Below are 57671 nucleotides of genomic sequence, written 5' to 3' on the forward strand. Positions count from 1 at the left end.
CTCGCGGTTTTTAACCCAATGTTCCAGCATGAAAGTTGGGCTTGCTGCGTCACAGATAGTTCCACAATGCGCGCCACCGTCAGACAAGCTATTCACTGTGTCATCGGCATGTTGCAACGGATGAAGAAAATCCAGATTGCCATCAATATAGTTTAGAATAGGCAGATAGATCAGCCCTTTACCGTCATCAGACATCAGAAGATCATAAGCATATTCCGCAGGTGTAACGCCCGCGGCATTGGCCCGCGCATTGATACTTTCTTCCGCGGTCGGCTCATAATTAAAACCATCATCCATCTGATAGTGCATCGCCCAGCCATCGGTGACGATAAACTGAACAGGTGCCATATCAACATTTTCTGCCGGAAGGCTGGCCTCGGAAATCATTTGTGCCCTGAAATCGGGATCGCTGAGCCGGGCATATTTCTCTTCCCACGGCAGCTCGGCAATGGACTCCCAGCTTGGTTTACGGACAAATGGATGAACCGTACCCTGCCAAGCCATGATGATCCCATTTCCGCGTAACGCGATTTGCGCGACAATATTTGCGCCGTTGTCATTTTCGGCTCGCATATTGGCAATCTGCTCCTCGAGCGGTTGATCCTTGGCAATGGACTGTAACGCCGCAAATGTTACCGGCAGACCAGTTTCCCGACTGAGATCACCCATCCATCCAAACTCATCCCATTCCCGGTTAAGATCAGACGCCATCTCGAAGACACCATAGCCAACCCGGCCCATGGCCCGGCCAATCCCGATCAACTCTTCCTTGGTTGCCGTCGTACCCGGCACCAGCTCCCCATCTACCGAGCGGTGCAGCACGGTGCGGGAGGTTGAAAAGCCCAGGGCACCGGCTCGCAAACCGTCTTCCACAATTTTCGACATCTGCTCCACGTCATCTTCAGTGGGAACCGCACCCGGTTTCTCCCGATCGCCCAATACATAAGCGCGAATAGCGCCATGTGGGACGTGGGTAGCAACATCAATGGTACGTGGTAGTTCCTCCAGCGCATCCATATATTCCGGAAATGTTTCCCAGTTCCAGGTCATCCCTTCGGCAAGCGCTGTGCCGGGAATATCTTCAACGCCTTCCATCAGACCAATGAGCCATTCATGCTTGTCAGGCTTGGCCGGGGCAAAACCGACGCCGCAATTACCCATGACCACAGTGGTTACACCATGCCAGCTTGAAGGTGCCATTTCATCGTCCCAAGTGGCTTGCCCGTCATAGTGGGTGTGCACATCGACAAAGCCGGGAGAGACAATTTTTCCGGTCGCATCAATTTCTTCATGCCCCTTGGCGGTGACTGTACCCACCAAGGAGACACGATCCCCGTCAATGGCAACATCGGCTGTAAAAGGTGCACTGCCAGTGCCATCAACCACTGTACCGCCGCGAATTACCAGATCATGCATCGAGTCTCTCCTGATTATTTTCTTGAGGAGTAACAGATTTAACTGGATGATTAAAGCCTTCTGCTGTTAGACTTTTTCCATGACAGATACGCCATCATGGAATCCGGATCCCGACAGCGGGATTACCATTCAATGGGTCGAGGCCAACGGCCAGACTTTTGAGGTCGCACAGTCAGGTGAGGGAAAAAGACTCGCCTTGTGCCTGCACGGTTTTCCTGAACTGCATTATAGCTGGCGCTTTCAAATCCCTTTGTTGGTGGAGCAAGGCTACCGGGTATGGGCACCAAATATGCGCGGCTATGGCGGATCGAGTAAACCAGCGACTGTGCGCGATTACGCTCTGGACCATCTCTGTGCCGATGTCGCGGCACTTATCGACGCGAGCGGCGCGGAAGAAGTGACGCTGATCGCACATGATTGGGGTGCGATTGTTGCATGGGCTTTTGCAATCCAGAAAATCCGCCCCCTGAACCGTCTTGTCATCATGAATGTACCACACCCAATGGTCGGTAGACGCGAAATCCGCCATTGGCGCCAGCTTCGGCGCAGCTGGTACATCTTCTTTTTCCAGATTCCGTGGTTGCCGGAATTTTTGATCTCGCGCCGCAAAGGCGAAGCAATTAGGGGGGCATTTTTCAATATGGCTCAAGACCAAAGCAACTTTTCAGACAAAGTTTTGGATGTTTTCGCAAAAGCTGCTTCGCGACCGGGGTCGCTGACCGCGATGTTGAATTACTACCGCGCATTGGTCAGACATCGAGGCGTAGTCGATCTGGAGGATAGACAACTTGATACGCCAACCCTGATGATCTGGGGAGAGGAAGACAGCGCGCTCAACATCAAATGCACAGAAGGTACCGAACAATGGGTAACTAACCTGGAATTACATCGCCTACCAGGCGTATCGCATTGGGTGCAGCAGGAAGCGCCTGAAAAGGTCAACGCAATTTTGCGGGGCTGGCTGGCTTAGCTTTCCCTCGCCGCAATCATTTCATCAATGTCTGTGAACTTCTCACGCGGTGCACCGCTGCGGGCATTAGCCACTTCCGCTTCTTCAATTTTCTTCCAGTCGCGAAAGGTGACTGCTTCAACGCCACGGCGTTCGAACAGCCGATCCAATCCTTTCCGTCCCTCCTTATTGTCCCCTGCCCCAATATCTTCAGCTACCGCCTCGATTATCGCAAATCCATCCGGTTTGTTCGTACCAATTGTCCCGGTCGGCCCTCTTCGCGCCCAGCCGACGCAATAGAGACCCGGCAATATCCGGCCATCAACATTGGCAAACCGGCCGCGACCATGTTCGTAGGGTACGCCTTCAATTGGCGGCGTACGATAACCGATGCAGCTGATCACGAGGGAACATTCTAATTCATAGCGTTCGCCAGTTCCTTTAGAACGCAGTTCAGCATCCAGTTCTGTTTTCTCCACAATCAGTTTTTCGACTTTGCCATCACCCTGAATCTCAACTGGCATGGCAAAAAAGTCGAAATCGATAACGACCGGCTTGTCTCGCAACTCTCCGGCGCGGTCAAAAAAACTGCGTAAATGGGTCACTGATTTACGCATACCGGGCTCGAGCATCGCATCTGCACCCTCGTCAGGAAAATCCAGCGTATCAATCACCGGACGCGCGCGTTCCAGATGACCCAGCTCGCCCAATTCTTTCGGGGTCATGGCAATTTGATGAGGGCCTCGTCTGCCGAGAAGCGTAATTTTATCGACATTGCTTTGTTTCAACTGGTCAAGCGCATGCCCCACAATATCGCTACCGGCAAACTCGGCTTCAGTCTTGGCCAGAATGCGCGCCACATCCAAAGCGACGTTACCGTTCCCAATCACAGCCACAGACTTGCCATCCAGCGGTGGATCGAGGTCTCTGTAATCAGGATGGCCGTTATACCATCCGACAAAGGCCGCGCTCCCGATAACACCGGCCAAATCACTGCCCTCAATTTCCAGTGGCCGATCATTGGGGGCACCAGTGGCCAGGATTACCGCGTCATAAAAGCTCTGTAGTTCCTCGATACTAACATCTTTTCCCACGGAAACATTACCGGCAAAATGAACGTTATCGCCGAGAGCGGTTTTCTCGTAACGCCGGGAGACGGCCTTGATCGATTGATGGTCCGGGGCAACGCCAGTTCGAATCAGACCAAAGGGGACCGGCAACCGGTCAATGATATCGATGGTAACGTCGTCACCATATTTTTTTTGCGCCGCTTCGGCCGAGTAATAGCCCGCCGGCCCCGACCCGATGATCGCGATATGCCGCATCCGCATTCCTCCCAGAATCAAGGTTGTTTACCTCTACCTGCATGCTAACGGCATAATTATAAAAGAAAAGAGTTACAGGCTGTGCCTATCTTTTTGGTTGGCAGACGGGTCGAAAATAAGCATGTCTAAAACGTGCTATAGATCACAATCAGGGGAGCCTAATACCGTTACAACATATTACAGTGCCTCAGAGTCATGACCAGTTTTTGTCATCATACAAATCTCGAGGTCGCGAATTGATCTGCCGCTGGTAGGGAATTGACTGATTCAGTTTCGCGCAGTGGGCAGAGTATTTTAAATCGGAGGGAATATCATGTTGAAGAAAATTATCACCGCCATAGCTGTCTCATCAATCGCGCTTTCCGGCGGTACGGCGCTGGCTGCAGGCAAGTCAAAGGGCCAGAAAGCTCAGGAACGCGGTGTTGCTGAAATTCCTGTTTGTTACAAAAAGCTCGGGACCATTGCCATTGTGGAACCGGAACAGCGTTGGTGGGTGAGCTACAAGCTCGGTTCACCGGAAGCACTGATTAAAACCTTTGTCGCACGCTCTGGCTGTTTTGGTCTGGTTGATCGCGGTCGTGGTCTGGCAAGCAGGGCTGTTGAGCGAGCGCTGGCGGATTCAGGCGAATTGCAACGCGGTTCCAATATCGGCAAGCGTCAGGTGAAAGCTGCAGACTATGTTATCGTGCCCGATATTATTTCTGCCAATAACCGCTCCGGTGGCGGTGGTGCGCTGGGCGGCATTGCAGGTGCATTGGGTGGGCGGACATTGGGCGGCCTATTTGGCGGCATCAAGGTCAATAAGAAAGAGGCAAATGTAACCTTGTCGCTGGTCAACGTGCGCACGACCGAAATGGAACGCATTACCGAAGGCTATTCCCGCAAATCTGATCTGAAATTTGGCGGTGGAGGCGGCGGCTTCTTTGGCGGCGTTCTTGCTGGCGCAGCAGGCGGTGGTTATACCGATACCCAGATTGGCCGGGTAATGGCCCTCGCCTATCTCGACGCATATACAAAAATGGTGACACAGCTTGGCGGTCTTCCCGAAGACCCTAGCGCCGCTGCACCGCAAGCAGAATAGGGCCGCGTTCGGCTAGGACAAGATCATCCCCGGTACGGCCAAATGCCTTGCCGGGGATTTTTTCAGGAGATGGTAAGAATGAACAAATTTGCAATCGCTTTGATGGCAGCAACGCTGTTCACTTCCTGCTCCGTCTCTGCGGAAAACTCTGCAGCGGATCATGAAGCAATGAGCGGTACGTTGCTGGTGGGCAATAAGGGCGAAGATACGCTCAGCTTCATTGACCTGGCATCCGGTCAGGATATCTCCCGCGGTGATACCGGTAAAAATCCTCATGAAGTTGCAATCTCGCCGGATGGGCAACTGGCAGCTGTTGTTTCTTATGGCGCGGAACATATCGATATTTTCGAAGTTGCCGCGCAAAGGAAGATTGAAACTATAGCGTTGACGCCGGGCAAAAGCCCGCATGGCATTGTGTGGCTGGATGACGGGCGGATCGTTGCCTCAACCGAAGGTAGCGACAGTATAACGATTGTATCGCCACCTTCCGGGGAGAGCCAGACCCGCGAAGTTACCCAAATTTCGACCGGACAGAAGGGCAGTCATATGCTGGTGGTAACACCGGATAAAAGCCGCGCCTTTGTTAGCAATATGCAGTCCGGAACGGTGAGCGTCCTTGATCTTGTGGAGGGCTCCAAGATCAAGGACCTGCCCGCCGGTACAGAGCCGGAAGGCATTGCCATCACACCGGATGGAAAAACCGTCTGGGTCGCCGACCGGCGTGGCGATCTGATGCGGGTATTTGATGCCGACAGCCTGGATGAAATTACCACAATCAAAACCGGTAATTTCCCGATCCGTGTGGCCATCAGCCCGGACGGCAAAATCGCTGTGACGTCCAATCTCGGCGATGGCGCGCTGGGCCTGTTCGATGTTGACACAAGGCTGCCGAAGGGCACCATCAAACTTGGCGGCAGCCGGGAATCGGCTCAAGTCACTATCCTTTTTTCACCGGACGGTAAGCGGCTTTATGTTGCCGAAACCGGACTGAACCGGATTGCCGAAGTTGACATGATCGAAGGCAAGCTGATCCGCCACTTCACTGTCGGAAAGAACGGCGATGGATTGGGTATTGTTCAAACCGTCGAAGCAGATCAAACCGAATAGGGTAACAGCCCGCTGATATTGATGAGATATTTTTCTAGGGTCGCACTTTAGGAAGATAGCAATGCAAAAACCATTTAATCCCCTGCAGGCACGCATGCTGAAAGCACTCACTCAAACGCTGTTCCACGACACACCCATGGCGATTTCCCCGTCGCAAGTGGTGGAGAACCTTCAGGAGCATTTCTCCAATATCGATGGCGACAAGCCAAAGGAAATCGGGCTGGCGCTCTATGGACTGTTCCTGATCCTCGGCGGCCCCTTCTTTCTACTCGCACCGCCAAAAATGCGGCAGAGTCTGATCCGCCGCCGCCTGCAGAACAGCCGCGTGGATCTGTTTCAGGATATCGCCCGCACCAAGGGTGTGATTCTGGCTGGCTATTATGGCCACTGGGAACGCGGCGATGAGGAACTGAATTTCGATAACCCGATTTACCAACGGCTCAAATATCTGTTGCCGGGCCAACGGGACCGTTCCGCCCCTGGTGAGCTGCCGGTCAGGCGCGAACCGAGACGCGATCTGAAAGCCGAAGTGTTTGTCGGCCATGATGCTATTCCCGAAGAAGTGGACGTCATCGTTATCGGGTCCGGCGCAGGCGGCGCGGTTGCGGCAGCGTCCGTGGCCGATGAGGGACATGAAGTCCTCATCCTCGAAGCGGGTCATAACTACCCCTCGTCCCGTATCACCCATGAAGAAGCCCGCATGACGGCCCGCCTGTTCAAGGACGGGGCGCTGCAAACAACCAAAGATCGCGACGTAATTGTTTTTCAGGGGCGCGTTGTTGGCGGTTCGACAGTGATTAACAATGGTATCTGTCTACGCATGAAACATGCAGGCCTCGTCCATCCGCAGGCAGAAGACGTGTACAAAACATGGGATGCTTTAGGCGCACCGGTTAGCGAAGCGGAACTCACCGTCAGCTATGAGGCGGTTGAAGGTACGCTGGAAGTTTCCGAAATATCGGCGATATCGGGGCGAAATAACGGTCCCCATTTACTGGATGGCTGGAACAAATATGCGGCGCAATCCAATGATCCGATGGACAAGCAGGCCATTTCCGCATGGTTTCAGAAAAATTATGGTCCTAAAACCCCTGATAGCGAATGCGTATATTGCGGCTATTGCAACACCGGCTGCCCCTATGGCCGCAAGAAAGCGATGCCCGAGAGTTTCCTCACCCATGCCACCAGCACAGATCGCGACAAACCCGCACGCATACTGGACGGCGCGGAAGCAAACGAAATTGTTTGGAAAGATGGCACGCAGGATGCGCGCGTAGCCGAGGCAGTTCAAGTCACCCTCCGCGACGGCCGAAAACGAACTATAAAAGCGCGCAAGGGCGTCGTAGTGGCCGCCGGAGCACTGGCGTCCAGCAACTTACTGATCAACAGCGGGATCAAAAAATCCGGTGATGAAATATCGCTGAACATCGCGTGCCCGGTCGTCGCCTTGATGCCTGAAGGACACGAGATGAATGTCTGGAACGAGGACCAGATGGCGACCTATGTTGATCGCGGTGACTATCTGATCGAAAGCCATTTCCAACCCCCCATGAGCATGGCAACCTTGGTCCCCGGATGGTTTGACGAACATTTCCGGCGCATGCTCAACTATAACCGACTGGTTTCTGCCGGTGTGTTATTCCCGGCTGACCGTCTCGGAAAAATGGAGGACGGCAAGCTCAAACTGAAAGTGGGGGAACCGGAGCTCGCTCTGCTCCGCCGCGCACTGGCTACAATGACCAAGGTCCATTTCCTCAATGGCGCGATCGAAGTCTATCCGGCTCTCCTGAAAGGGCAAACCTTGCGCAAGGGAATGAGTGATTCTGAAATTGACGGCTTCTACCTGGACGCCATTGTCGAACCGGACGATGTAGTGCTGTCCAGCTCTCATCCCCATGGCGGCAATGCCATAAACGTGGATCCGGCCAAGGGTGTGGTTGACCTTGAACAGCGTGTTCACGGTACAACCAATGTCTATGTCACCGATGCCAGCGTGATGCCCAGTTGTATCCGGGTCAATGCCCAGCTCACCACCATGGCGATGGCTCACCGGGCAATGGCCGGGAAAAACCGGTTTGGATGAGCGATGCGAAGCTTAATGAGAAAGGGCCGGAACATAGGTCCGGCCCATCTTTGAAAGGACAGCCTGAACAAGTTGTTCGTTTACTCCGGTGCGACAACCAGACGGTTGTTTAGAGCCCGTACAGGGCGGGCACTGTCGCCCATCAGATTTTCAAAAGCTTCAATCTGTTCTTTGCTCGCGGTCACGGAGTCGCGCAATACATGCCAATTTACGCCTTCGCTGCACGGCGGCGTCGTCAGTGACCCCATGTAACGATAAACAGCCAGATCTTCAGGAAGCATTCCGGCGGGATCGATCATCTCGTCGGTACCCGCTTTGACATCCGACTTGCTTGATGGAGTTGCGGCCAGGATTTTCGCAAGCTCCGGGTTAGCCGCGCCTTCTTCAAACATCACGCCCAGGACGCCAAGCTTTCCATCAGCAGTCGCGTGCACAAAGTGACCGGTCAGTGGAAAGCGCTTTCCAGAAATTGCATGTTCAGAAGGAGTATGGAAATGGATCTGAATCAGGCTAAACGTCATACCGCCGCTGGTCATGGTCGAGCCGGCGGCAAAGTCATTCTGTACCGTCAGGCCTTTGTTGGTAACACCCATCGGCCCTGATTTGTAATCGACGGCAACAGCTACATTCCCAATCGCATTGGCACCAGCCAGATCAATTGGCGACTGCATGTTGCCGCTCTCGCAAATGGCATAGTCGCTGTGAAGCTGGCCCCATTTTTCAGCACCGCGTTCGGTACCATAATCATAGGATTTATTGTCAGCAGCTTGTGCTGGCACTGCCATTAACGCGGCAATAGCGACAGATGCGAAAGATTGACGTAGTTTCATTTTCTAGTCCCCTATCGTTTAAACGATCATTGTTTGTCTGCGAACTTATAGTTACGCGGCAATAGCCGATTTTCAAAAAATGGAAATTTCAAACCAAATGTCAAATTTAATAGATAATATCTATGACAATTCGATATCACTATCGAATTCTGCATAAGCTTCTCCATCCCCTGTTTACATCACCACCATATCGTCTAATCGAAGCGCCAAGAGATATTTGGAGACTTTGTAATGCGTGCGGAAGCTCAGGCGCATGTCGACCGGATCAGCGCGGCGCTGGACCTGCTGAAAACCTCGCTCAACTGGGATGTTGCCTTACGGCGGCTGGACGAGCTGAACGCGCGGGTTGAAGATCCAACGCTGTGGGATGACCAGAGTGCGGCGCAGGCCGTCATGACCGAGCGGCGGCGGTTAGATGAGTCAATTACGGCGGCGAGGGAAATCCAGCAGGAAATGGACGACGCCCTCGAATTTATCGAGATGGCCGATGAAGAAAGCGACGACGCGCTGGCTGATGAAGGTGTCGAGACGCTGCGCAAGCTCGCCGACCGGGCAGACCGTGACAAGGTTCAGGCGCTGCTTTCCGGTGAAGCGGATAATTTCGATACCTATCTAGAAATCCATGCCGGTGCTGGCGGAACCGAGAGCCAAGACTGGGCCGATATGCTGCTGCGCATGTATCAACGCTGGGCCGAAGCTAGGGGCTATAAAGTTTCGATGGTCGACTATCAGGCGGGTGATCAGGCAGGCATCAAGTCCGCCACGCTCGAGATCAAGGGTGAGAACGCCTATGGTTTCGCGAAAACCGAAAGCGGTGTTCATCGGCTCGTCAGGATATCGCCATTTGACAGCGCCGCGAAACGGCACACCAGCTTTTCCAGTGTCTGGGTCTATCCGGTGATTGATGACAGTTTCGAGGTCGAGATTAACGAGGGCGACCTGAAAATCGATACTTACCGCGCTTCCGGTTCAGGCGGACAGCACGTCAACACCACCGACAGCGCCGTGCGTATAACCCACCAGCCCACGGGGATTGTCGTCGCTTCGCAAAATGATCGTAGTCAGCACAAGAACCGAGCCACCGCGATGGGGATGTTGAAAGCACGGCTGTATGAGGCTGAACTGCAGCGCCGCGAAGCCGAAGCCAGCGGTGAATATCAGGCAAAAACCGAAATTGGCTGGGGTCACCAGATCCGCAGCTATGTCCTGCAACCTTATCAGATGGTCAAGGATTTGCGCACCGGTGTGACCAGCAGTGCGCCCTCGGATGTGCTGGATGGCGCACTTGACCCATTCATCGCCGCCGCCTTGTCACAACGCGTTACCGGTGAAACGGTCGATGTGGAGGATGTCGACTAGAAGATCGTCGACATAGAGCTAGCGGTTCAAGCTAAAATGTATAGCCGACCCCGATCGCACCAAAAAACTGGTCGGCATCGCCGCGGATGGATGTGACGGGTGAGCGCTTGGCATCGTCCAGCAGCCGCGAATAACCGCCGAGCAGGATAATCGCAAAACCGCCATTGGCCGCATCTCCGTCCAGGTCAATCGCACTAAAAACGGAAGCACCGACATTTTTCCAACCACCCGTTGCGTTGAAAGTTGGCAGACCGCTCGTCACAGTACCCGCCGGTGAAATGCTGAAATAATAATCAGCATAGTCATCATCCACATGATCCGCGCTGATGGAAAAGCTGACGGCTGCACCGCGGCTAATCGGCCTGAAATAGGTCAGGCGCGGTGAAATGACCTGGCCTTCATGGGCACCAGCCACATCCCAGCGCAGATCGACTTCCGCAGTAAGTGAATCGAACCGGCTGAACACCCGGTTGACCTTCACACCTGCCACCGCGCCCAGCTCAACGGCGACATCCAGTTCGCCGAGATCTCGCACGACTTCATCCTTAATCCCGTTGTTGCGGTCAAAACGCGCACGGCCAACGGGCCCCAGAATAAAATCAACCTTTGCGCCAGCCTGATCAGGAATGACATCCAGCGCCAGCCCGGGACCACGGGGTTCGAAATCAATGCCGGCAACGCTGCCCAAGATCACTGGTAGCGGGTTAATGTCATAATTGTCCGAACCGTCATAGCTAGGGCTGACTGCAAGCCCCACGCCCAAGGTTACGTAGTCGCCATCAAAAACAGATTCCCCGCGCGGCGGCCCCTGCCCCTCCGGCTGAGCAAGAACGGGGGATGAAGCGACGAAAAGGCAAGCTGCAGCCAAGACATGTTTGTACATTTTATTTCCTGAACACTTGGGGGCGAATTCGGATCATATCATAGAATATATTTCATTTTCACGGCATGGTTTACATTGTCTGCACCAACTGTGAACTGGGCCGATTTAAACTTGGGTGGCCCCATACCGATTTTGGGATTGCGCGAAAAACCAAAGCCTTCGCGCGGCAGGAATAGGCGCAGATCCATTTTTCCGTTGGAATTTTCGTCATGAACCAACGCCACTGCATAAGTGCCCGGCTTCACATCTGTAATCTGCACTGAACCAGCGTCCGATGCCGCCACTTTAATTTTCCGAGCTTCCTTGTCTTTACGGCAGTCGGGGAAATATTTGGGATTACTACTGAGACAGACCAGAACGTCACCCTTTTCGGATCGCAGGTTGGAAATGGCAATATCAATGGTTGCTGTAACGACCGGTGCAACCGGAGCCTGATTAGCCCCTACTGCGCTGGCTGGCAGGGCTGCTAAAACTGCCAAGCCCGAGATCAGTGCCGCAGACTTTGTCCCAGAACCGAAAATATAACCCATAATTCCCCCTATACGCACTATGATGTTTTTCATGATGACTGGCTGTTATCAGCCCTTTTCCTAACGGGCCGTTAACCAACCAACGCGGAAACATTTCCCAGCCCATGTGATTGGTTACGCCCATGATTGTCATGATGAGCAAGACAAGTCCCAGGATTCCGACATGAACGGGTATGATAAATATAAGGAGCGGTATAACCACCGCGCCGCTAATCGCCTCAATCGGGTGAAAACTCATTGCTGCCCAAGCAGTTGGCGGCCGACTTTCATGATGAACCGCATGAGCGAGCTCAAACCAGCCGCGCAGGTGAAACAATCGGTGGGTCCAATAGAACCAGGTGTCATGCAGGAACAGATAGACCAACAGCGAGATCGGCAGATACCAAAGCGGATAAAGGCCGACATCCATGTAAATTTGTGTCCAACCCCCATTCTGCCAGCCCCATGCGACAATACCGGCCGGAATTCCGTATATTGCTGCAGAACAGAGCGACCAGCGAATTTCACGCGCCATCTGGGGCTTGAGCTTGTCATATTGCCCAGGGCGGGCGCGCTGCGTCAGCCAGGCGAAAAAACCACTGGTAATCAGATAGCGCACACCGACAATCAATGTCATCGCCACAGCCGAGATGATTACCGCAGGCAGATAAGTCATATTCGGACGCTATGCCGCAAAAGCGCGCTCGACAAGGGTAAAGCGGTTTATTTTCTTACATGCTTTGGGACAGGCTTCCCTGCGCCCTCACCATCGGCTACGGCCTTCTTATGGCAGCAGGAAAAGATTTTGATCTGGCAATAGCAGGCGGCGGACTGGCTGGCGGTCTGATCGCTCTGGCCCTGCGCAAGTTGCGACCGGAGCTATCAGTGGCGCTGGTCGAGGCGGAAGATCATTTTGGCGGCAACCATGTCTGGTCCTTTTTTGAAAGTGACATCGCACCAGAAAATCTCTGGCTGGTCGAGCCACTGATCTCCTATCAATGGGATAGCTATGACGTGCGCTTCCCAAAATATGATCGCACGCTACATACCGGCTACCGGTCGATATTATCGGAGAATTTTGATCGAGTGCTTCGCAAGAAGCTCCTGAAGAAAAGCCTCACAACCGGATCTAAAATAGACAATATTGACGGCAATCACATTTCATTGGCTGGTGGCAAAACGGTGACAGCCAACACCATATTGGACGCTCGCGGCGGCGGCAATCTTGCCGCGCTCCAATATGGCTGGCAGAAATTTGCGGGACAGGTTCTGCATCTTTCCAAACCCCATCGACTAGACCGGCCGATTATCAAGGACGCCACGGTCGAGCAGATTGACGGCTACCGTTTCGTCTATTCCCTGCCCTTCAGCGCAACCGAGATTTTTGTCGAGGATACCTATTATTCCAATGGCGGTGATCTGGACGTCGCAGCCAGCCATCAACGGATTGCCGACTATGCCGAAACGCAAGGTTGGGAGATTGCCGATATCAGTCGCAACGAAGCAGGGTGTTTGCCAGTGCTCTATGGTGGTGATTTCGATGCTTTCTGGGCGGCCCATGACGGCGTCGAGGCCCGCGCCGGCGCACGTGCAGCACTGGTTCATCCGGTGACCAGCTATTCGCTGCCTATGGCTGTTCGCACCGCCATGATGGTAGCTGCGTTGCCCGATTTGACGCAGGACAGCCTTGATATAATGCTACGCGAATATGCGGCAAAGCACTGGCAGGATTGTAAATTCTATCATATGCTCTGTGCAATGATGTTCGAGGCGGGTAAGCCCGAAAAACGTTATAAGACGCTAGAACATACCTACGGCAAGGATGAGAAACTGATTGCGCGCTTCTATGCTGGCACGACCACCAGACTGGATCAGGCCGCGTTGCTTTCTGGTCGCCCTCCTGTCCCGATTACCAAAGCCCTCCCCATCATGATGAAATATAGATGAGCCCCAATAACGATGAATGACGTAACCAAAAGCCAGTCTGAACTGTTTAAGAAGGCCGCCGTCATCGGCTCCGGTTTTGGCGGTCTGGCGCTCGCCATTCGTCTGCAGTCGGCGGGTATTCAGACCACCATCCTGGAAAGTCGAGACAAGCCGGGTGGCCGGGCCTATTACTGGGACAAGGATGGTTTCATCTTTGACGGTGGGCCAACCGTGATCACCGATCCCGATTGCCTCAGCCAGCTATGGGACCTGACCGGTCATGATATGGCAAAGGATATCGAACTGATGCCGGTATCGCCTTTTTACCGGCTGAACTGGCCGGACGGGACTAATTTCGATTACGTCAATGACCCGGAAGAGCTTTACGCCAATATCGCTGCGATCGAACCGGATGATGTCGAAGGCTATAGACGCTTCCTCGAATATAGCGGCGGGCTCTATGAAGAGGGCTATGTCAAACTCGGCACCAAGGCATTTCTTGATTTCAAATCGATGATCAAGGCGGCTCCTGCATTGATGAAATTTGAAGCCTATCGCTCTGTCTATGCCAAGGTTTCCGGCTTTGTGCAAAACGAAAAACTGCGGGAATTTCTTTCCTTCCAATCGCTATTGGTTGGTGGAAATCCAATGAAAACCAGCGCGATATATGGCCTGATCCACAAGCTGGAGCGGCTTGGCGGCGTTTGGTTTGCCAAGGGCGGAACCAATATGCTGGTCGCGGCGATGGTGAAGCATTTTGAACGAATTGGCGGCACAATCCGGCTATCCGATCCGGTCACCGGCATTGATACGATGGGCGACCGTGCCTCTGGCGTCACGTGTAAATCCGGCTGGAGCGAGATATTTGATGCTGTGGCATCCAATGCCGATGTCATGCACAGCTATCGCGACCTGCTGAGCCACAAGCATCGCAGCGACAAAGTCACGGCTTCGCTCAACAAGAAGAAATATTCGCCTTCACTCTTTGTCGTGCATTTCGGTCTCAAAGGGACCTGGCCCGGCATTCCGCACCATATGATCCTGTTCGGCCCGCGCTACAAAGGGTTGCTAGAGGATATTTATGATAACGGCGTCTTGCCGAGCGACTTCTCCCTTTATCTCCATCATCCTACGGTCACTGATCCGGAAATGGCGCCGGAAGGACATAGCACCTTCTATGTGCTGGCACCGGTGCCGCATCAGGGCAAGCTACCGATTGACTGGGAAGAAATGGGGCCGATTTACGAGAAGCGCATTCTCGACGAGATCGGTCACCGCCTCATCCCCGATATTCACGACCGGATTGTGACCAGCTTTCACTATACACCGCAGGATTTCGGCTCCGATCTCAACGCACATCTCGGCAGTGCATTCAGTCTCGAACCGCTGCTGACACAAAGCGCCTGGTTCCGGGTGCATAACCGGGATGACGTGATCAACAACCTCTATTTTGTTGGCGCAGGCACACATCCGGGTGCCGGTATTCCAGGCGTCGTCGGCAGCGCAAAGGCGACCGCCGAGCTGATGCTTGAGGATATTCTCCAAGACGACTGATGAATCGCGCCAACCTCGTCCTTCATGCCAAAGCCAGTATCGATCGCGGGTCCAAATCCTTCGCGCTCGCATCCAAGCTGTTTGCCACGCAAACCCGTGAGCGGGTGTGGATGCTCTATGCCTGGTGCCGCGAATGCGATGATCTGGCCGATGGTCAGGACCATGGCCATGGCATGTCGGCAACTCCGGCATCAGAGAAAACCATTGCGGTCATGCGCATGTTGACCCGCCGCGCAATGGGTGGTGAACAAACCGGCAAACCTGCCTTTGATGCGATGGGCGTCGTGGCGCAGGAATGCCGCCTACCCAATGAGCTGGCCAATGACGTTATTGACGGCTTTGCGCTTGATGCCAAATCATGGCGGCCGCAAAGCGAGAATGATCTCTATCAATATTGCTATCATGTTGCCGGCGCGGTCGGCTGCATGATGGCGGTTGTTATGGGAATCTCCCCGCGCGACGAGGAAACTCTCGACCGTGCCTGTGATCTGGGGCTGGCCTTTCAGCTATCCAATATCGCCCGTGATATTGCGGAGGATGCCGCGGCCGGGCGCTGCTACTTGCCGAAAGACTGGCTAGCCGAAATGCGGATTGATCCCGATGATTTAATGAACCCCACACACCAGGATGCGTTGGTTCAGCTGATCGAGCGGCTATGTGATCTGTCGGAACGCCATGAGGCTTCTGCCCGGATCGGCGCAGCGCGCTTGCCTTTCCGGTCGCGCTGGGCTGTCTTGGCGGCGGCAGGAATTTACGGCGATATCGCCCGCGCGGTCAGGCGCAGCGAAGGCGGTTCACTCAATATGCGGATTGTGACCAGCAAGGGCGCAAAGGCCATGTGGGTTGCAAAAGCGTTCGGTCAGGCGCTGTTTAAACCGAAAGGGATAGCTCGCGGCCAGCTCTGGACGCGCCCGCGAAGGCCAGCTTAACTCTGGCCTTCATTCTCCGAGAGAAATTTGGCGACGCGGGCAACGGCCGCATCATGAATACCTTGTGAAGTACACAGAACGCCAAAAGCCTGTCCGTGCGTGCCGTTATAGCGCAGCTCTTTGCCATGCGCGTCGGTGACAATTGCCCCAGCTTCTTCGGCAATGACATGGGCGGCAGCAATATCCCATTCGCTGCCCCAGCGTGTCGAAACGACTAGATCAGCGCGATCATCGGCCACCATTGCGAGACGCAGCGCAATGCTGTTGGGTTTAAAGACAGGCGTCAGATCAATATGATCCGGTAGCTCTTCGACCGGCAAACGTGCGCCATTATAATTACTGCACTGGCTGGCTTTGAGCAGCTTGCCATTCACCTCGGTATGGCTGCCGGCTTTCGCAGTCCAAATCTCGTCCATCGCCGGCGCGTTGAGTACGCCGAATATTGGCGCACCATTTTGGACCAGCGCGACTGATACGCACCAGCCAGGCTTACCCTTCACGAAATCCTTGGTGCCATCGATTGGATCAACCACCCATGCCATATCGCGGCCCGACAGGGACTGGTCCTCCGCGGTTTCTTCCGACAGCCAACCGGCCTCGGGCAGCTGGGCCTCTAATCGCTCACGAAGAAAACGATCCACCGCGATATCGGCTTCGCTAACAATCTGCCCAGGTGATTTTTCCCACGTCTTGTCAGCGCTTTTGCCTGCCTGCCATTGCAGCATGGCTAAATCGCCCGCTTCCCGCGCTATCGCAATTATTTCGTCAAAATCGACCAACCTCAAACAACTCCATTAACCCCAACCTGCTCCAAAAGGCTTGGAACGGTAATATTTCTGTCTGATAGGCCCGGTTCGGCACCGGCACCACTAACGATTTAGCTTTGCCCGGCTTCCTTATCCACCCGCCACCGTCATGCTATCGGTGCGCAAGGTCGGCGCATTGACCGCATAGCGATATTCAAGATCATCCGCCGGGATAAGGCTGCTAAACATATCTTTGAGATTGCCCGCGATCGTAATTTCCGAAACCGGCGCTCCGATTTCTCCATCGGTGATCAGGAAACCGCCTGCACCACGGCTGTAGTCACCGGTGACCGGATTTACACCTTGGCCAATCAATTCAGTGATATAGACACCGTGTTTAATGTCTTTAATCAGTTCTGCTTTACTGACTGATCCGGCGTTCATGTGAAGATTGGTCACACTGACGCCCGGCGCACCACCAACCCCGCGCGAAGCATGACCGGTAGGCTGCAAGCCCAATTGCCGTGCCGACGCGCTTTCCATGATCCACTGCGTCAGACGACCATTATCGATCAGCTTTGTTTTCGCGGTAGGCAGCCCTTCGCCATCAAACGCCTTGGAGCGCAGGCCACGCTTGCGGTGCGGGCAGTCAATAATGTTGATTGCACTGTCAAATACCTGCGTATCGAGCGCTTCCAGAAGAAAACTGGTTTTGCGGGCAATGCTACTGCCAGCAATGGCGCCAACAAAATGGCCAAGCAGCGAGTTGCTGATCCGTGGATCAAATACCACCGGCATTGCGCCTGATTTGAAATCGACCGGGTTCAGTCGCGATACCGCGCGTTCACCGGCCTCCTTGCCAATCGCTTCCGGCGTATCAAGATCTTCAAAATGGCGGGTGCTGTCATAGGCATAGTCGCGTTCCATACCATCGCCTTCACCGGCAATGACGCTGGCATGGCAGCTATAGCCGCTGGTTGAATAAGCGCCCGAGAAACCGTGACTCGTGGCCAAGGCAACAATCGAGCGGCCAGCGCTGGCACCACCACCTTCACTGTTGGTGACACCTTCCACCGCCCGTGCAGCGTCTTCGGCCTTGAGAGCCATTTCACGCAGCGCGGCGGGATCGGGGTCAACTCCGTCATCGCCATCAATCGGGTGAGGGTCGGATTTCAGGATCAAGTCTTCTGGTGCCAAGCCAGCATATTGATCTTCTGGCGCCTCACGCGCCATATCCATCGCCCGACCAACCAAAGCCGACAAGATTTCCGGATCCATATTGGACGATGATACGGTTGCCGAGCGTTTACCGGCAAAAACGCGCAAGCCGATTTCTTCACCTTCAGACCGTTCGACATCTTCGAGATTGCCAAGGCGCATCGATACCTGTGTCGAAGCATCACAGACGTAAATCGCGTCTGCGGCATCAGCACCGGCTTTTTTGGCTTGTGAGATAAGGGCGTCGGCGCGGTCCTGCGCTTCTTCTGGTTCTAGCATGGGCAGGACATAGGTATGCGAAACGGCGAGGTCAACGCCGCGATCAGTCTTTGGTGATCATAAATTGAGGTTAGATGACTGCGCCAACCGCCTTTATGATAGCGATAAAAACAAACGGCAGTCCGAGCGCCAATGTCCACAAAACAATCTGGTCCTTGCGGAAACGGGCAGCGACACTTTGTTCGGTCAGGCCACTATCTGCAATCGTTTCCCAGCGCTTTTCATATTTGCGGCAAAACGGAATGATGATTGCCACGAGCAGTACGAGGCCAAAATAAGGTGCAATAGACATGCCCTTGGTTTCAATGAAACTGAGCACGAAGAATATTTGCATCATCGTATAGACGAGCAAAGCACCCGCGCAGTTATTGCTCATTTTCTTGTCCCAGCGCACCGATCGCGTGGACTGCACGTCACGACTGGACCGATGTTTTGTGACTGATTTCCGGGATGCTGCTGCAACCATTTTCATTCCCCTTCAACAGACTCTCTCCACGCCGCCGGATGTACCCCTCCGATCTGACGTATTTTCTACTATAACTGGTTTTTTCCAAAAGCCAAATCGGCGGATTTCAGGCTTAAAATATCATTAACATGACTTATGGCTTGCCAAAAATTGCGCGTTAAGACAGAATCAGTTTCTATTCGCAATGTAATTAACGGGGCTTCTACCATGACCATCACACTTGCCGATCCGCTCACACTACCTTGCGGTGCTGTCCTGCCCAATCGTATCGGCAAGGGTGCCATGACCGAAGGAATGGGCACTCCTGACGGCGTTCCGACCCCGGAACTGGAACGACTTTACGGTATCTGGTCTGACGGCGGCGCTGGCATGTTGCTGAGCGGAAATATCCAGATTGACCGGGATCACTTGGAGCGCCCCGGCAATGTCGTGATCGATAAGCCTGCTGATCAGGCGATGATGGCTGCTTTGAAAAGCTGGGCGGATATTGCCACACGCAATGGCAATCATTTCTGGGCCCAGATCAGCCATGCCGGACGACAGACCCAGAGCAATGTCAATAAGCATCCCAAAGCGCCCTCCGCAGTCAAGCTCGGCCTGCCCGGCGGCCAGTTTGGCCAACCCGTCGCGCTGACGGTCCCTGAGATTGAGGATCTGGTTGATCGTTTCGCGCTGGCAGCGAAGACCTGTCAGGATGCAGGCTTTACCGGTGCGCAAATTCATTCGGCTCATGGCTATTTGCTGAGCAGTTTCCTAAGCCCTCGGGCCAACCAGCGCACTGATGAATATGGCGGCAGTCTGGAAAACCGGGCACGCTTTCTTTTATCGGCAGTCGCCAAGGTACGTGCTGCAGTGGGTCCTGGTTTTCCGATTTCGGTCAAACTTAACAGTGCCGATTTCCAGAAAGGCGGCTTTGCCTTTGAGGACAGTTTGCAGGTCGTTCAATGGCTAGAAGCAGCCAGCGTTGACCTGATCGAGATTTCGGGCGGCACCTATGAACAGCCGGCATTGATGGGCGCAGACGGTCTGGAAGAAAAAGAGGAACAGAATGTCGCACCGTCCACACAGGCTCGCGAGGCCTATTTTGTCGATTTTGCCAAAGCCATGCAGGCGTCGGTTAAAGTTCCCCTTATGGTTACCGGCGGTTTTCGCACCCGTGCTGCGATGGAACAGGCCTTGTCTGGCGGAGCTGCTGATCTGATCGGTCTCGGTAGGCCTATGTGCGTCATGACCGACGCGCCCAAACAATTGCTTTCAGGGCTGGGCGAGTTGCCACGCTATGAAAATACGTTGCAACTCATTCCCGATTGGCTCGGTTTTCTCAAACGGTTCCAGATAGTCAAGGCTGTCGATGGGTTCGCAACCATCTATTGGTTTTACGAGCAGCTGTTCAACATCGGCAAAAGTGGAAAAACCGATCCCGGGCTCAGTGTCTTCAAAGGTTTTCGTGCGGTGGAAGCTCGTAACAAGCAGATCATGGCAGCTCGGAGCTGATCAACTTGCATCGGCCACCCGCTTTTTGATCCGGCTCAGCCCAACCGGAGTCACACCCAAATAGAGCGCAATTTCATTTTGTGTGACCATATCCATGATATGCGGAGTGGTTTTCAGCAACTCCCGATAGCGGTCTTCAGCCGACAGGCACAGAAGTTCATATTCCCGCCGTTCCTTTTTCATCGCAAAAGCGAGTAGGAAATCCACCACCACCCCGGCAATATTGGCATTGTCCCGGCTTGCCGCATAGATTTGATTGAAATCCAAACGGATCAACTCAGCCGGCTGCAGGCAGACCAAACTGAAGGATGAGCTCTGCCCGGCATAGCTAGCGGTCAGGCTGCCGATAAAATCCCCGGGCTGAATGAAGGATTTTATATGCTCCTTGCCCTCCCCCGACAGATAATAGGCTTTTAACAACCCCTGCCGCACGGCGTAAAGCCAGCCATGATCTTCTCCTTGCCGGAATAGATGCTCTTCGGCTTCTGCCTGAACCGGTTTTCCGTACGTTTCGAGAAATTGAGAAAACTGAATCACTTTTAACCCAGGTTAATTACGGCTCCGTCCTCTTAGCGTAACAGCGCCTTCAACACAGTGCTAATCATTTTAGGAATAGAGGAAAAACCATGACGATCAGCGGCAAACGGATAGCGATTACCGGTGGCGCGTCGGGCCTTGGGCTGGAGCTCGTCCGGCAGCTGGCGTCCGACAATGAAATCATTGTCATCGCCAGACCCTCTGCGGCTTTGGACCAGCTCAAAAGCAACTATCCCGAAATCGCCATCTTCAAGGCCGACCTGTCCGACGAAATGGCCGTTAAACAGGCAGCGTTCGATTTGATTGCAGGCTTTCCTGCCATTGATGGTCTGATCAACAATGCGGCTTTGCAATATACGCCCAGTTTTCTCGATGATGAGTTTGATTATAGTCAGATCGCCAATGAAATCGCCACCAATTTCACTACCCCTACACAGCTTTGCTATCTGCTACTCCCTGCCCTACTCAATGGTAGTAATCCATTCATTCTCAACGTGAATTCAGGGCTTGGATTGGTCCCCAAAACAAGCTCCGCCATATATTGCGCGACCAAAGGCGCTTTGAATATTTTCTCCCAGGCGTTGCAGAATCAATTGGAGCAGACAGATGTTGCGGTAATGCAGGCCTTCCTGCCGCTGATCGACACGGCGATGACCGCCGGTCGCGGCGATGGCAAGCTCCCGCCGGACAAGGTGGCAAGCGACATCATCAAAGGCATTGCTGCACGAAAAGCCGACATCGATATCGGCAAAGTCAAACTTTTACGTCCTATTGCCCGGTTCATGCCCGGTCTCGCTCGTAAAATCATGAAATCTGGTTAAAGGAATAGATAATGAAACCACTTCTTAAAGTCATGGCGATCCTGACTCTTATTTTTGCATCCACCTTTATACTGGGCCGGGTGCTAGGAATATTGACCGTCGAGAACGTCCGCTGGCTGCTCGAACAAGCGCAACAAGTTGATCCGACCTATGTAATCGCCGCCGTGGTGCTACTGCTTTTCATTGATCTGTTTGTCGCTGTCCCAACCCTGACCATCACCTTGCTTGCTGGTTATTTTCTTGGCTTTCCACTCGGCATGGCATCGGCGCTTACGGGCACAACGTTGGCGGTGCTGGCCGGCTATGCAATCAGCCAGCGCTATGGTGACCGGGCGCTAGCTTTTCTCGTCAAGGACGAGGAAGAACGCAGCAAAATGGCCAAGGCCTTTGCACAAAGCGGCCCGGCGATGATCACGCTCGCCAGATCAGCTCCGATGATCCCTGAAGTCACCGCTTGCATGGCCGGCGTAACTCGTATGCCGCTGATGCGATACCTGACCTTCTACGCTCTTGGCACCGTTCCCTATGTTGGAATTGCTGCCTATGCGGGTTCGATCAGTAGTTTGAATGATCCCAAGCCGGCGATTTTTGCAGCGCTGGGATTATATACAGTCCTATGGATTGGCTGGTTTATCTATCAACGCCGCCAAACGATAGAAACCGTCAACTGAATCAAGACACGCGCCGTGCGAATTAGCTTCCAACCGATGATTACTGGCGTAAAATCCTGAGCAAGCGCATGACCTGCGACACGTGCGGGAAAATATTTCTTCCTTAGCGCTGCTCTCTTCTTCGACAGCTGGTGATGCTGGATAGGAGCTTGAAACCAATCAGGGGCACGACGAAATATCGCTAATATGATCCCAGCTATTGCTTGGTAGCCCCAGCAGCTTCAATCACGGCTTTAAGTTTGTCTCCGGCATCAGCATCTATTGTTTGCACTATACGCTCCCCGGTATTGGGGTCTGTCTGATGGAAGTTGAACGCTTGTCCCTTGAGGGGGCCAGAAATCAGATCGGCAATCATCACCTCCCGCTGCTTGTTCTGATTGGTCGCAAATGGCGCAATAAGATCTACCAACCAAACATTGTCACCACTGGTCCATTCTTCCAGCGTCAATCTGTTTTCCGGCTCTATCATACCGCCTTCCAGCTTCTTTTCAGCCGCTTCATTGCATTTAGCCCATAATGCGAGGCCAACAGGCTGATCGCCATCTCGGAACAGATAAAATTGCTGGTTTATCAGGGCTGGCATACACAGCCATTCCAAATCACCAATCTGCATTGCCTTATGAAGCGGCGATTGCGTCAGAAGCCAGGTCATTTCACCAAGCAAATGGCTTATCGTGGGAGCGGATTCTTGTTCGGCAGTTTCAGTCATTCAGAAATCCTAGCATCAGGCCGCAAAATAATCGAGCGGAACGGGGTTACGATCACGCTCTTTCATGGTTTCTGCCGCAGATGTCACGCCAAATGTGGTCATATCCTGTGTCATCAAGGCAATTTTCAGTGCATCTCCATCAGAAGTTGCCGGATCACTTGAATAATCCCTTGCAGCTTCGGCTGCACCGATCCCTGATAGATCGGTATTTGCGACCCTGACCCTTTCAACCATATCCGCTGTTGCGGGAACGCTTTCATCAAAATAGTCGAATATATCTTGGTCCGCAGGGATATCCAGCGATGTATCAGCCAAACCTAGCAGCTCTCGCTTGTACAAACCGGCTCGCAGAGCATTGAGATCTGCAGCTTCGGTGTTGCCGTTTTCGGCCTCCGATGGAATCGAAGTGCTTGCAGGGCTGCTGGCCGATAGCGATGTCTTGTCCATAGGAATAGCGCCATCATTTTCGACATAAGCCTGACGAAGCATATAGCCTTCCGATGCGGCGCCCAGAACGCCTCTTCCGATATGATTGTGTGACATACCGTTTAACAGATCTCTGCGCGTTGGCATTCCTGAAGTTTCGGCGGGTTCCATTTTTTGTGCCGGACTGCGATTCGGGTCGGTGAGCGTGGTAACCGAATTGCCACCCTCTCCATTTCCTTGAGGTTCAGCCGGCGAAGGTTCGTCCGTTACAGGAACAGATGGTTCGGGCTGATTGGCAGGGTCTGCTGATGGAACGCCGCCTGTTGTTTCCGTTGGAAGCAGGCGATCCAGGCCGAAGAGTTCTGTTACCTCCGCACGGCCATTATCATTGGCATCACTCCAGATACGCAAATCGTAATAACGTTCATCAGCGGCGGTAAACTGGCCATCACCGTCGCTATCAAAGCCATTCATGGCCTGAGCAAATGTGAGGGTTTCGGTGGTCGGATCAATTATGCCATTGCCATCCGCATCGAGGGCGAAAACCGTGTTCGACGGGAATTGCGTTACAGCCGGTTCGGAGATGCGCTCCCAACGCAGTGCCACATCGCCGACCGCCGCGGTGGTGCCATCGGTGCGGGTGAAGGTGGAGGTACCAAGGATGCCGATATTGCCTTCATCCGATTGCTGCTGCGACGTGCCGACCAGTGCAATGCTGACGATCCCGGCATCGGGCAAGGACAGTAATTCCCCGGCTTCTGAAATGCCATTTTCATTGGCATCCTGCCAAACCAGAAACTCGCCGAAGCGCGCGTCTTGGGCATCAAATACGTTGTCGCCATTGCTATCGAAGGCGCTCAGGCCTTCGAGATCGGTTCGGGCACCCGGGAGGTCCTGAATGAAGGATATTTCCGCGCCGTGCGTGATCAGGCCATCGCCATCGCGATCCAGCGCGAGGAAGCCTTGTCCGCCGCCGATCCAGCCGGTTTGATCCTTCGTGCCATCGCCGTCGATGTCGAAAGATACGGTGATATCAGCGGCGCGAATGCCTGTGCCGTCGAGGTCGAAAACGATGGGGGGAAGTTGTTGGAGAAGCCTACTATACCACCAGTCTCCCTCCCAGCTGTAGCCTGGTGCCAGATAGGGTGCGCCAGTTTCATAATCCCTAGATTCTGATACAAGCGTCACATCCCCTGCAGAAATTGTTCCACTTAGATCATTATCCCGCCGCAGAGTCCAGTCGTCGATAGTTTCTTCAAACTGTGGCTCGTTATACTCGTGATAATACCTTTCCATCAGCAGGTTTCCGGAAAGCACAGAGACTCCAACGGGGGGCGAACCAACACTGTTGATAACGGTGTTGACAATCGAGATATCTTCAATGGTAAGGTTCAAAACCTGATCTACAAATCGGCTGCTATCATTAACCTGAGCCGCTCGAATCGTAATGGAGAAAGGTATGGCGGGATCAACCCCTATGTTGCTAACACCCCCAAGCGCCTCGTAGTTAAATCCTGCCCCTATGGTAAGTTGTCCGTCGGTAGAATTGAGATTTAGCGCGCCCGTCGGATTTCCACCAACTATTGAAAAACTGATCGCATCCCCATCTTCGTCACTCGCTGATACTGTGGCTATCAAATGACCAACAATGTGACTCTTCTCTGCGATTGTGCCTGTGATTCCCGTGGCAAATGAAATTCCACCGGCTGTCGGCAGATTATCATCCACATTACCGACATTCAGCGTCAGCGAACGTCCGCTGGCACTGCGTTGGCCATTGGCATAAGCGTAGACGGTCGGAACAGCCGCCGTCGGCGTTGCCTCATAGTTGAAGGCTGACCTTACGTGCAACTGGTTGCCATTCTTGATTTCAAACTTACCCGACACCGTGCTGCTATTGGCAAACACGTAGGATACAGGATCGCCATCCGGATCAGTCGCGCCCGTAAACGTTACGCCGGCATAGCCGGTTGCATTCTCCGCGATGCTTGCATTGCCGGGTTGGGACGGGGTGCCGGGGGCTTCATTCACATTCAGCAAGGTGATCCGTCCGGTCCTTACACTTGACACCGGACCACTAGCCGTGGTCGCAACCACTTTAACATCGGCATAGCCGGCAGAGAAGGCCGCTGGTCTGGCTTCGTAATCCAGCGCCGAATTCAGGACCAGTTGTCCGGAACCATTGATACTGAACAACCCGCCCGGATTACCGCCCGATGCGAAGCTGTAGGTAATTCCCTGACCTTCCGGATCCACCGATCCGCCAAATGTCAGCAATACACCGCTGTTATTCTCATAGACGTTGGCGCTAAACGCGTTGGGTGTACTTGGCTTCTCATTGACGTTGGTGACATTGACGGTAAATGCCTGGTTGGCAAACTTGTACCCGGAAGCACCGTTGTTATCGCGCACCTGCAACGTCAGATTGTGGGTCCTGTTGACAGGATTGTCATAGTCAAGAACCGTACCCGATTTGGTCCGCAACTGGTTACCGACAATCTCGAACAGACTGCTGCCCCCGGCTATGGAGAGCACATGCCCAGCCTCACCGAACAACGCTGCATCCTTGTCGGGATCGCCCGTGGTTATGGTATGAACAAAGCTACCACCAGCCGCCGTTTCGCTTATCGAAGCAGACGCAGCGGATGTGAACGTCGGCGTCTCGTTAACATCGAGGACATTGATGGTGAGATTATTGTTCTGCACGGTTAGCGAACCATCGGACGCTCTGATATTGAGAGTCACCTGACCATTGGTCGTCGATTCATATTGCACGGTTCTGCCGCTCTTCACGGATACTACACCGGTGCTGGAGTTAATCGTAAACCAGTCGCCGGTATTCCCTCCTACAATCGCGTAGCTTAGCGTATCGCCATCCGGGTCCGTCGCTCTGGCGGTGATCCCTGCGAGTACGCCAGCAGTAGCACCATCGCTAATCTGGCCAACGACGCCGCTCGCGCCCGAACCATAGGATGCATTGACGTCAACCAGGCTATAGGGGCTTTCGTTGACATTCGTAATATTGACCGTGAACGCCTGATCATCGGACAGCGTCCCGCTATTGCCGTTGTTGTCCCGGACCCGCAGCGTCAGATTATAGCTGGTGGCGGCTTCATAATCGAATACTACACCCGCCTTGACCCGCAACTGGTTACCGACAATCTCGAACCGGCTCGTGTCACCCGAAGCTATGGAGTAGACATGACCTGTTTCACCAAATGCAATCCCATTCTGGTCAGGGTCTGTTGACGTCAATGTCTTCAGTACCGTGCCCCCCGCAGAGCCTTCCGCAACGCTTGCAGTCGCACCGCCGGTCAATACCGGCGCTTCATTGATATTTCGGATTGTCACATTCTGCGTAATCGCCGCCGAAGTTTGGCCATTCGCTGTTGCGACAATGCCGAACGAACCATTGGCGTCGTTTTCATAATCAAGTGCCGAAGACACCCACAGCTGGTTACCATTCTGGATGGAATATTTGCCATTTGTTGCGGTCCCGGTTGCAGAGAAAACATAGGAAACCGGGTCGCCATCGGGATCGGTGGAGGAGAAACGAACGCCGGTATCGCCAATCTGATTTTCGTCAAATACTATAGTGGAGCTCGTCGAACTCGGGGTCGTCGGTGCTTCATTCAAATCCACCGGACGGATAGCGATATTGCTGCGGGCAAAGCTGAGCCCATCGCTGTCAGTAACACGAATATTGACGAGTGCATCGCCCGCTTCATAGTCGAGAGATTGACCGTCAGCGAGATAGAGAAGATTGCCCTCCACACGGAATTTGGACGCCTGCGGACCGCCATCGATAGCATAGGTCAGGCCTGCTGTTCCATCAGGATCAGTTGCGGACAGAGTCGCCACCAGCGTTCCACCGGAACCAACGCCCACAGCATTTTCATCAAAGGGCGAAGGTGCCACGCCAATAGCTGTGGGCGCGCCATTAACACTGACAGCAATTGTTTGCGTGCTATCGGTCGATACGGCGCCATTGCTGGTTTCTCGCGAACGAGTGCTAATATTAAGTGAGAAATCAGCGGCACTGCCCAAGGGCGGTGTTATCCGAAGCGCTGCCAGATCCCAGTCTTTGACGTCAACCGAGGTCGAGCCGCCAGTTGCGGTGAAGCTGTTCGTGCCGTCTGACAATATCGCGCCTGCGGGAATACCCGCGACATTCAAATAATCGATGACTTCGGAACCGTCATCATCAATCAGTCCGGCGGAAATTGGGGGTAGATTGATCACGGTATCGGCATTGCCGCCGACATCGCCAAGCGCACCGATCGTGACGCCATCAGCAACCGCATTTACAGTTAGCGGCACGGCAAGAGGTGTGGAGTCAAATATACTGTCAGAGGCTGTCAGCATGATCGATCCAGCACCACTGGCATCGGGAAGGCCGCGAACAGTCACTTTGCGACGTCCCTCATTTCCAGCGCCAGGCACAAGATCTATGGATACAATTTCAACCGCTCCGCTTTGCCCGGGCAGAACCTGAATGGATGCCAGCGGTGTCTGCCCGCTGTCCTCGACATCGAAGTAAAGAACCGCTGTACCGTCTTCATCGAGCTCAGTCGGATTATTGGCATCGGCCACTATGGTAGGCGGCGTATTGAGAATCCATGCGTCGTTGATCGCATCCTGTTGCGCAGGTGTTAATTCTGTCAGACTGGTGGGCTCAGGGATGGCCGCCATTGTCGTGAGCAGTTGCGAAAGACTGTCGACGGTCGTCGCAGTGGATTCACCGGCAATAAACATCCGCAATACAAATTGCGCACCAGCATTGGTGAAGTCACCTGCCGTGGTATTAACAAACCAGTCTTTGATAATGACCTGAGACGGTTCACCTAAGACCTTGACGCGCAAGTCTTTTGTTCCTGCTTCCTTGGTGAACCAGATATCGGATTTTGTTATGTCGGCAGAATATTGAACAACATCTTGCAGGTCCAGCGCCAATGCAGCACTGGAATCATAGTTGTAAATAATGTCCGAACCGCTGGTTTTGGTGAGGAAATATTGATCATCACCAGCACCGCCGATCAGAATGTCATCTCCCGTTCCACCATCCAGCATATCACCAGCATCGCCGGCATCCAGGATATCGTTACCGGCTCCGCCGTGCAGACTATCGCTGTCACCTTCGCCAAATAGGCGATCGTCGCCATCACCGCCATAAATCATATCAGCGCCGGCTTCACCGAAGATGAAATCATCCCCTGAACCGCCATGGAGCGTATCGTCCCCTGCACCGCCGTAGACAACGTCATTACCTGCGCCACCGTGAACTTCGCTGTTGCCGTCAGTACCATGCAAGCGATCCGAGTGGCTTGACCCGACCAGCATTTCGAAGCCCGAAATTATATCACCAGTCGCATCGGCTCCGTTTGCGCTGTTGGTTTGAATGTTGACATCGACGCCGTCCAACACCCGATCAACCTCGGCTGCGATAACAACGCCATTGACTGACGACGCACCGATAAGGCCGGACATAAAAGTGGTTCCAGTCACTGAGCCGGCGTAGGTCAATGTATCAACGCCGCTCCCACCATTCAAAATATCAGCGCCTGCGCCACCTTCGATCGTATCGTTACCGGCACCACCATCTATCTGGTTGGCCGCTGCATTGCCCAGAACATTATCATTGCCAGTGCCACCGACGATATTTTCAATGCTGGTTAGTTTATGCGCTGGATTGTCGATATCAATCGACAGTGCCGCGGAAGTGGCTGCAAAACTAACGGTATCGATGCCCTCGCCACCATCAATTGTGTCCTCTCCAACGACAAGCGCATGGATAAGGTCGTTGCCCAATCCACCTAGAATGATATCAGCGCCAATGCCGCCATCAAGGGTATCTGCACCATCTCCGCCATCCAGATAATCGCCTCCAGCGCGGCCAAAGAGCAGGTCGCTGCCTTCAGCGCCCCTGATGGTGTTGCCATTGGCATCGCCAAACAGATTATCGTCAAATGCAGTGCCGAATAGCTTTTCTATTCCATCGTAGGTGTCACCGGCTGCAAATCCGGTATTGGCGGATGCATTGCCAAGATCGGCAGTTACGCCTTGACTCACAACCACTTGTTCCGCCGTCAGACCAGAATAGTAGTAATTCGCATAGTCAGAGCCAGAACCGCCGAAGAATGCGTCAGCACCCGCTCCGCCGATCAGATTATCGTCGCCCGCTCCGCCATATAGAGTGTCATTGCCGCCATCTCCAAGGATTGTATCGTTACCATCCCCGCCATCCAGTATGTCATCACCGTCACGACCATCAAGAATATCGTCAGCGGCAGAACCATTAAGACTATCGGCCAATTGCGAGCCGTGCAGCCGTTCAATGCTGACAAGGGTATCACCTTCCGCCTGACCGCCACTGCCGACACCTCCGTCCAGACCGATTGTCACACCTGCTGCAGAATTCAGGTAGTCGGCGGTATCCGTGCCCGCACCGCCATCGATCATATCTGCTCCGAGAGAGCCCATAACCACGTCATCCCCATCCAGCGCGTTAATCGCTTCTGCCCGGAACGTTCCTTCGATGGTTTCGCCAGCTACCGTGCCTACTATCGTCTCGCCTGGCCCCTCGATGATTGAAATGTTGAAGTCTGCGAAGATGGACGAAATGCCGTCGGATGCCGTGACCCGTACGTTGAGATTGGAACCAATAGCCGCCGATTCACTGGAATAGCCAAAAGTCTTGCCGGTTGGGTCAAACGTCAACCACGACGGCAGAGCTGAGCCGTCGGCGAGCGTGGCAACAAAACTCAATCCATCATAGGGATCGGTTTGATTGCCATCCGTATCGGTGAAGGCGGATGTCGGTATTGTATAAACAAAATCCGCGTTGTCGATCCATAACTGGTCTGCAAGACCTGGCGTGCCGGTAACTGGCGCCAAGTTGCCTGCATTTGCTAACTCGACAGTTTCTCCCCCAGAAAACTCGACAAATTCGAGATCGACATATGTGTCTACACCATCATTCCCGTTTGCAAGATTGATATCGGTTATTGTCTTGTTTACACTGTCAATCAGATAGTCGGAACGATTGCCACTATACACAGCAGTATCGACACCTTCGCCTCCATCAAGAGTGTCATCTCCTTCGCCGCCCTGAAGCCTATCATCGCCAGCAAACCCGTTCAGCACGTTGTTTACAATCGAACCCGTCAGTGAGTCATCAAAATCAGAACCATCGATATTCTCGATGGAAAGATTAGCGATGACATCGCCTTGCGCATCTCCTCCGCTGGTCGCGTTGGTGGTTAGATTAACCGAAACTCCAGCGAGGGATGCGCGATAGTCTACTGTATCTATTCCACTGTCGCCATATAGCTGATCCGCTCCACTGCCGCCAATCAGCCGGTCATTTCCTGCACCACCACGCAGAATATCATCGCCACTATCGCCCGAAAGTATATCGTTACCAGCATCGCCGTTAACCTGGTCATTTCCGCGACCGCCAGCGACATTATCGTCGCCCAAGCCGCCGTTGAGAATATTGCTGTACCCGTTACCGGTGATTATATCATTGAAGTTGGAACCAACGACATGCTCAATCGATATCGGGCTGATCCCATCATTCGAAAGGTCAACAATCGCTCCGAAGATACTATCGGTCAAACGCAATTCATCAACGCCATTTCCGCCGTCGATCACGTCTTCCAGTGATCCATCATTACGCGCGCGCGCGTAAATAGTATCGTTTCCTGCACCGCCAAGCAGTGTATCTTCTCCGTCACCGCCTTTGATGAGGTCATCGCCCGCACCGCCGTCAATGCGGTCGGCGCCGCCTGAACCGCCATCAAGGGTGTCGCCGCCATCTGTGCCGATAATATTGTCGCCAAAGGCAGAACCCAATGCGCTTTCGATAGCTACAAACTGGTCACCCTCAGCATCGCCGCCACTGCCGGTTCCGATACCCAGATCGACCGTAATCGCCGCTAGTGATGCCGAATAATCAACCTTGTCAGTGCCCGCACCGCCATCAATAATGTCTGCACCAGCGGATCCGGCAAAAATATCATTCCCCGCAAGACCGATCATCGTTTCCCGCCGGAACGTACCCGCCTGTATGTCATCGCCAGTCGTTCCGACAATATCACTTCCCAGTGCTTCGGAAATAGTAATCAGGAAGTTATCAGAAATCGAATAACCCTGATCCGTTGCAGTAACCTTGACCTCTAGAACTGATCCAACGGCTGAAAGAGGAGGTGTACCCGTAAAGGTTTGAGTTGTTACATTGAAATTAAGCCAGGCCGGGATTGCGCTGTCGTCTGAAAGTGATGCTGTAAAGACCAGTGCGTCACCCAGATCAAGATCGATAAAGGCCGTCTCAGGAATGGTGTAGTTTGCGAGAACACCGTCTTCCCAAACCTGATCAACCATCTGAGGTTCACCGAGTATCGGTTGATTGTTCGGGTCAATACCAAGACTTATGGTCATGTCCGTAAAGCGAATAGATTCGATATTCTGCAGCTTGTCTGTGCCGTCGGTTATCAGACTGGTACTTCCGGTCCGCAAATCCGTAACAGTTGTGATCGCGCCTGTGTTGATGGAATAATCGGACCGTTTTCCGGAAAAGACTGCCGTATCAAATCCTGCACCACCATAAAGCGCATCATCTCCGCCGCCGCCGGTCAGTTCGTTGTTATTGGCATCGCCCGTCAACAGATCGTTGAATTTTGATCCCGTCAGATTTTCGATCTCATGATACCAGTCGCCATGCGCATCACCCTGTGAGGCCCTAGTCGTCGGCGGTGATGTCGAGTCAGTTGAACTGTTGGCCGCGAGGTTTGCGCGCACACCGTCGATTATGATGCCAGTCGAGGCATCGGCCGTAGCTGCACCAAAGGCGTCTGTCATAGTCACATAGCTTGCGGTATCATTCCCCGCACCACCACTAAGGGCATCTCCCAGACTTCCAGCACCACCGATTAATATGTCATCGCCAGCACCACCATCAATCATGTCGTTGCCGTTATACCCATCAAGGATATTTGCTTCGTCAGAACCAAAAATGAAATCATCGTTTGTTCCGCCGACTATATTTTCGATATTTACGAAACTACTGGTGTCATTGGATGGGTTAGGAAGGAAAAGATTCGCAATAGTAGCATCCGGCCCGGTGATATGAATGCCGTTCGGGTTATCAACTAACGCACCCGGCGCAATTATAAACCCGGGCGTAGTAATATCCCTTGCATCATATGTATCAACACCCTCTCCTCCATCCACAATGTTACTGCCAGTGCCACCGCGCAGGATATCGTCTCCTTGACCGCCGTTCAAAGTATCAGCACCATCCAAGCCACGAATGACATCATCTCCTGCCGTCCCGGTAACTATTTCGTCACCATTATTGCCAACGATGGTGAGAGCACCATCGATTGCCACGTTGCTCAAATCCAGCGTGCTACCGGTCGATATATGTAGTTCAACGTCAGTGAATGAACCCGCAGAAATTGCTTCAACGTTGGCCAGTGACTGAATATAAATTCGCGCGCCATTTTGCGTCGCCACCAGGCTGTCATAACCTTCTCCACCGTCGATATTATCGTATCCTGTGTCGGTTGCGAACAGGAATTGGTCGTCACCTGCCCCACCATTTAATGTATCTGCACCCGCACCACCAACTAGAATATCATCGGTAATCCCAGCATTGACAATATCATCTCCGGCAAGTGCTTCATACCGCACTCCGCCAACTAAAGTCGGATCAACGTTTATCGTGTCACCGTTCGCTGTGCCCAATATGGTGGCTCTATCTTCATATTCGGAAAAGTCCTGCCAAGCGGCTTCATATACATTAAGGAAAGTCTCACCAGGACTTGTCGGCCATTCACCGGGTACAGATGTACTATGCGCATTCATCGCCGAAACAAGTGCTGCGACATCACTGCCAGCAAGTACCTTGTCGGAAGCTATAACCCGACGTGCCTGATTAGACTGGTTGTTCGAATAGGTTCGCCAGTTTTCGACTGTTACGGAAGTGCCTTGACCAATAGCAGTAATAACCAGGTTAAAATTGCCCGACGTCCCGTTGGGGACTTCGCTAAACCAAAGCTGATCGGAAGTAATATCGTTGAAGACGAGCTCGTCATTACCACCACCAGTTATAACGGTATCGTTACCACTATTTCGGCCGAATAAATATTGGTCAGCACCCAGCCCGCCGTCTAGTGTATCATCGCCAGCACCACCGTCCAAAATATCATCACCGTCGCCGCCGTAAAGACCGGCCGCGAGTGTTGTCTGAGAACCTGCGCCAGCTGAAATCAGAATGGAAGAAGAGTCATCACCATCACCGCCAAGCAGCACGTCATTGCCTGCTCCGCCATCCAAACGGTCAACCCCGGCGCCACCGATCAGCTGATCATCCGCACCGACACCGTCATCGCCCAGCAATATGTCATTGCCTTCGCCGCCTGCCAGTACGTCTTTATCAGCACCACCTTTGATCAGATCATTGCCATCACCGCCATCCAGATTATCTTCGCCCACGCCGCCATCCAGCGTATCATCGCCATCATCGCCGACCAGAACGTCGGCGCCTGTCAGGCCAGTGAGGGTGTCATCTCCCCTATTCCCCTTGAGAATATTGTCATCAGCATTGCCGGTAATCGTGTCTGCATAATGTGAGCCAAGGGCATTTTCTATTCCGGTCAGCTGATCGCCACTGGATTCGCTATTCGCAATTATTGCCGAGGCTGCCGTTGTCCCCAGATTAATGTCAATTGCTGCATCCGAACTTACATATGTGACGGTATCTACGCCCGCACCGCCATCTATATTGTCCGCTCCGAGTCCGCCGGAAAGAAGGTCATCACCGTCGCCGCCATGGAGCGTATCATTGCCGTCCAATCCGGAAAGAGTATCATTTCCAAAGCCGCCCGTCAGCGTATCAATACCAGAACCCAATACAAGACCGCCACCAATCGTACTGCTCAGTGAGAGCCCTCCGGGGAAGCTGATCGGCCCGCCAGAACCGGGCAAAGTTATTACACCGCCAAAACCGGATGTACCCACCAGGAATTCATCGATCGGGTTTTCTGATGTATCGGTACTCGATGTTAACAAGTTGCCAGAGGCATCGAATTTTAGACCGGACAGGTCAAAGGATGAGCCATCAGAAAACTGGATCGTTTCCACAGCTTGATTGGCATTGATTGCAGCACCGCTGCGGAAATTCTTGATCCGGACTTTGTCAGTTGTGCTGCCAATCAGAGTTATTACAAGATCATCACCACTGAAATGGAAACCCAGATCAGCAAGGCCGATTGCCGCGTCGCCCGTAACACCGGCATTACCGGTATAATCTTCAAACAAAATCGTATCACTACCAGCGTCTGCAAAAGTCGCCACCTCAGCAACTTTGTTGCCGGTGACCGTAATTCCATCGACCCAACCATCAGCTGCAAAAGTTGTAGGTGTCTGAACGTTGCGGTAGTTATAGCCCACACTCTCCTTACGATAGACTATCTCGCCGGTGTCAGAATTCGTGACGATATGGTCAAACCGATACAGACCCAATTCATTGTCGATTAAATCGAAGTTGGAAACATAAGGTGGTTGCAAATTACCATTATCATCGACGATGATATTTTCCGAGGCCACCAAATGATCATCAATAGTGTCTTCACCATCGCCGCGACCGAACACGTAAAGGTCATCTCCGGAAGCGCCCTTCAATATGTCGTCGCCCTTGCCTCCTGTAAGGTCGTTTTCGCCGGCGTCCCCTTCCAGACTATCTGCAAAATCGGAACCGGTGAGGTTTTCAATACTGTCAAACACATCACCGGCAGCATCACCAGTTGCAGCAATATTCTGCGTCAATGATACGGTTACACCGGTAGCCGCAGTTTCATAACTTGCTGTGTCCAAGCCAAGTCCACCAATCAGAATATCGCCCGCCGGAGCGCCATCACGTGTGCCACCGGCACCGCCAATAAGCACATCATTGCCCGCACCGCCGAGCAGAACGTCTGACCCGACAAGACCAATCAACCGGTCTTGACCGCTATTGCCGTTTATGATGTCGTTGAGCCCGCCGCCGGTAATGACATCATCGCCAGCACCGCCGGTGATCCAGTTCGCAAGCGCCGGACTTCCGATCAAATTCCCGTCGTCGCCGTCCGTTCCTGCACTAAGCGACATGCTGGCCACATCGACTGCACCTGTGTTGAAGAACACAAATGTTTCGATAGAACCTGTGGCTCCGGCATTACCGGACGGTCCCCATTCCTTAAGGGTAATAGTATCATCCAGGCTGGAAAAGCTGTTAACCGTGGCTCCAGAGGATTCAATCCCAATCACCAGGTCTTTACCACCATTGGCTGCGGCGAACTGGATATCATTGATGTCGATGCCCAGGCCAAATTCCAGGATGTCCGACCCGGCGCTAGTGACAATCGCATCTGCATCGGCAGGCTGATGCACATAAAGCGTGCCGGTTTCTATGTCGTAACGCGTAGTTGCTGACCAGTTTTCACCATCAAATATGGTGCCATGCGTCGGGTGCGTAATCGACCCGTCAGTCCCGACAACATATCCGTTCTGGCCACCCTGACCAGAGACCCAGGCCACATCCCACTCATCAGTCAGCGCGTCAATCAGCGTGTCGTGACCATCCCCACGCTGGAAACGAAACACATCGTTACCGGTACCTCCAATAATCTCGTCATTGCCAGCGCCACCGGACAATATGTCATTGCCCTCATCGCCGGTCAGCCGGTCATTACCTGTTCCACCGCTAACCGTATCCTGTCCAAAGCCGCCAAACAGCAAATCATCGCCATTGCCGCCAACGACAATATCATCGCCACTATCGCCGGAAACCGAGTCATTGCCCAGCCCGCCATTGCCGAAATCATTGCCTGAAAGCAGATAGACCAGATCATCACCTGACCCCGCATGGACAAAGTCATTACCGGCCGTACCGACAATCGTTTCCGACCCGTCGCTGCCCAGAATGAACGTATCAAAGTCTGCCAGCCGGATTTCATTGCCGTCGGCAAAACGCAGCGTCTCGACCTTGTTAAAGCTGCTGAACCAGTCCTCCATTACCACCCGGTCGCCGTTAAATACGCCGTCTGGGGCCAGTTCCAGGATCAGGTCCTTGCCATCGTCCGATTTGATCAGCTTGATATCATCAACGCCAATGCCCTGACCCAATACCAGAACATCTTCGCCGCCCGCAGCACGGCCGTTGGATGTGACCTGCGCGCCGCCCCCGCGCCAGTTGTTCAGGCCACCACCAAAGCGGAACAGGTCGCCAGACAGCGCATCGGCAATATTACCATTAATTTCGCTGGCCGAAAGACCGTTAAACGCCTGTGCAACAACAGTTTCAACCGTCAGCCCGCTTTCATCGATAATCCGGTCCGCAGTAACATAGGTCGTATCACCGACACCAACCGCACCGACATCACCCAGCCGGAAGAGATATTGATCATCCCCGCGCCCGCCGCGCAGGATATCCCCCGCGCCCGCGCCGCCAGCCAATATGTCTCCGCCATCACCGCCTTCCAGCACATCGGTTCCGTCACCGCCCTCAAGCCAGTCAGAACCCTCACGCCCGATAAGCAAGTCATCGCCCGCGCCGCCATTGAGATAATTGCCATTGCCGCCAAGCGTGTAGGAAGCAGCCCCGCCCGCGTTCAGCGTGTCGTTACCGTCACCACCAAGCAGCCAGTCATCCAGCTTGCCGCCATAAATTACGTCATCACCAGCGCCGCCAAAGACATTATTGCCAAGATCCCCGGCATGGACAGTGTCATTGCCATCGCCAGCATCAATCGTCGCGGCCACGTCAATAGAAAGATCACCGCTGGCGCCTGTGTTGACGTCACCGCCAGTGGATAGCTCTCCGTTAATCGTGAGACCGGTTGTGTTGGTTATGTAGCCCGCGCCGCCGGCGACTGCGAAGCCGTCAGTATTGTGGGTAACATGGGAGAGGGTTATTGTGTCGTCACCGGATGTCGCTTCGATGGTGGTTTGGCCAGCGATGTCGATGGTGTCGCCCATCACAAAATCACCAATACCGATTAGGCGAGAGACTTGGTCACTGAACGGATCATAGTCAAAACCGAACTCGACATTGGCGATGTTTGTATCAGCCTCGCCGAGTAGGGCTCCAAAGCCACCAAACCAGTCGGCGCGATGGCGTTTGGTTAGGCCGAGTTCAACTGCACGGGCGAGATTAATTGCTGTTTCTATCGCAAAAACGCTATCAGATTCGGCTGAAACTATAGCGTTTATTACAGTGTCATTGGCTAGGTAACTTTCATAAGCCTGAGCGGCCGCAATATTTCCAATCAACACTGACTGTTCAAAATTAGTAGCGTTCACGCCAGCCACTTCAAAGCTGTTGAATACGGCACGCTTTACATAAATACTACCGCCAACGAGCTTGAAATCAGGGTCTGTTAGCCCTTGATAAACTCCGTATCCGGTGATCTTTTCAAATGCACCTTCCCGTTTCGATGATACGCGATAGGTGATAGCGCTTTTATCGCGGGTTGAAGTCGGACGATAGACAAAGTCCGACTTGCGCATGCCGTAGTTCCCGGTGGTGATATTATTCGGATTATCAAGCCGACTACCTGTAGCCTCAAGCACCAAATTAAGAGTTTGGGCAACACTACCTGCCATTGCCTCCGCAGTTTCTCTCGATCCCCCTTTGCGAGAATAGGAGTTGGCAACCACAAATCGGCCTTCAGCTTCATTCCAAGTGGCGTCCGCCCCTGACCGCGGAGTTCCTCCAAAAATGGAACCGATTAGGCCACCAAGAAGATTACCAATCGCAATCCATGCTGCAGCTATAGCGATAGTGACAGGATTCGGTCCGAAAGCGACGAGAAAAAGAGCAGCATCAATCGCAAACAATGCAGAGCCCACTGCGGAACCAATCTGCCCTCCAACCGTTTCGAAACTATTGATCTCATTGGCAAGTTTGTTGCCCAGAAAAGATGCAACAGCCGTCGGCACGCCTGCAGCAACATTGCTAAAAGCAGTCACACCTTGAGCCGCTTGTCCACCGGCTGCAATCGTCGCGAGATTATTAAGTATCGTTCCGATTACTGCCCCAGTGCCCGTATTCAACAGTTCTGCCGCAAAACCATTGGCGCCCAACACGTCGATAAGTTCAGCTGTAAGATATGATGAAACGGCTCCGATACCAGCAGATTTCAGGTTGGAGAGAAGTTCTGTGTCAAAGGACTGGAAAGCATCATTAATGCCATTGGTAACCGATCCACCACCAATCACTTCATCCAGCGCATCTCCTAGATTGTTACCAAATGTTTGGAGCAGCGCAGACGTACCGACTCCCAGGACAACATTGTTGCCTGCAATACGATAACCTAGCTGTTGACCAAGGATGCCTCCAACGTCTGAGAAATCAAATGGAAGTGGGTTCCCCCTGATCTTAATTTCGGTATTGCCGTTCTCGGTAAAGACGTCATAGTTGCCATCATCTTCAAACGTATGCGTTAGATCTCCAGTAACAACGATGTGGCGAGTTCGACCATTTATAGTAGCTGTGCGTTGCACAGTTTCAGGATCGGCAGATAGAGTGGATGGATCAAATTTCCCAGAAGTCGCGGCCTCGGTTTTACTTTCCACATGGCGTTTGATTAAGTCGGCTCTGGCGCCTTGGATTACAATCCCATTTTCCGTTACAATACCGTCTTGGACCTTGACTATACTTGCAGGAACAGTTCCATCCGCAGAACCCTGTATAGATAAAACAGCAGTCTTGTCGCCGTTTGCGGCTATTTCAATGGCACCAATAACAGAATTGGAATCGATGCCCTGAAGATGCACAAAGGTACTGCCAGAATCGACATCAAAGACATGAAGTTCTTTACGTTTTGAATGATATCTCTCGCCATCAAGCCCGACTATAACGTCCTTGTCCTTGATGAGTTTCGGCAACCCAAATACTACTATTTCCTGATTATTATAATCGCCAATGGCATTAGCCAAGTCGATGCCATTTTCTTCGGCCCATGCGCTGGTCGCCGCATCTGGTCCGATCAAAATAACGCTACCGTCGGCAGTAATCTGAAAATCTATATCTTGTCGGTTTCTGAACAGCTCCACATCAACCGAAACCCCCAACCCCAGTTCGGGAAAAGGTATATTGGCTAGATCAAGAAAAGCCTGCCCAGATGTGATTGATATTGTTTGGACAGTGGCATCCACATTTTGCAAACGACCATCGACAATTGCAGCGAATGTGCGCATTTCTTGTTTTATCTCGAAACCAACAGTTCCTTGAATCTGCTCCAGCTCAAGAACAAATTCACCTGAAAATGTCTGCACAGTGTCGATTGGTGAGTAGGTTCTCGTCAAATCTACAGATTCAGTAACGAGAAAACTAATATTTGGATTCAGGTCAAGAACTGGATCGATACCAACAGCGGTAAGATTTCTTTTCCACAGACGGAAGGCAAAATCCACCACCCCCGGCAAACCGATTTCAAAACCGAAGTGGGATAAAGTCTCGTCGCCATTAAACGCCAATCCCCCCCCAACACTGAGATTTGGCAAATATCTTGCCAAGCGCCTGGAGATATTCGAATTCTCAAGACCTGCCAAACCTGCCGCAAATTTAGCCTTTTTTGACAAAGAAACATCTGCGTCAATGGCAAATCCAGGATGCCTAATCCCATCCGGAGTTTCATAGCCAATTGGTTGTGGCAAGACTGGAAAATTATCTACGAAATTTCTAAGATCTTCCGAAACTGATCCAAGGGCATCGACTATAGAATGAATTTTAATATCTGCTCGGCCGTTCTGATCATAAACATGAACTTCTGACGTCACTTGCCGTTTTTTTTGATCATCATTCATATCAATTCCTTACAATTCTATAACCATGTGGCTGAGCAGCGTCCGGCAAGCCGGGATAAGTCCACTTTATTGCGTTCATATGATCCTCATCCTGACCAACCCAACCTTCGCCGACGCGCAAAGCGACACTTCCCACATTTCCGCCACGATAGGCGACGAGTGCACATGCTTTTTTTCCAAATTGTTCTATGCAGTTGCTCGCACCTTCTTTTCTTTCGTCGACATATTCGGCTACATTTCCGATCACATCATAAAGACCCCATGCGTTTGGTTTGAATGACTCCACAGGAAGTACGCCAAGATTTTTGCCGAATTGAAATCTAGGGTCCGTGCGACGATTTTGAGGATACTTCTTACGGTCGTAGTGATTGTATATGGCCGCATTCCCTGACCCTAGTTTTTCTCCCCAAGGGTAACGAGTGGTTGACCCTGCTTTAGCCAGATATCCCCACTCAGGTGATGTTGGTAGCCGATATTTTTTGCCGGTAACCCCATTTATCCAGCTCAGGTAGCACTCGAAATCACTGGGCAGGAGGTAGTTCACCGGATAGTTATCCGACAGACTGTCCAAATTACTTCTAGTATAGGTCACGTCGGGTGGTACCTTAGGCAGACCGCATCCAGCCTCCTTCACAGCGAATAAATACTCTCTCCAAGTCAACTCATGACGCGCGACATAAAAAGATGCCGTATCACTTTGTAATGGGGGAACCTTTACCATCGGCGGACAATTCTCACAGTCTTTGAACACGTCGAATAGCTTGACCTTTTCAGCCAATGGTTTTTTGACTTGCTTTGCTATGAGAGAATCAGATTGAGGAGGCGTATCAGCACAGCCCAAAATAAAAACAGCTGCTAGAATTCCAAACAGATGCTTCATTCCGTTCCTTCCAACCGCCATTTTGCTGCCACCAACCCAGCCTGCTTAGCCCCCGTATCTACAGGAATAACTCGCCCCTTAGTGCCATTCCCAACCGGTGGTGAGTAAACCCAAATCCGGCCACCACTGTCGCTTGCCGCCAACCGATATAGCTTCTTCGCGTTATCCAAATCACGCTCAACACCCCGCCCTTCTTCAAACCGGATACCCAGCTCAAGCTGCGCATGCTTGTCGCCCCCTTGCGCCATGCGCGCAAGATCGGGCAGCGGAAGGGCGGTTAGATCGGTGGCAGTGGGGAGTGATGGACTATGGGATGCCGCAGCAGCGCTCGGCGGGGTGGTCAGGTCAATGCCCATATAGCTGGAGGGAGCAGCGCAACCGGCTAGAGCGATCACTGCTCCTAACAAGGGGGTCACGCTCAATAGACGCGTCCAGTTTTTTGCATAGCCCCTAATCAGATGCACAAAGCCCCTTTCTCCCTCGAAGCAGGGAGACGAATATATCAGCACCGCCGACTATTGCCGTCGATTCTGCAACCCTATTGAGAAGGCTAAAGCGTTTACTGGGATTTACAAGTGCCCGACTCGAAAATCATTTATCCATTTTGGATGTTTATTGAAAAGCCCCAGAATAGTAGTGTTTTCAATAGTTAAACTACCGTTCACGCCCCGCTTCATCCATTGTCTTGGCAATGGGGGAGAGCAGATACTGGATGATGCGCCGCTCGCCGGTCTTGATCTCTGCCTGCACCTGCAAGCCGGGACCGATGGCTTGTTCCTTGCCATTGATCATCAGATGCCGCTTGTTGAGCTTGATCCGGGTGGCATAGACCAGCCCTAGATTTTCATCCTGGATCGCATCGCGGCTGATATTATCCACCACGCCTTCAATCAGGCCGTAGTCGGTAAAGTTAAACGCCTCCAGCTTCACCCGCACCGGCTGGCCTTCATAGATAAATCCAATGTCCTTGTTGAGAATCTGTGCGCTGACCTGCACTTCGGCATCATCGGGAACGATTACCATGATGGGTTCAGCTGGCTGCACCACGCCGCCAATGGTCGTCAGGGTGAGCTGTTGCACGGTGCCGTCTACGGGTGATTTGATCTGCTGGAACTCGCGCCGACGGGCTGACTTTTGCAACTCTGCTCCCGCCATCGCCGATTGCCCTTCGGCTTCCGCCATTTCCGCAATTGCGCCGCGACCGAAAGCTTCACGCAGGCGCCTGATCTGCGCCTCCAGATTGCGGATGGACGCGCGGGCTTCAGCAGCGCGCGCCGTTTGCACCGCGATATTCTGGATATGCTCCACGCGCAGCTGTTCGAATTCGAGCAGCCGCAGCCGCGAAAAATAGCCCTTGTCAGCAAGTTCCTGCCTTGCGGCCAGCTGGCGATCAAGCAAAGGCAATGTCTGTTCCAGCTTGCTGATTTCGGCCTCCGCCCCAGTAAGCTGCGCCTGCCGTTCGGCGCGTTGTTGTTGGAGACCTGATCTCTCCGCTTCATATTCCGCGATGGCAGAGCGCACAAATTGCGACTGGGTGAGCGCAACATCCACCGGCGTGCCTGCGGGCGGAACGAAGCGGGCATCAAGCCCTTGCAGATGCGCCATGAGTGCATCATTGCGGGCGCGCACAATTTCTGCCGACATCAGCTGCTGGGAGCTTTGTGCTTCATCGGCATTGCTGATTGTGGAATCGAGTTCGACGAGCAATTGACCTTTCTTAACCCGCTGACCGTTCTTGACATGGATGGCGCGGATGGATCCGATTTCAATCGGTTGAATGACCTTGCTGCTCGCGGAGGGCACCACTTTACCGGCGGCGGTGGCAACTACATCGACTTTGCCAATGAACGACCAGAGCAAGGCTATCGCAAACAGGCTGCACAGGATCAGCATCAACCAGCGCAGACCGGGGCTGGCTGGCTTCTCCATAATCTCCAGGGCAGCCGGTAAAAACTCATGGTCGCTTTGCGGCTTGGCATTTTCATCCGCCACATTCTGCTGCTTCCAGCTTTCACGCAGGATCATCCAATGGCGCGTCAAGCCGGGAAAGCGTCGCGCGACGAAGCCTTCTTTTGCGGCTTCGTTTTCTTGGGCATCGTTTTCAGGGCTAGCTTGGTTTTCGCTCATGCCTCGATACCCATTTGCTTGTTGTACAACATGGCATAACGGCCATCGGCCTTTAGCAACTCATCATGCGTGCCGATTTCGGTTATATCGCCCGCTTCCACAGTCACGATACGATTGCACTGGCGCACAGCAGACAAGCGGTGAGCAATGATCATGACCGTACGACCTTGGGCGATCCTGCCAAGATTTTCCTGGATGATTTCTTCGCTCTCTGCATCGAGCGCGGAGGTTGCTTCATCCAATATCAATATGCGCGGATCACCGATAAGTGCTCTGGCAATCGCCATGCGCTGACGCTGTCCGCCAGACAGGTTCGAACCGCGCTCATCGATGACGGTGTCATAGCCATGCGGCAGTTCCAAGATAAACTCATGTGCACCGGCTAGAGTGGCGGCCGCGATCACCGCTTCCATGGGGCGTGTCGGATCAGCTAAGGATATATTCTCGCGTACCGTGCGATTGAATAGGATGTTCTCCTGAAGCACAACGCCGATTTGGCGTCGCAGCCAGGCTGGGTCCACCAGGGCCAGATCTACACCATCGATCAGTACCCTGCCCTGCTCTGGTACGTATAGGCGTTGCACAAGCTTGGTCAGCGTCGACTTACCGGAACCGGATGGCCCCACAATGCCGAGCATCTCGCCGGCCTTCACTTCAAGACTGACACCGCGTAATGCCTCCGGCGCATCGGGGCGATAGCGAAAGCGGACCTTGTCAAACTCCACGCGACCAGAAATCGGCGGCAGGCTTGCGCGGTTAGGATTATGCTCCGGCTCAGCAGGCGTATTGAGAATATCACCCAAACGATCTACAGAAATTCGGACCTGCTGAAAATCCTGCCATAGTTGTGACAGCCTGAGGATCGGTTGTGCCACACGGCCGGCAAGCATGTTGAAAGCAACGAGCGAGCCGACGGTCAACGTCCCTGCAATGACTGCCTTGGCTCCAAAGAACAGGATGGCGACGGTCGTCAGCTTCGATACGGCCTGAATCAAATGGCTGCCCCAGTTGGACAGAATAGCGACCCTAAAGCCCGTCTGAGTATAGCCAGAGAAGAGCTTTTCCCACTTGTCCCGCATCTGCGGTTCGACAGCCATGGACTTGAGCGTGCCTATACCGGTCACCGTTTCGACCAGAAAGGCCTGATTCTCGGCGCCACGACGGAACTTCTCGTCCAGCCGCGCGCGCAGCGGTGGTGTGATAAACAGAGAAATCGCGATATAGATAGGGATAGTTAGCGCAACAATCAGTGTCAGCAGCGGTGAATAGATATACATGACCACAAAGAAGACGATAGTGAAGAACAGGTCGATCACCACTGTCACAGCATTACTGGTCAGAAACTCGCGTATCGTTTCCAGTTCACGCACGCGCGCTACACTGTCGCCGACGCGCCGCGCTTCAAAATAACTCACCGGTAAATTGACGAGATGCCGGAACATATTGGAGGATAGCTCTGCATCAACCCGGTTGGTCGTATGCGCAAAAAGCCAGTTTCTGAGAGCCGATAGAAATGTCTCCCAGATCAGTACTACCGCTAGCCCGAAGGCAAGTACTTCCAGCGTGGTCAGTGACTGGTGGACCAGCACCTTGTCGATCACCAGTTGAAAGAATATCGGAGAGGCCAAACCCATAAGTTGCAGAAAAAAGCTGCCAATCAAGACGTCGCGCAAAGCCCGACGATATTTGACCAAGGCGGGAATGAACCAACCAATATCAAAAGGGCGTTTGTCACCTGCGACCTTTTCTCGGGAAGTCAACAACAGCAAACGCCCCGCATAGGCGTCCTCAAATGCATCAGCAGACAAGACTTCGGGCCGTTCAGCATCGCCACGCTGGATCAGATAGCGCGGATTATCAATATCTTCTTCAATCTTGAGTAAAATGAATGCGCTATCGTCATTTGTCCTTAGAATCGCGGGCAGCGGAATTTTGGACAGTTCTTCGTGTGACGCGTCCCGAAGACGTGCAATCAGACCAAGCTTCTTACCAATACGTGACAAATGTTCCAGCGTGTAAGGCTCATCACCCTTACCGCGATCATGATGGATTTGTTGCGGATCGGCTGGCAGTCCGAGAAATTTGGCCAGTAGCACAAAACATGCAAGCGCCGGATCAATTGGTCCGATTTGCTCGATGGGTTGATCTATGGTCTGGTCGTCTTCCCCGACAGACATATCTTACGCGCCCCCGCTATACTTAAGGCGCAGGCTAGTAACAGTGATTGTTAAGATTCGCCAGAAAAACTAGTCGCCAACGTTTAACTACATAGATTTACTTGGTTTCTTTTTATGCGCGGATACATTTACATCCATTTCGGATGTAAATTGGGTTTTTTGCAAGCGGAACTAGAAATCTCGGCAAATGCCTTAACTGAGGAAGGCCTTTGACCAACTGTAGTAAAGAGGTGAAAATAGTACCTCCTGGCCGCAGAAGAACTCAAAAAACCAGTGGAATGCGTGGTGCCGCTTAGAGGACTCGAACCTCTGACCCCATCATTACGAATGATGTGCTCTACCACCTGAGCTAAAGCGGCGCTCAATCGGTCAGGTGGGGTTTATCCATCTCGACCGGCTGACGGAGGCGCCTTTAACAGCCGGTTTGTCCTGTGACAAGCCTGACCATAGATTCGCAACACTATTGCCAGATTTTCAGCGGCCCCGACGCAAGAAATCTTCAAAAGTTTACCGAATATTTACCATGGCTGCTGCAAAACGGTCCTGAAACAAATAGATTTAGTGGGATCAGGCATGGAAAATCTTCGTAATTCCGATGAAAATGGCGGTTTAGGTGTCGGCCTTGACGCCGATTACATCGCCTATGAAGATGAGGATGTAACCAACGATGCGCCCCCCGCAATTGGTCAGGATGAGCGGCGCATGCACGTGCGGGCCTATAATTTCTGGGCCGGACTGCTGGGTGAGCGTCAATTTCCAAGCGTCGAAGATCTCGATCCTGAATCGGATGATGATTTCGGACCTAACAGCGTTCTGCTCGACTTTACGAACGGCGTTGAGAATCCCTCAATCCAGTTTCTCGGCAAATCCCTGCGTAAAGAATGTGAACTGGACGACAGCATTACCTCGATCGATCAGGTGCCGGCACGCTCGCTCCTGTCACGGATCACCGATCACTATCTTCAGATTATCGCAAATCAGGCACCAATTGGTTTTGAGGCGGAATTTGTAAATCAGCGGGGCATTACGATCATGTATCGCGGTATATTGCTGCCCTTCTCCACCGATGACGATACAATCGATTTCATTTACGGCGTCATTAACTGGAAAGAGGTTGTCGCGGATGACTATGCGCAGGAACTCGAGGACCAGGTTGCAGAGGCGATGCGGTCCGCTCCGGAAAAAACCGAAACAGGTCCTATCTGGGCCGATGCTCCGGCATCCAGCCAGTTGGAGCTGACCGCCGAAGATGCAGCCGCTGCCACCGCAGCACTTGTCGGCGGTGATCATATCGATCTGGAAGATATTAGCGACCAACCCAGCGAAGATTCCAGCCTCGCCGACTGGTTGGTTGCGGCACGCAGCAGTGCAGACAATGCGGCACATAGCGAGCAGCGCAGCCGCGCCGCACTTTATAACGCCATTGGTCAGGCCTATGATTTTTACATCATGACCGAAGCGCATCCGGATGAATATGCCATCCTGCTTGAAGACTCCGGGTTAAAAGCGCAGGACCGTGCGCCGATGACCCCAATTGTGAAACTGGTTTTTGGTGCGCATTATGACAAAACCCGGCTGACGGAATATGCCGCTGCCTTACGTTATGCAAAACAGGCAGGCATCGAAAAAGGAAGTTTTGCGGACTATCTGGAAAATCATGATGGCGGCCTGAAAGCCATCGTCTATGCCGAGAGAGATGCGCGCAATCCCAAGAAAAAAACATCTGATATCATCGTCCAGAATGATGACATCCTCGAACGACTGCGCAACGCACCAAGTCGCAAGCTTGCCGACATTGATACCGGTGATGAAGAATTTGTTGTGCTGGTTGCACGGCGGGATGACAGTGGGCAGTTGTCTATTGTCGGACCAGTTTTGGGCGATCAAAAGCTGACCGACAAGGCTCTCAAGCACACCAGCATTTGATAGCATCGGCTACGTAAAGGTCAGCAAGTACTGGTTTCATATGTAACCAATATATCACGCTTCTCCGGCAATTGCCTGCTGGCTTCCAGATTAGGTTCCATACACTCTTGAGCAACGCCAATATTGGGCGCATAAGCCCCTCAAATCGACGGAGTCTTTATCCGTACTGATATTTGGGGGAACCATGACCGGTAGCCGCGATACAAAAGCAGCGAAAACGACCACCTCAACGGCCGAAAAAATACTCGAAAAGAAACTGATCGCCGCTTTCAAGGAAAGCGCATTGCCGGGCGAAAATATCGGTTTTAACAATAAAGCATGCAAGGAAGCCGTTCACTTTGTGTTGACCGGCGGCCTCTACCGAAACAGTTCCGACGCGAAATTGCAGCTGGAAAGTGTCATCAGTGCCAACGGTAGGCGGCATTTAAGACTTGCTATCGTCAATGACGACATGCCGTTTCTGGTCGACTCGGTATGCGCGACAATTGCCGGATTCGGTCTAAATATCCAGAGACTCATCCACCCGGTAATTGGTGTCAAAAGGGACGGCCAGGGTAAACTCTCCACCATTCATAGCAATCCAGAGGGTGACGCCAGACGCGAATCAATAATCTATATTGAACTTGAACGCACCGACGCAAAAATACGCCGGGCGCTGGAAAAATCGCTTCAAAAGAACCTCAAAGATGTGGCCGCCGCTGTTGGTGATTGGGTTGAATTGCAGGCAGCATTAGGATCGGGCGCGGACAGCCTTGAAGAAGGTGAAGGTCGTGCGCTGTTACACTGGTTTCTCGACCGTAACCTCACACTGCTGGGGCATGAGCAGATTAATCAAAAGGGAAAGCGGACGCACAAGCTGGGCATATCACGAATGCGGGATAAACCTGCACTCTCTGTTGAGAGCCAGAAGCGAGCTTTCGACTGGTTCAAGGCGGGCGGTGAAGGCCCCCTGATTATCAAATCCAATCAGGTATCTTCGGTCCATCGGCATGTTTTGATGGATATCATCATCGTGCCCGTGCTTGAAAATAGCAAGCTGGTTGGCCTTTCCCTAACAGCCGGTTTGTGGACTAGCGCCGCCTTGGCTGCTCCGCCCGAGGCAGTGCCATTGCTACGGACTCAGATGACGAAGTTGTTCGACAAATTTGAGTTTTCCGCCTCTGGCCATGCGGGCAAAGCCCTAACCCATACGTTGACGGCCCTGCCCCATGACATTCTCATAACATTCAAGCAGGAATATCTTGAGAAGCTCGCACTAATTTCGATGTCGCTGATTGATCGCCCGAGGCCAAAATTGCATAGCGTGATGTCCCCGCTCAATCGCCACCTTTTTGCATTTATCTGGCTGCCGCGCGAACAGCTATCCACAACGCGCCGTGAGAATATTCAATCTCTGCTCACCGAAGCCACCGGTGCCAAGATTTTGAGTTGGTCCAATACTTTGGACGAAGGGGGAATTTCATCACTCCGCTACATTCTCGATATGGGCGCGGACAGCAAAATACCGGATCCGGACGCACTCGACAAAAAGCTGGAAAATATGATCCGTGGTTGGCGTCCCGAAGTGGAAAGCCATCTCAGCGAGTTTGTTCCTGAGAATCGTGCCGCTGTTTTGGCCCAACGTTATGCCGATTGCTTTCCTGGAACTTATCAGTCCACCTATGGTGCGGAAGAAGCTTCCCGCGATATCATGCGACTCTTTCAATTGGAGCGCGGTGGACAAAAATCGGCACGCCTCTATCGGCTTGACGGCGATGCAGATCATATACTGCGCCTAAAAGTCTATCATCTGGGTGGCGTGCTGCCCTTGTCAAATGCGGTCCCGACACTCGAAAATTTTGGATTTTCCGTTCTGGAGGAAATGCCGACACCGCTGGATGAAGGGCGGCTTGGTTACATTCATGATTTTCAGTTGGCATTACGCAACCCTGATACCCGCGATGACCTGATTGCACGAGCTGCTGAGCTGCAGGATGCGGTTACGGATGTTCTCGAAGGTGCCGCGGAGAATGATAATTTTAACCAGCTGATCACCGCCACCGGCATCAGCGCCCGGTCGACGGTCTGGATCAGGGCCTGGTTCCGCTATTTGCGTCAAACCGGCCTCAGCTACGGGATTGCGACCGTTGTGGAAGCGCTGGCGGAGGCAAGCCATGTCACCGAAGCGATGGTGGAATTGTTTACAGCCCTGCACGATCCGGATTTCGAAGGTGACAGGGAAAAAGCGGCGGCCGATGCAGTCAAAGCAATCGAGAACGGCCTGCTCAAAGTTCACGGTATCGACGATGACCGCATATTGCGCCTGTTTCGCGCGGTTATCGAGTCCATCCTGCGCACCAATGCCTTCTCACCACAAGGCAGCGAAGCGCTGGCCTTCAAGATCGAGAGCGCGAAAATCCCAGAACTGCCGGATCCAAAACCCTGGCGCGAGGTATTTGTTTACAGTCCGCGTGTGGAAGGGATACATTTGCGTGCCGGACCTGTTGCGCGTGGAGGCTTGCGCTGGTCCGACCGACGCGATGATTTCAGGACCGAGATTCTGGGTCTGATGAAGGCACAGCGCGTGAAGAACGCCGTCATTGTTCCCACAGGTGCCAAAGGCGGCTTTTATGCAAAGCAGCTGCCGTCGGGTGATGACCGCGATGCATTTATCGCGGAAGGCATCGCATCATACAAAATATTCATCAGCGCGCTTCTGTCGATCACCGATAATATTGAAAATGGTGACGTTGTTCCGCCAGAAGAGATTGTTCGCCTGGATGATAATGACCCCTATTTCGTGGTCGCCGCCGACAAGGGCACGGCCAGCTTCTCAGACATCGCCAATGGCATTGCGATTGAGAATAATTTCTGGCTGGGAGATGCCTTCGCCAGCGGCGGAAGCAATGGCTATGATCACAAAGCCATGGGCATTACCGCACGCGGGGCCTGGGTGTCTGTCCAGCGTCACTTTTTGGAAATGGGCGTCGACGTTCAAAAAGACCCAATATCCGTCGTCGGTGTTGGCGACATGTCGGGCGATGTGTTCGGCAATGGCATGCTGTTATCCAAAGCATTGCGCGTCGTGGCCGCCTTTGATCACCGTCACATTTTCATCGATCCCGATCCCGACCCGGCGAAAAGCTGGAAGGAGCGTAAACGGCTGTTTGATCTGCCCCGTTCCAGTTGGGAGGATTATGACAAGAGCCTGATTTCCAAAGGCGGAGCCGTTTTCTCCCGTCAATCAAAGACCTTGAAAATCAACAAGGACATCGCTGCTCTGGTAGGTCTTGTGGGTGAAAAAGAAGTAACGCCGTCGCGTTTGATATCCGCCATATTGACCAGCAAGGCGGACCTTTTGTGGTTTGGCGGTATCGGCACTTATATCAAGGCATCCAGCGAAAATCATGTCGAGGTGGGTGATCCTTCCAACGATAATATCCGCGTCAATGCCAAGCAGTTGCAAGTGAAGGTTATCGGTGAAGGCGCCAATCTTGGTATCACGCAAGCCGGGCGGATTGATTTTGCAGACTATGGCGGGCGGATCAATACCGATTTCATCGACAATAGCGCAGGCGTCGATTGCTCCGATAATGAAGTGAATATCAAAATTGCCCTGAATGCTGCGATGGCGAATGGTAAACTCAAGCCAGCAGCCCGAAACAAGCTTTTGGAAGCGATGACAGATGACGTTGGCGCATTGGTCCTGGAAGACAACCGGCTTCAGGCCCTTGGACTGTCCATTGCCGAAATGGGCGGCAAGAAGACGCTGCCATCCTATATTCGCCTGATAGATTATTTCGAGGAACAAGGAAGGCTCGACCGGGCGGTAGAAGGCCTGGCGGGTAATGAAGACCTGATCCGCCGCGGACAGGAAGATCGGGGATTATATCGGCCCGAGCTGGCCGTGCTTATCTCGACCGCAAAACTTGCCTTGCAAGACGCGATCGAGAATAGTGATCTGAGTGACGATCCAGCACTGGATAGCGAACTGCTAAACGCTTTTCCTGCCGCGATGCAGAAAAAGCACAAAGCTGCGATCCTGAATCATCAGCTGCGCAAGGAAATTATCGCAACAAAATTGGCTAACCGGATGATCAACCGGCTCGGCCTGATTGACCCGTTCGAACTGGCCGAGGAAGAAGGCTCGTCACTTGGCGAAGTCGCCGCGGCTTTTGTAATGGCAGAGCGTCTGTTTCAGGCCGACAAGCTTTGGGTATCTCTTGAACAGGCAAAAATCGGTGAAAGCATACGCTTGGTACTTTTTGACCGGTTTGCCTACGTCTTGCGCTCGCACATGGCGGATCTGATGCGTATCGGATTGGCCGACGGTCCCATTGACGATGCCGTCAAGATGCTCTCGCGGGGGATCGCTCTGCTGGATGAGAAGGTCGACAGCCTGATAACGGAGGAGGGACAGGCAGAGGCAGCCAAGCAGACCAAATTGTTGGTGGAAGCCGGCGCAACCAAAGAAATTGCGCTTAAAATAGCAAATATCTACAAAAATGACGGCGCTGCGGGCATCGCATTCCTCGCCAGGACACGCGAAATTAATGCCGTCAAAGTCGCCGCAGCTTTCACCAAGTTGGGCAGCCTTCTCGGGCTAGATTGGGCACAGATGACTGCAACCCGGATTAACCCATCCGATCCATGGGATCGTCTGTTGGTCGCCGGTCTGGCTCGCGATTTTCAGCAGATGCGGCTGGATTTCCTGAAAAGGGCGCGCAGCAAGGATATGGATCAGTTTCTGGAAAGCTGGGCCGATAAAAATGCGCAGCGGGTATCACAGTTTCGGCGGATTATTGATCGTGCTCAATTATCCCCTCGCCCCTCCATCGCCATGCTCGCGCAAATTGCCGGACAGGCGCGGATATTGCTCAGTCGCTAGATGATATAGCACAGCCCGATACGGGCCTATATCCAATAACCCAGGAGATGGAGCAACGTACCGACCAACCCGCCCACCAGCGTTCCATTAACGCGGATATATTGCAAATCCCGGCCGACCGCATTCTCTACGCGGTCAGTGATAGTCTGCGCATCCCACCCGCGAATGGTCTCTGATACGAGTTTGACGATATTGTCGCCGTAACTGGCAACTACGCCGACCACCGCACGGCGTGCAAAACGGTTCAACTGACGGTTGAGCAACGGATCTTTCTGCAAGCTGCTTCCCAGTTGCATCAGCGCGTCACCAAAGTGACCAGCCATCGCCGCTTCTGGGTCACGCGATGCTTTCAGCAAAGCTTCCCGCCCGGTTTCCCACATGCCGTCAATCCAGCTGGCAATTGCCGGGTTCTCGATCATCTCCAGCTTCCACTCATTCACCCGTTGCCGCAATTCAGGATCGTTCTTCAGCTCCTGCGCCAGTTGCGCCATACTTTCTTCGGTCTTCGCGCGCACCGGGTGCTGCGGATCAGATGCCATATCGGCGAGCAATTTATAAAGCCCGTCAACCACCTCGTTAGCCAACCGGTCATCCAGGCCGGTCCAGCGCATCACCGTATTGGCGCGATCATGGACAATCGCGCGAATGACATATTCATTAGCGTCAAGCGTTCGATAGGCCCACTTGATCGTCGAATCTATCAGCGGCCCGTGACGGTTTTCGGCCATTACCGATTCCAGGATTTGCCCCATCGGGGTCGCCAGATCGAGTTCCTTTGCCTGTGTTTTCACGGCCCCCTTGAACATGCTACCCAGCCTGTCTTGATCAAGCGAGCCAATGATGTCGCCGATGAGTCTTGAAGCGCCCATACGCAACCGCCCCTGCCCGCCGCTCGGCGATTTCAGGAACCGTCCGACACCGCCCGCCAGATCAACACCGTGCATCCGCTGTGCGACGATGCGGGAAATCAGAAAATTTTTCTTGAGGAAGTTCGCAAGCGTGTCGCCAATCCGGTCCTTGTTGCGCGGGATGATCGCCGTATGCGGGATCGGTAGCCCCATCGGATGACGAAACAGGGCGGTCACGGCAAACCAGTCGGCTATGCCGCCGATCATCGCCGCTTCCGAAAAAGCGCGAACGAAGCCGAGAGCAGGATGTACCTCCTCATAGGTTTTGGACGTGAAATAGATCACAGCCATCAAAACCAGCAAACCGGTCGCGATAATCTTCATATCGCGGCCACCATTGTTCATATCCGCTAGGATTGTGGATGGACCAGAAACCGGATTGCTATTCGACGTGGGCGCCAATTTAGAAGAAAGCGGCTTCACTCGGCTGGCTGAACCTCTGCCTCAGAGGATTTCGCCGGGCCATCATCATCACCAACCAGCAAATGTTTACGGAAAAGCCCGCCCAGCCGTTTTTCAATACCGCTCGCCAAACTAAAGCCAGCTGGTACGATCAACAACGTCAACACGGTCGATAGGATCAGCCCGCCGATTACAACAGTCCCCATCGGTGCACGCCAGGACGAATCGCCGTCCAAAGCGATTGCAGTCGGGATCATCCCCGCGGTCATTGCCACGGTAGTCATGACGATTGGTTGCGCCCGCTTTCGACCGGCTTCAATAATGGCTTCACGTTTGCGTACGCCCGCTTCTATTTGTTCGAGAGCAAAATCGACAAGAAGGATCGAGTTTTTGGCGACAATACCAAACAACAGCAATATGCCGATGAATACCGGTAAAGACAGGGCTTGCCCGACCATGACTAACGCAATCAAACCACCCAACGGTGCCAGAAGCAATGAGCCCATATTGACCAGTGGTGACATGACGCGTCCATAGAGCAACACTAGAACGGCAAAGACCAACAGCGTTCCCGCCATTAGGGCAATACCGAAATTGGTTTGCATTTCCTCTTGCCATTCATCAGCGCCAAATGGTGCATTGGACACACCTGTGGGCAGATTCTGCATGACGGGAAGTTTGTCAATTTGCGCCTGCGCTGTCCCTTTCACGACACCGGGCGCCAGGTCAGCACCCACGAAAATACGGCGTTTCTGCTTATAGCGTTGAATGGTCGTCGGGCCGGAGCCAAAGCTGATGTCAGCCACACGGCTCAGCGGAACTGATCCGCCACCAGCGATCGGTACTGGTAGGTTTTCAATGGTTGAATAGTCTCTGCGTGATTTACGCGGCAGCACCACGCGAATAGGAACCTGCCTGTCCGACAGCGAGAATTTTGCACTATTCTGGTCGATCTCACCCAGAGTCGCAATACGAATGGTCTCGCTGAGCGCCGATGTCGAAACACCCAATTGTGAAGCCAGATCAGAACGCGGCGTGATCAATATTTCCGGTCGCTGCAGATCGGCATTGACGCGCGGACCAACTACTGTTTTCAGGCCTTTCATCTGTTCCACCAGAGTAGCCGCTGTTTCTTCCAGCAATGCTGGATCGGAACCCGACAACATGATTGAAAAATCACGGCCGGTTCCGCCGCCGCCCGGGCCATTATTGTTCAGAAAGGAAACGCGCGCATCAGGAATGGCTTGAAGTTGCGGCGTTAACTGCTCTTCATATTCAGAACTCTTACGCTCTCGGTCTGCCTTCAGTGTGATAAATATCCGGCCGTTCCCTTCCCGAATGCTTTCGAGTGCCGTTTGGGTTTCTGGCTGCGCATCAATAATTTCAGCCACTCTGGCAGACACGCTGGCGGTTTGCTCGAGTGTTGTACCCGGAACCATCTCGATATTGACCCGGCTGAAATCCTCATTGCCGGTCGGGAAAAACTCCTTGGGGGTGATGATGAACATCAGGATGGTGATAGCGAATGTCAGCACGCCGAGCCCCATGATTATAACGCGGTGATCGAAAAACTTGGCGTAGATCCTGTTCCACAAACCGCCACGAGCCTTTATTTCTGTTGAACGCCCCCGACCCAGGGTCCAGGTCAATATATCAACATATTGTTCAATCCACGGTCCGCTGGCGTGATCCGATTCTCCTTTGGCTTTCAGGAAATAGGCCGCGATCATTGGCGTAATCATCCGGGCAACCGCCAGACTCATCAAAACCGCAATCACAACAGTGAAGCCAAAAACCTTGAAATATTGACCAGCTATGCCCGGCATCAAAGCGACCGGTAAAAATACGGCAACAATGGAAAAAGTGGTGGCGACAACGGCCAAACCAATTTCATCGGCCGCGTCAATCGATGCCTGATAGGCGGATTTGCCCATTCGCATATGCCGCACGATATTCTCGATCTCGACGATCGCGTCATCGACCAGGACGCCGGCCACCAGCCCCAATGCCATCAAACTCATTTGATTCAGACTAAACCCGATCATGTCCAAGAACCAGAATGTGGGGATCGCTGAAAGCGGGATGGCAATGGCGGAAATGAAAGTTGCGCGCCAATCTCGCAAGAACAAAAAGACCACAATAATGGCGAGCACCGCTCCCTCGATCATCGCTGCCATTGAGCTTCTATATTGCGCCTTGGTAAATCCTACGCTGGTGAACAATTGGGTAAAGGAAACACCGGGGTTTTCTTCAGCAATCTGCTCCATTTTTTTGACAGCATCGTCATAGACCGTGACATCGGAAGCCCCTTTTGCCCGTGACAGGCTGAAAGTGACAACCTGCTTACCTCTGACACGTGCAATTCTGCTCAATTCGCTGAACCCGTCTGAAACATTGGCAATATCCGACAGCTTAACGGATCGACCATCGCCAGTGGCAATCTGGGTCTGCGACAAATCAAAAGCTGTTTTTGCGTTGCCGAGAACGCGAACCGACTGGCGCGATCCGGCTATTTCTGTTTGACCGCCCGCTGCGTTCAGGTTCAACTGGCGCAATGATCTGTTGATCTGTGCAGCTGTTACGCCAAGCGCCTGAATCCGTTCCGGGATCAGGACGACGCGAATTTCGCGATCAACGCCGCCGCCGCGCTCGACTGTGCCAATGCCGTTAATCGTCAAAAGGGTTTTGGCAACTGTGTCGTCAACAAACCAGCTCAGTTGCTCCATCGTCATGTCTTCGGCGCTCACCGCAAAATATGCTATCGGATTTCCGGAAGTGGACTCTTTTGTCACCAGTGGTTCAAGAATGCCGTCTGGTAAGTTACCACGCTCCTGATCGACTGCGTTTTTTACATCATTGACCGCTTGGTCGATACTTTCGCCTATATCGAACTGAATAACGGTTTGACTGCGTCCTTCACGGGTAGTCGAACTGATGCTATCAACACCGTCCAGTCCCTGCACGGCGGCTTCAACACGCTGGGTTATCTGTGTTTCAATTTCTGTCGGTGCAGCACCGGGTTGCGAGATTGACACAATCACGACCGGAAACTCAATATCGGGGTCATTCTGGACGTCAATCAGCTGAAAGCTGACCAAACCAGCAAGCATCATACCGACAAAAATCACAATCGGAATCACAGGATTACGAATTGACCAGGCAGAAATGTTACGGAAATTCATATGATTACTGTCCGTGGTTTCAAGTTATGCGAGGCGAAGAGAGTAATGGCATGCATCACCCCTCTTTACCCTCTTCAACGGCGCGAACGGTTTCGCCGGGATTCAGGAAACCACCAGCACGCAGAACGACCCGCTCACCGCCGTTAAGTCCGGAAGCAACTGTAACTCCGGCCGAACTCACTCCAGCCGTCTCAATGCCGCGACGCACCACCTTGTTGTCTTTGCCCACGATATAGACATAATTGCCTTTGTCGTCATCATGAACAGCCGATTCCGGGAGAACCGCAGCTTGTGACGTACCGCTCTGTATCTTGGCGCTCGCGAAACCGCCTGGGCGCAACGCCTCGTCAAAGCTCAACGCGATTTTGGCAACACCTTGTCTTGATTGGGCATCAATCATCGGAGAAATTTGCCAGATTTGCCCGGTCAGTGTTTTACTTGTCCCAACGGGAACAACCTCAGTGCTCACCCCGACAGAGACGCTGGCCAGATCACTCTCGCTCAGTCGTGCCTGCAGTTCCATCTCACCATTTTGAGCAACCCGGAACAATATACCGCTACCCGGGCTAACGGTCTGGCCAACTTCAACATCACGCTCCAGAACAAGGCCGCCTTTTGGCGCAACGATGTTCAAAAAACGGTTGCGAGCCCGCGTTTCTGCTAACTGAGCCTGCGCAACGCGCAATTGAGCCGCGTTGGAATCGCGCGTTGCTGTTAACCGGTCAATATCCGCCTTTGAGATAAATCCCCGGTCAACCAACCGGGCGGCCCGGTCAAGATTGGCTTGAGCCAGGTTCAATTCTGCGCGGGACGAAGCAACCGATGCTTCCAGCCGTGCGGCCTGCTGGTTTTGAACGGACCGATCAATGCTAGCCATGATTTGGCCAGGCTTCACCCAGTCACCGGCATCAACATATACGTTGGTCACACGACCGCCTTCGCCAACGACTCCAACCGGAATTTCCCGTCGCGCGGCCAATGTACCAGTGGCATTTATGGTACGAACCACATCCTGCTTACCCGGAATAATCAC

Annotated in this window: 32 protein-coding genes and 1 tRNA gene (2 of these 33 running past the window's edge); 13 read left to right on the forward strand and 20 right to left on the reverse strand. The window is 53.0% G+C overall.

Going from position 1 to position 57671, the window contains the following annotated elements; translation table 11 throughout:
* Positions 1–1416: the 5' portion of an amidohydrolase family protein gene (locus DK507_RS16305; protein ID WP_109357344.1), read on the reverse strand. The gene continues 327 nt to the left of window position 1, outside the view; 1416 of the gene's 1743 nt are visible here — the first part of the coding sequence; it begins with the start codon at positions 1414–1416; its stop codon lies off the left edge, out of view.
* A 79-nt stretch (positions 1417–1495) separates the two neighbouring features.
* Here DK507_RS16305 and DK507_RS16310 point away from each other — a divergent pair, with 79 nt between their 5' ends.
* A complete protein-coding gene (locus DK507_RS16310) occupies positions 1496–2386 on the forward strand; it encodes an alpha/beta fold hydrolase (RefSeq protein ID WP_109357345.1) in 891 nt (296 codons plus the stop codon).
* On the opposite strand, the gene DK507_RS16315 is transcribed toward DK507_RS16310, so the two are convergent.
* Positions 2383–3690 carry an FAD-dependent oxidoreductase gene (locus DK507_RS16315; RefSeq protein ID WP_109357346.1) on the reverse strand — a complete coding sequence of 436 codons (1308 nt, stop codon included), beginning with the start codon at positions 3688–3690 and terminating at the stop codon, positions 2383–2385. The two genes, DK507_RS16310 and DK507_RS16315, sit on opposite strands and share 4 nt — an antisense overlap.
* Positions 3691–4003: 313 nt before the next feature.
* Between DK507_RS16315 and DK507_RS16320 the strand changes: the two genes are divergently transcribed.
* From DK507_RS16320 to DK507_RS16330, 3 genes are all read left to right on the forward strand, one after another.
* A complete protein-coding gene (locus DK507_RS16320; RefSeq protein WP_109357347.1) occupies positions 4004–4771 on the forward strand; it encodes a CsgG/HfaB family protein in 768 nt (255 codons plus the stop codon).
* A gap of 78 nt (positions 4772–4849) precedes the next feature.
* A complete protein-coding gene (locus DK507_RS16325; RefSeq protein WP_162559092.1) occupies positions 4850–5878 on the forward strand; it encodes a YncE family protein in 1029 nt (342 codons plus the stop codon).
* A gap of 61 nt (positions 5879–5939) precedes the next feature.
* Entirely contained in the window at positions 5940–7961 is a 2022-nt protein-coding gene (locus DK507_RS16330; RefSeq protein ID WP_109357349.1) for a GMC family oxidoreductase N-terminal domain-containing protein, read from the forward strand.
* Positions 7962–8041: 80 nt separating this feature from the next.
* Here the strand turns inward: DK507_RS16330 and DK507_RS16335 are convergent, their stop codons facing one another.
* The gene (locus tag DK507_RS16335; RefSeq protein WP_109357350.1) at positions 8042–8791 is read right to left on the reverse strand and encodes a carbonic anhydrase; all 750 of its coding nucleotides are present in this window, start codon (positions 8789–8791) and stop codon (positions 8042–8044) included.
* Between the two features lie 231 nt (positions 8792–9022).
* On the opposite strand from DK507_RS16335, the gene prfB reads away from it, so the two are divergent.
* Positions 9023–10150 carry a peptide chain release factor 2 gene (gene prfB / locus DK507_RS16340; protein WP_109357351.1) on the forward strand — a complete coding sequence of 376 codons (1128 nt, stop codon included), beginning with the start codon at positions 9023–9025 and terminating at the stop codon, positions 10148–10150.
* Between the two features lie 31 nt (positions 10151–10181).
* Here prfB and DK507_RS16345 read toward each other — a convergent pair whose 3' ends face one another.
* Genes DK507_RS16345 through DK507_RS16355 form a run of 3 tightly spaced genes read right to left on the reverse strand, consistent with a single transcriptional unit; the run spans position 10182 to position 12218 of the window.
* A complete protein-coding gene (locus DK507_RS16345) occupies positions 10182–11033 on the reverse strand; it encodes a MipA/OmpV family protein (protein ID WP_109357352.1) in 852 nt (283 codons plus the stop codon).
* Between the two features lie 38 nt (positions 11034–11071).
* Positions 11072–11512 carry a DUF2141 domain-containing protein gene (locus DK507_RS16350; protein ID WP_254054423.1) on the reverse strand — a complete coding sequence of 147 codons (441 nt, stop codon included), beginning with the start codon at positions 11510–11512 and terminating at the stop codon, positions 11072–11074.
* Positions 11469–12218 carry a sterol desaturase family protein gene (locus DK507_RS16355; RefSeq protein ID WP_109357354.1) on the reverse strand — a complete coding sequence of 250 codons (750 nt, stop codon included), beginning with the start codon at positions 12216–12218 and terminating at the stop codon, positions 11469–11471. Before DK507_RS16355 ends, DK507_RS16350 begins: the two co-directional genes overlap by 44 nt.
* Before the next feature lie 110 nt (positions 12219–12328).
* On the opposite strand from DK507_RS16355, the gene crtY reads away from it, so the two are divergent.
* From crtY to DK507_RS16370, 3 genes are read left to right on the forward strand one after another with little or no spacing between them, the layout of a single operon-like run.
* The gene (gene crtY / locus DK507_RS16360; RefSeq protein WP_109357749.1) at positions 12329–13489 is read left to right on the forward strand and encodes a lycopene beta-cyclase CrtY; all 1161 of its coding nucleotides are present in this window, start codon (positions 12329–12331) and stop codon (positions 13487–13489) included.
* A gap of 12 nt (positions 13490–13501) precedes the next feature.
* Positions 13502–15022: a phytoene desaturase gene (locus DK507_RS16365; protein ID WP_109357355.1), complete on the forward strand. Its 1521-nt coding sequence runs from the start codon at positions 13502–13504 to the stop codon at positions 15020–15022.
* Entirely contained in the window at positions 15022–15951 is a 930-nt protein-coding gene (locus DK507_RS16370; RefSeq protein WP_109357356.1) for a phytoene/squalene synthase family protein, read from the forward strand. The genes DK507_RS16365 and DK507_RS16370 overlap by 1 nt, the downstream gene beginning before the upstream one ends.
* On the opposite strand, the gene DK507_RS16375 is transcribed toward DK507_RS16370, so the two are convergent.
* From DK507_RS16375 to DK507_RS16385, 3 genes are all read right to left on the reverse strand, one after another.
* Positions 15948–16730, reverse strand: coding sequence for a 3'(2'),5'-bisphosphate nucleotidase CysQ (locus DK507_RS16375; protein ID WP_301950672.1), 783 nt, complete (start codon positions 16728–16730; stop codon positions 15948–15950). The two genes, DK507_RS16370 and DK507_RS16375, sit on opposite strands and share 4 nt — an antisense overlap.
* Before the next feature lie 117 nt (positions 16731–16847).
* On the reverse strand, positions 16848–18194 hold the full coding sequence (locus DK507_RS16380) for a TldD/PmbA family protein (RefSeq protein ID WP_109357358.1): 1347 nt from the start codon (positions 18192–18194) through the stop codon (positions 16848–16850).
* 70 nt (positions 18195–18264) lie between these two features.
* On the reverse strand, positions 18265–18660 hold the full coding sequence (locus DK507_RS16385; protein ID WP_109357359.1) for a hypothetical protein: 396 nt from the start codon (positions 18658–18660) through the stop codon (positions 18265–18267).
* Positions 18661–18867: 207 nt separating this feature from the next.
* Here DK507_RS16385 and DK507_RS16390 point away from each other — a divergent pair, with 207 nt between their 5' ends.
* A complete protein-coding gene (locus tag DK507_RS16390) occupies positions 18868–20154 on the forward strand; it encodes an NADH:flavin oxidoreductase/NADH oxidase family protein (protein WP_109357360.1) in 1287 nt (428 codons plus the stop codon).
* On the opposite strand, the gene DK507_RS16395 is transcribed toward DK507_RS16390, so the two are convergent.
* Positions 20155–20691: a Crp/Fnr family transcriptional regulator gene (locus DK507_RS16395; RefSeq protein WP_109357361.1), complete on the reverse strand. Its 537-nt coding sequence runs from the start codon at positions 20689–20691 to the stop codon at positions 20155–20157.
* 89 nt (positions 20692–20780) lie between these two features.
* Here DK507_RS16395 and DK507_RS16400 point away from each other — a divergent pair, with 89 nt between their 5' ends.
* Both DK507_RS16400 and DK507_RS16405 read left to right on the forward strand, forming a co-directional pair.
* The gene (locus DK507_RS16400; protein WP_109357362.1) at positions 20781–21512 is read left to right on the forward strand and encodes an SDR family NAD(P)-dependent oxidoreductase; all 732 of its coding nucleotides are present in this window, start codon (positions 20781–20783) and stop codon (positions 21510–21512) included.
* Positions 21513–21523: 11 nt separating this feature from the next.
* The gene (locus DK507_RS16405; RefSeq protein WP_109357363.1) at positions 21524–22183 is read left to right on the forward strand and encodes a TVP38/TMEM64 family protein; all 660 of its coding nucleotides are present in this window, start codon (positions 21524–21526) and stop codon (positions 22181–22183) included.
* A gap of 196 nt (positions 22184–22379) precedes the next feature.
* Here the strand turns inward: DK507_RS16405 and DK507_RS16410 are convergent, their stop codons facing one another.
* The 7 genes from DK507_RS16410 to DK507_RS16440 all read right to left on the reverse strand — a co-directional run bounded on the left by DK507_RS16410 (position 22380) and on the right by DK507_RS16440 (position 45712).
* A complete protein-coding gene (locus DK507_RS16410; RefSeq protein WP_109357364.1) occupies positions 22380–22892 on the reverse strand; it encodes a toxin-activating lysine-acyltransferase in 513 nt (170 codons plus the stop codon).
* Between the two features lie 15 nt (positions 22893–22907).
* Positions 22908–39866, reverse strand: a complete 16959-nt coding sequence (locus DK507_RS16415; protein WP_162559093.1) for a cadherin domain-containing protein — start codon at positions 39864–39866, stop codon at positions 22908–22910.
* A 304-nt stretch (positions 39867–40170) separates the two neighbouring features.
* Positions 40171–41049, reverse strand: coding sequence for a formylglycine-generating enzyme family protein (locus tag DK507_RS16420; RefSeq protein WP_162559094.1), 879 nt, complete (start codon positions 41047–41049; stop codon positions 40171–40173).
* Positions 41046–41444 (reverse strand): SEL1-like repeat protein, encoded by a 399-nt coding sequence (locus DK507_RS16425; protein WP_162559095.1) that lies wholly within the window; start codon positions 41442–41444, stop codon positions 41046–41048. The genes DK507_RS16420 and DK507_RS16425 overlap by 4 nt, the downstream gene beginning before the upstream one ends.
* Before the next feature lie 259 nt (positions 41445–41703).
* Entirely contained in the window at positions 41704–43176 is a 1473-nt protein-coding gene (locus DK507_RS16430; protein ID WP_109357368.1) for an HlyD family type I secretion periplasmic adaptor subunit, read from the reverse strand.
* Positions 43173–45353 carry a type I secretion system permease/ATPase gene (locus DK507_RS16435; protein ID WP_109357369.1) on the reverse strand — a complete coding sequence of 727 codons (2181 nt, stop codon included), beginning with the start codon at positions 45351–45353 and terminating at the stop codon, positions 43173–43175. The genes DK507_RS16430 and DK507_RS16435 overlap by 4 nt, the downstream gene beginning before the upstream one ends.
* 283 nt (positions 45354–45636) lie before the next feature.
* Positions 45637–45712 (reverse strand) — tRNA-Thr (locus DK507_RS16440).
* Between the two features lie 214 nt (positions 45713–45926).
* Between DK507_RS16440 and DK507_RS16445 the strand changes: the two genes are divergently transcribed.
* A complete protein-coding gene (locus DK507_RS16445; RefSeq protein WP_254054424.1) occupies positions 45927–47279 on the forward strand; it encodes a hypothetical protein in 1353 nt (450 codons plus the stop codon).
* 184 nt (positions 47280–47463) lie between these two features.
* Complete coding sequence (locus tag DK507_RS16450) at positions 47464–52146, forward strand: NAD-glutamate dehydrogenase domain-containing protein (protein ID WP_109357370.1); 4683 nt, start codon at positions 47464–47466, stop codon at positions 52144–52146.
* Between the two features lie 26 nt (positions 52147–52172).
* Here DK507_RS16450 and DK507_RS16455 read toward each other — a convergent pair whose 3' ends face one another.
* The 3 genes from DK507_RS16455 to DK507_RS16465 all read right to left on the reverse strand — a co-directional run.
* Entirely contained in the window at positions 52173–53399 is a 1227-nt protein-coding gene (locus tag DK507_RS16455; protein WP_254054425.1) for a DUF445 domain-containing protein, read from the reverse strand.
* A 74-nt stretch (positions 53400–53473) separates the two neighbouring features.
* On the reverse strand, positions 53474–56638 hold the full coding sequence (locus DK507_RS16460; RefSeq protein WP_109357371.1) for an efflux RND transporter permease subunit: 3165 nt from the start codon (positions 56636–56638) through the stop codon (positions 53474–53476).
* A 55-nt stretch (positions 56639–56693) separates the two neighbouring features.
* Positions 56694–57671 carry the 3' portion of an efflux RND transporter periplasmic adaptor subunit gene (locus DK507_RS16465; RefSeq protein WP_109357372.1) on the reverse strand. The gene runs 207 nt beyond the window's last position, so only the last 978 of its 1185 coding nucleotides appear in the window; its start codon lies beyond the right edge, outside the window; it ends in the stop codon at positions 56694–56696.

Origin of the sequence: Sphingorhabdus sp. EL138 (genome assembly GCF_900258045.1) — a bacterium.
Classification (GTDB): domain Bacteria; phylum Pseudomonadota; class Alphaproteobacteria; order Sphingomonadales; family Sphingomonadaceae; genus Parasphingorhabdus.

Bases quoted from the DNA above. Each gene is read 5' to 3' on its own strand.
- DK507_RS16310 (WP_109357345.1), top strand. From the start codon at position 1,496: ATGACAGATACGCCATCATGGAATCCGGATCCCGACAGCGGGATTACC.
- DK507_RS16315 (WP_109357346.1), bottom strand. From the start codon at position 3,690: ATGCGGCATATCGCGATCATCGGGTCGGGGCCGGCGGGCTATTACTCG.
- DK507_RS16320 (WP_109357347.1), top strand. From the start codon at position 4,004: ATGTTGAAGAAAATTATCACCGCCATAGCTGTCTCATCAATCGCGCTT.
- DK507_RS16325 (WP_162559092.1), top strand. From the start codon at position 4,850: ATGAACAAATTTGCAATCGCTTTGATGGCAGCAACGCTGTTCACTTCC.
- DK507_RS16330 (WP_109357349.1), top strand. From the start codon at position 5,940: ATGCAAAAACCATTTAATCCCCTGCAGGCACGCATGCTGAAAGCACTC.
- DK507_RS16335 (WP_109357350.1), bottom strand. From the start codon at position 8,791: ATGAAACTACGTCAATCTTTCGCATCTGTCGCTATTGCCGCGTTAATG.
- prfB (WP_109357351.1), top strand. From the start codon at position 9,023: ATGCGTGCGGAAGCTCAGGCGCATGTCGACCGGATCAGCGCGGCGCTG.
- DK507_RS16345 (WP_109357352.1), bottom strand. From the start codon at position 11,033: ATGTACAAACATGTCTTGGCTGCAGCTTGCCTTTTCGTCGCTTCATCC.
- DK507_RS16355 (WP_109357354.1), bottom strand. From the start codon at position 12,218: ATGACTTATCTGCCTGCGGTAATCATCTCGGCTGTGGCGATGACATTG.
- crtY (WP_109357749.1), top strand. From the start codon at position 12,329: ATGGCAGCAGGAAAAGATTTTGATCTGGCAATAGCAGGCGGCGGACTG.
- DK507_RS16365 (WP_109357355.1), top strand. From the start codon at position 13,502: ATGAATGACGTAACCAAAAGCCAGTCTGAACTGTTTAAGAAGGCCGCC.
- DK507_RS16370 (WP_109357356.1), top strand. From the start codon at position 15,022: ATGAATCGCGCCAACCTCGTCCTTCATGCCAAAGCCAGTATCGATCGC.
- DK507_RS16380 (WP_109357358.1), bottom strand. From the start codon at position 18,194: ATGCTAGAACCAGAAGAAGCGCAGGACCGCGCCGACGCCCTTATCTCA.
- DK507_RS16385 (WP_109357359.1), bottom strand. From the start codon at position 18,660: ATGGTTGCAGCAGCATCCCGGAAATCAGTCACAAAACATCGGTCCAGT.
- DK507_RS16390 (WP_109357360.1), top strand. From the start codon at position 18,868: ATGACCATCACACTTGCCGATCCGCTCACACTACCTTGCGGTGCTGTC.
- DK507_RS16400 (WP_109357362.1), top strand. From the start codon at position 20,781: ATGACGATCAGCGGCAAACGGATAGCGATTACCGGTGGCGCGTCGGGC.
- DK507_RS16405 (WP_109357363.1), top strand. From the start codon at position 21,524: ATGAAACCACTTCTTAAAGTCATGGCGATCCTGACTCTTATTTTTGCA.
- DK507_RS16410 (WP_109357364.1), bottom strand. From the start codon at position 22,892: ATGACTGAAACTGCCGAACAAGAATCCGCTCCCACGATAAGCCATTTG.
- DK507_RS16420 (WP_162559094.1), bottom strand. From the start codon at position 41,049: ATGAAGCATCTGTTTGGAATTCTAGCAGCTGTTTTTATTTTGGGCTGT.
- DK507_RS16430 (WP_109357368.1), bottom strand. From the start codon at position 43,176: ATGAGCGAAAACCAAGCTAGCCCTGAAAACGATGCCCAAGAAAACGAA.
- DK507_RS16435 (WP_109357369.1), bottom strand. From the start codon at position 45,353: ATGTCTGTCGGGGAAGACGACCAGACCATAGATCAACCCATCGAGCAA.
- DK507_RS16445 (WP_254054424.1), top strand. From the start codon at position 45,927: ATGGAAAATCTTCGTAATTCCGATGAAAATGGCGGTTTAGGTGTCGGC.
- DK507_RS16450 (WP_109357370.1), top strand. From the start codon at position 47,464: ATGACCGGTAGCCGCGATACAAAAGCAGCGAAAACGACCACCTCAACG.
- DK507_RS16455 (WP_254054425.1), bottom strand. From the start codon at position 53,399: ATGAACAATGGTGGCCGCGATATGAAGATTATCGCGACCGGTTTGCTG.
- DK507_RS16460 (WP_109357371.1), bottom strand. From the start codon at position 56,638: ATGAATTTCCGTAACATTTCTGCCTGGTCAATTCGTAATCCTGTGATT.